The 55561-nt window shown below is 61.7% G+C and carries 61 protein-coding genes and 1 pseudogene (1 of these 62 cut by a window edge); 15 read left to right on the plus strand and 47 right to left on the minus strand.

Annotated features, from left to right (window positions below; genetic code table 11):
* Positions 1-312 precede the first annotated feature (312 nt).
* Positions 313-783, plus strand: a complete 471-nt coding sequence (locus AO268_RS22460) for a hypothetical protein (RefSeq protein ID WP_099169888.1) — start codon at positions 313-315, stop codon at positions 781-783.
* 9 nt (positions 784-792) lie between these two features.
* Here the strand turns inward: AO268_RS22460 and AO268_RS22465 are convergent, their stop codons facing one another.
* Complete coding sequence (locus AO268_RS22465; RefSeq protein ID WP_099169889.1) at positions 793-1707, minus strand: DUF808 domain-containing protein; 915 nt, start codon at positions 1705-1707, stop codon at positions 793-795.
* Between the two features lie 137 nt (positions 1708-1844).
* Between AO268_RS22465 and AO268_RS22470 the strand changes: the two genes are divergently transcribed.
* Both AO268_RS22470 and AO268_RS22475 read left to right on the plus strand, forming a co-directional pair.
* Positions 1845-2450 carry a TetR/AcrR family transcriptional regulator gene (locus AO268_RS22470; protein ID WP_057438851.1) on the plus strand — a complete coding sequence of 202 codons (606 nt, stop codon included), beginning with the start codon at positions 1845-1847 and terminating at the stop codon, positions 2448-2450.
* 370 nt (positions 2451-2820) lie between these two features.
* Positions 2821-3279 carry an REP-associated tyrosine transposase gene (locus tag AO268_RS22475; RefSeq protein WP_099169890.1) on the plus strand — a complete coding sequence of 153 codons (459 nt, stop codon included), beginning with the start codon at positions 2821-2823 and terminating at the stop codon, positions 3277-3279.
* 131 nt (positions 3280-3410) lie between these two features.
* On the opposite strand, the gene AO268_RS22480 is transcribed toward AO268_RS22475, so the two are convergent.
* The gene (locus tag AO268_RS22480) at positions 3411-3851 is read right to left on the minus strand and encodes a GlcG/HbpS family heme-binding protein (protein WP_099169891.1); all 441 of its coding nucleotides are present in this window, start codon (positions 3849-3851) and stop codon (positions 3411-3413) included.
* Between the two features lie 268 nt (positions 3852-4119).
* On the opposite strand from AO268_RS22480, the gene gcl reads away from it, so the two are divergent.
* The 9 genes from gcl to AO268_RS22525 all read left to right on the plus strand — a co-directional run bounded on the left by gcl (position 4120) and on the right by AO268_RS22525 (position 14898).
* Positions 4120-5895, plus strand: coding sequence for a glyoxylate carboligase (gene gcl / locus AO268_RS22485; RefSeq protein ID WP_076963929.1), 1776 nt, complete (start codon positions 4120-4122; stop codon positions 5893-5895).
* Positions 5896-5905: 10 nt separating this feature from the next.
* Entirely contained in the window at positions 5906-6688 is a 783-nt protein-coding gene (gene hyi, locus AO268_RS22490; protein ID WP_099169892.1) for a hydroxypyruvate isomerase, read from the plus strand.
* Positions 6689-6838: 150 nt separating this feature from the next.
* Positions 6839-7729, plus strand: coding sequence for a 2-hydroxy-3-oxopropionate reductase (locus AO268_RS22495; protein ID WP_076963931.1), 891 nt, complete (start codon positions 6839-6841; stop codon positions 7727-7729).
* A 168-nt stretch (positions 7730-7897) separates the two neighbouring features.
* Positions 7898-9178 (plus strand): glycerate kinase type-2 family protein, encoded by a 1281-nt coding sequence (locus AO268_RS22500; protein WP_099169893.1) that lies wholly within the window; start codon positions 7898-7900, stop codon positions 9176-9178.
* Entirely contained in the window at positions 9168-10583 is a 1416-nt protein-coding gene (pyk, locus tag AO268_RS22505; RefSeq protein WP_099169894.1) for a pyruvate kinase, read from the plus strand. The genes AO268_RS22500 and pyk overlap by 11 nt, the downstream gene beginning before the upstream one ends.
* A 120-nt stretch (positions 10584-10703) precedes the next feature.
* Positions 10704-11579: an urea transporter gene (locus tag AO268_RS22510; protein WP_099169895.1), complete on the plus strand. Its 876-nt coding sequence runs from the start codon at positions 10704-10706 to the stop codon at positions 11577-11579.
* Between the two features lie 31 nt (positions 11580-11610).
* Positions 11611-12435, plus strand: coding sequence for an ion transporter (locus AO268_RS22515; RefSeq protein WP_099169896.1), 825 nt, complete (start codon positions 11611-11613; stop codon positions 12433-12435).
* Positions 12436-12528: 93 nt separating this feature from the next.
* On the plus strand, positions 12529-13533 hold the full coding sequence (locus AO268_RS22520; protein WP_099169897.1) for a sulfate ABC transporter substrate-binding protein: 1005 nt from the start codon (positions 12529-12531) through the stop codon (positions 13531-13533).
* Positions 13534-13701: 168 nt separating this feature from the next.
* Entirely contained in the window at positions 13702-14898 is a 1197-nt protein-coding gene (locus AO268_RS22525; RefSeq protein ID WP_099169898.1) for an MFS transporter, read from the plus strand.
* Between the two features lie 35 nt (positions 14899-14933).
* Here the strand turns inward: AO268_RS22525 and AO268_RS22530 are convergent, their stop codons facing one another.
* From AO268_RS22530 to phnC, 16 genes are all read right to left on the minus strand, one after another.
* Entirely contained in the window at positions 14934-16496 is a 1563-nt protein-coding gene (locus tag AO268_RS22530; RefSeq protein ID WP_257154430.1) for a M10 family metallopeptidase C-terminal domain-containing protein, read from the minus strand.
* A 269-nt stretch (positions 16497-16765) separates the two neighbouring features.
* Positions 16766-17170, minus strand: coding sequence for a type II toxin-antitoxin system HicB family antitoxin (locus AO268_RS22535; RefSeq protein WP_099169899.1), 405 nt, complete (start codon positions 17168-17170; stop codon positions 16766-16768).
* A gap of 24 nt (positions 17171-17194) precedes the next feature.
* Positions 17195-17383, minus strand: a complete 189-nt coding sequence (locus tag AO268_RS22540) for a type II toxin-antitoxin system HicA family toxin (RefSeq protein WP_099169900.1) — start codon at positions 17381-17383, stop codon at positions 17195-17197.
* A gap of 121 nt (positions 17384-17504) precedes the next feature.
* Entirely contained in the window at positions 17505-18254 is a 750-nt protein-coding gene (gene phnP, locus AO268_RS22545; protein WP_099169901.1) for a phosphonate metabolism protein PhnP, read from the minus strand.
* Positions 18245-18811, minus strand: coding sequence for a phosphonate metabolism protein/1,5-bisphosphokinase (PRPP-forming) PhnN (gene phnN / locus AO268_RS22550; RefSeq protein ID WP_099169902.1), 567 nt, complete (start codon positions 18809-18811; stop codon positions 18245-18247). The genes phnP and phnN overlap by 10 nt, the downstream gene beginning before the upstream one ends.
* Positions 18811-19956, minus strand: a complete 1146-nt coding sequence (locus AO268_RS22555; protein WP_099169903.1) for an alpha-D-ribose 1-methylphosphonate 5-triphosphate diphosphatase — start codon at positions 19954-19956, stop codon at positions 18811-18813. Before AO268_RS22555 ends, phnN begins: the two co-directional genes overlap by 1 nt.
* On the minus strand, positions 19946-20668 hold the full coding sequence (gene phnL, locus AO268_RS22560; protein ID WP_099169904.1) for a phosphonate C-P lyase system protein PhnL: 723 nt from the start codon (positions 20666-20668) through the stop codon (positions 19946-19948). Before phnL ends, AO268_RS22555 begins: the two co-directional genes overlap by 11 nt.
* Entirely contained in the window at positions 20665-21474 is an 810-nt protein-coding gene (phnK, locus tag AO268_RS22565; RefSeq protein WP_169901373.1) for a phosphonate C-P lyase system protein PhnK, read from the minus strand. Before phnK ends, phnL begins: the two co-directional genes overlap by 4 nt.
* Entirely contained in the window at positions 21435-22277 is an 843-nt protein-coding gene (locus AO268_RS22570) for an alpha-D-ribose 1-methylphosphonate 5-phosphate C-P-lyase PhnJ (protein ID WP_099169906.1), read from the minus strand. The genes phnK and AO268_RS22570 overlap by 40 nt, the downstream gene beginning before the upstream one ends.
* The gene (locus tag AO268_RS22575) at positions 22270-23346 is read right to left on the minus strand and encodes a carbon-phosphorus lyase complex subunit PhnI (RefSeq protein WP_099169907.1); all 1077 of its coding nucleotides are present in this window, start codon (positions 23344-23346) and stop codon (positions 22270-22272) included. The genes AO268_RS22570 and AO268_RS22575 overlap by 8 nt, the downstream gene beginning before the upstream one ends.
* A complete protein-coding gene (gene phnH / locus AO268_RS22580) occupies positions 23346-23936 on the minus strand; it encodes a phosphonate C-P lyase system protein PhnH (RefSeq protein WP_099169908.1) in 591 nt (196 codons plus the stop codon). The genes AO268_RS22575 and phnH overlap by 1 nt, the downstream gene beginning before the upstream one ends.
* Positions 23933-24373: a phosphonate C-P lyase system protein PhnG gene (gene phnG, locus AO268_RS22585; RefSeq protein ID WP_099169909.1), complete on the minus strand. Its 441-nt coding sequence runs from the start codon at positions 24371-24373 to the stop codon at positions 23933-23935. The genes phnH and phnG overlap by 4 nt, the downstream gene beginning before the upstream one ends.
* Positions 24374-24384: 11 nt before the next feature.
* Positions 24385-25089 (minus strand): phosphonate metabolism transcriptional regulator PhnF, encoded by a 705-nt coding sequence (phnF, locus tag AO268_RS22590; protein ID WP_176561405.1) that lies wholly within the window; start codon positions 25087-25089, stop codon positions 24385-24387.
* Between the two features lie 35 nt (positions 25090-25124).
* Positions 25125-25907, minus strand: a complete 783-nt coding sequence (gene phnE, locus AO268_RS22595; RefSeq protein ID WP_099169911.1) for a phosphonate ABC transporter, permease protein PhnE — start codon at positions 25905-25907, stop codon at positions 25125-25127.
* A gap of 183 nt (positions 25908-26090) precedes the next feature.
* Entirely contained in the window at positions 26091-27092 is a 1002-nt protein-coding gene (gene phnD, locus AO268_RS22600; protein WP_099169912.1) for a phosphonate ABC transporter substrate-binding protein, read from the minus strand.
* A 32-nt stretch (positions 27093-27124) separates the two neighbouring features.
* A complete protein-coding gene (gene phnC / locus AO268_RS22605; RefSeq protein WP_099169913.1) occupies positions 27125-27958 on the minus strand; it encodes a phosphonate ABC transporter ATP-binding protein in 834 nt (277 codons plus the stop codon).
* Positions 27959-28557: 599 nt separating this feature from the next.
* Between phnC and AO268_RS22615 the strand changes: the two genes are divergently transcribed.
* Positions 28558-28887 carry a DUF6124 family protein gene (locus tag AO268_RS22615; RefSeq protein ID WP_099169915.1) on the plus strand — a complete coding sequence of 110 codons (330 nt, stop codon included), beginning with the start codon at positions 28558-28560 and terminating at the stop codon, positions 28885-28887.
* Positions 28888-28979: 92 nt separating this feature from the next.
* Here AO268_RS22615 and AO268_RS22620 read toward each other — a convergent pair whose 3' ends face one another.
* From AO268_RS22620 to ccmA, 13 genes are all read right to left on the minus strand, one after another.
* Positions 28980-29573 carry a LysE family translocator gene (locus tag AO268_RS22620; RefSeq protein WP_099169916.1) on the minus strand — a complete coding sequence of 198 codons (594 nt, stop codon included), beginning with the start codon at positions 29571-29573 and terminating at the stop codon, positions 28980-28982.
* A complete protein-coding gene (locus tag AO268_RS33850) occupies positions 29574-29741 on the minus strand; it encodes a rubredoxin (RefSeq protein ID WP_099169917.1) in 168 nt (55 codons plus the stop codon). It lies immediately after the preceding gene.
* Between the two features lie 25 nt (positions 29742-29766).
* Positions 29767-30585 (minus strand): iron-containing redox enzyme family protein, encoded by an 819-nt coding sequence (locus tag AO268_RS22630; protein ID WP_099169918.1) that lies wholly within the window; start codon positions 30583-30585, stop codon positions 29767-29769.
* Positions 30586-30954: 369 nt separating this feature from the next.
* Entirely contained in the window at positions 30955-31350 is a 396-nt protein-coding gene (locus tag AO268_RS22635) for a hypothetical protein (protein ID WP_099169919.1), read from the minus strand.
* Between the two features lie 15 nt (positions 31351-31365).
* Positions 31366-32559, minus strand: coding sequence for a c-type cytochrome biogenesis protein CcmI (gene ccmI / locus AO268_RS22640; RefSeq protein ID WP_099169920.1), 1194 nt, complete (start codon positions 32557-32559; stop codon positions 31366-31368).
* Positions 32552-33025 carry a cytochrome c-type biogenesis protein gene (locus tag AO268_RS22645; RefSeq protein WP_099169921.1) on the minus strand — a complete coding sequence of 158 codons (474 nt, stop codon included), beginning with the start codon at positions 33023-33025 and terminating at the stop codon, positions 32552-32554. The genes ccmI and AO268_RS22645 overlap by 8 nt, the downstream gene beginning before the upstream one ends.
* Complete coding sequence (locus AO268_RS22650; RefSeq protein ID WP_099169922.1) at positions 33022-33558, minus strand: DsbE family thiol:disulfide interchange protein; 537 nt, start codon at positions 33556-33558, stop codon at positions 33022-33024. Before AO268_RS22650 ends, AO268_RS22645 begins: the two co-directional genes overlap by 4 nt.
* Positions 33555-35543, minus strand: coding sequence for a heme lyase CcmF/NrfE family subunit (locus AO268_RS22655; RefSeq protein ID WP_099169923.1), 1989 nt, complete (start codon positions 35541-35543; stop codon positions 33555-33557). The genes AO268_RS22650 and AO268_RS22655 overlap by 4 nt, the downstream gene beginning before the upstream one ends.
* A gap of 3 nt (positions 35544-35546) precedes the next feature.
* Entirely contained in the window at positions 35547-36002 is a 456-nt protein-coding gene (gene ccmE / locus AO268_RS22660) for a cytochrome c maturation protein CcmE (RefSeq protein WP_099169924.1), read from the minus strand.
* The gene (gene ccmD, locus AO268_RS22665; protein ID WP_029292593.1) at positions 35999-36175 is read right to left on the minus strand and encodes a heme exporter protein CcmD; all 177 of its coding nucleotides are present in this window, start codon (positions 36173-36175) and stop codon (positions 35999-36001) included. The genes ccmE and ccmD overlap by 4 nt, the downstream gene beginning before the upstream one ends.
* On the minus strand, positions 36172-36927 hold the full coding sequence (locus AO268_RS22670) for a heme ABC transporter permease (protein ID WP_099169925.1): 756 nt from the start codon (positions 36925-36927) through the stop codon (positions 36172-36174). Before AO268_RS22670 ends, ccmD begins: the two co-directional genes overlap by 4 nt.
* Before the next feature lie 85 nt (positions 36928-37012).
* Positions 37013-37681 carry a heme exporter protein CcmB gene (ccmB, locus tag AO268_RS22675; RefSeq protein ID WP_032859085.1) on the minus strand — a complete coding sequence of 223 codons (669 nt, stop codon included), beginning with the start codon at positions 37679-37681 and terminating at the stop codon, positions 37013-37015.
* Entirely contained in the window at positions 37678-38313 is a 636-nt protein-coding gene (gene ccmA / locus AO268_RS22680) for a cytochrome c biogenesis heme-transporting ATPase CcmA (RefSeq protein ID WP_099169926.1), read from the minus strand. The genes ccmB and ccmA overlap by 4 nt, the downstream gene beginning before the upstream one ends.
* Positions 38314-38510: 197 nt before the next feature.
* Between ccmA and fliK the strand changes: the two genes are divergently transcribed.
* A complete protein-coding gene (gene fliK, locus AO268_RS22685; RefSeq protein WP_099169927.1) occupies positions 38511-40082 on the plus strand; it encodes a flagellar hook-length control protein FliK in 1572 nt (523 codons plus the stop codon).
* On the plus strand, positions 40079-40408 hold the full coding sequence (locus tag AO268_RS22690; RefSeq protein WP_099169928.1) for an EscU/YscU/HrcU family type III secretion system export apparatus switch protein: 330 nt from the start codon (positions 40079-40081) through the stop codon (positions 40406-40408). Before fliK ends, AO268_RS22690 begins: the two co-directional genes overlap by 4 nt.
* A 214-nt stretch (positions 40409-40622) precedes the next feature.
* Here the strand turns inward: AO268_RS22690 and AO268_RS22695 are convergent, their stop codons facing one another.
* The 16 genes and pseudogenes from AO268_RS22695 to AO268_RS34025 all read right to left on the minus strand — a co-directional run.
* Entirely contained in the window at positions 40623-41015 is a 393-nt protein-coding gene (locus AO268_RS22695) for a DUF2802 domain-containing protein (RefSeq protein WP_099169929.1), read from the minus strand.
* Positions 41016-41498, minus strand: a complete 483-nt coding sequence (locus AO268_RS22700) for a chemotaxis protein CheW (protein WP_032859076.1) — start codon at positions 41496-41498, stop codon at positions 41016-41018.
* Between the two features lie 75 nt (positions 41499-41573).
* Positions 41574-42374 carry a CheW domain-containing protein gene (locus AO268_RS22705; protein ID WP_099169930.1) on the minus strand — a complete coding sequence of 267 codons (801 nt, stop codon included), beginning with the start codon at positions 42372-42374 and terminating at the stop codon, positions 41574-41576.
* Positions 42375-42458: 84 nt separating this feature from the next.
* Positions 42459-43247, minus strand: a complete 789-nt coding sequence (locus tag AO268_RS22710; protein WP_099169931.1) for a ParA family protein — start codon at positions 43245-43247, stop codon at positions 42459-42461.
* 51 nt (positions 43248-43298) lie between these two features.
* Positions 43299-44186 (minus strand): flagellar motor protein MotD, encoded by an 888-nt coding sequence (motD, locus tag AO268_RS22715; protein ID WP_099169941.1) that lies wholly within the window; start codon positions 44184-44186, stop codon positions 43299-43301.
* Between the two features lie 15 nt (positions 44187-44201).
* Positions 44202-44942: a flagellar motor protein gene (locus AO268_RS22720; protein WP_099169932.1), complete on the minus strand. Its 741-nt coding sequence runs from the start codon at positions 44940-44942 to the stop codon at positions 44202-44204.
* Entirely contained in the window at positions 44942-46063 is a 1122-nt protein-coding gene (locus tag AO268_RS22725) for a protein-glutamate methylesterase/protein-glutamine glutaminase (RefSeq protein ID WP_099169933.1), read from the minus strand. Before AO268_RS22725 ends, AO268_RS22720 begins: the two co-directional genes overlap by 1 nt.
* A 49-nt stretch (positions 46064-46112) precedes the next feature.
* Positions 46113-48332 (minus strand): chemotaxis protein CheA, encoded by a 2220-nt coding sequence (locus AO268_RS22730; RefSeq protein WP_099169934.1) that lies wholly within the window; start codon positions 48330-48332, stop codon positions 46113-46115.
* Between the two features lie 12 nt (positions 48333-48344).
* Positions 48345-49133, minus strand: a complete 789-nt coding sequence (locus AO268_RS22735) for a protein phosphatase CheZ (protein ID WP_099169935.1) — start codon at positions 49131-49133, stop codon at positions 48345-48347.
* 18 nt (positions 49134-49151) lie between these two features.
* Positions 49152-49526: a chemotaxis response regulator CheY gene (locus AO268_RS22740; RefSeq protein ID WP_162473193.1), complete on the minus strand. Its 375-nt coding sequence runs from the start codon at positions 49524-49526 to the stop codon at positions 49152-49154.
* 168 nt (positions 49527-49694) lie between these two features.
* Positions 49695-50435 (minus strand): RNA polymerase sigma factor FliA, encoded by a 741-nt coding sequence (gene fliA / locus AO268_RS22745; protein WP_099169936.1) that lies wholly within the window; start codon positions 50433-50435, stop codon positions 49695-49697.
* Positions 50432-51265 carry a flagellar synthesis regulator FleN gene (fleN, locus tag AO268_RS22750; protein ID WP_003192912.1) on the minus strand — a complete coding sequence of 278 codons (834 nt, stop codon included), beginning with the start codon at positions 51263-51265 and terminating at the stop codon, positions 50432-50434. Before fleN ends, fliA begins: the two co-directional genes overlap by 4 nt.
* A gap of 100 nt (positions 51266-51365) precedes the next feature.
* On the minus strand, positions 51366-52682 hold the full coding sequence (flhF, locus tag AO268_RS22755) for a flagellar biosynthesis protein FlhF (RefSeq protein WP_099169937.1): 1317 nt from the start codon (positions 52680-52682) through the stop codon (positions 51366-51368).
* A gap of 11 nt (positions 52683-52693) precedes the next feature.
* Positions 52694-54808 carry a flagellar biosynthesis protein FlhA gene (flhA, locus tag AO268_RS22760; protein ID WP_176561406.1) on the minus strand — a complete coding sequence of 705 codons (2115 nt, stop codon included), beginning with the start codon at positions 54806-54808 and terminating at the stop codon, positions 52694-52696.
* Between the two features lie 358 nt (positions 54809-55166).
* Positions 55167-55370 (minus strand): cold-shock protein, encoded by a 204-nt coding sequence (locus AO268_RS22765; RefSeq protein WP_099169939.1) that lies wholly within the window; start codon positions 55368-55370, stop codon positions 55167-55169.
* Between the two features lie 131 nt (positions 55371-55501).
* A pseudogene (locus AO268_RS34025) lies at positions 55502-55561 on the minus strand (hypothetical protein) (its annotated part continues 33 nt past the right edge of the window); the annotation flags it as partial.

The raw sequence follows: 55561 nt of genomic DNA on the forward strand, positions 1-55561 counted from the left end.
CTCGGCGTCGGCGAAGGTCATCTGCTTCATCGGGAAACTCGGTGGGTGGGGTCGCGGTATTTTGCCAAATCAGAAAGTCTTTTTCAGAGTTTCCCTAAAGAATGGCTACCACGTTCTACGCCCCAGATAAAAAGTGCCGACATCAACTCAGCAGCCCACTGACACCACGACTCACCATCTCAATAGCCCCCACCCGGAACCCTTTCGCACATGCTTACCACTTAAAACCCAGGCACACCCGCAAGTCAGCCTGACACACAACAGGCTGACTTCCCGTTGCCCCCCCCTCAAACTCTCCAGTGGAACGCCAGCATGACGATATCGGTTTCCCAGCCCCCCATCACAGCGCAAATCCCCTCCGGCTCCGCAACGGCAGAAGCCCAGGCCTCAACGAAACCCGGCCTGAGTGCACCCCCGGAAAAATCTACCCGGCCTGCCGGCGATCATCGCAGCGCCGAACAAATCTTCAAGGACACGCCGATCCTCAAGGACATCCTCAAACAAGACGGTCCTTTCGCAAGCAACTTCATCAATCAGCTCAAGCAACATACCGGCGATTGGGGGGCAGCCAACCACAATTTCGATTCACGCGCCGATGCCGCCTACAACCTGGCGCAAGTGGCAACCTATATTGATAGCCGCGAAAACCTGAAGCGTCAGGGCCCAACCCAGCAAAACGATCAGCACATACAGGGCTTCGGTTCATTTGGCAGTGTTTCAGGCGGCTCGGAAGCACAGTTGTTCAAGGCATTCAGCGAAAAAGGCTACAGCGCACTGCGATAATTTCAGCCTCTAGCCCCTCAAAGCGTGCCAGACCTTGCTCGCCACCGACACCAACGCCAGCACCACCGCCCCGGCGATGATCCCTGCGATGGCATTGAGCAAGGTCGGCATCAACCAACTGATACCACCGATGCTCTGGCTCACGCTTTCAATCCAGCGCGACACCGCAGGCACGCCGTGGGTCAGGATGCCGCCACCGACCATAAACATCGCCGCCGTGCCGATCACCGACAGGCTTTTCATCATGTACGGCGCGGCGCGCAGTAGCCCGTTGCCAATATCCCGTACCCACTGGCCGGGCTTTTGCGCCATCCACAGCCCCAGGTCGTCGAGCTTGACGATGCCAGCCACCAGGCCGTACACGCCAATGGTCATGACCAGGGCGATGCCCGACAGCACGATCACTTGCTGCATCAACGGCGCATCGGCCACGGTGCCCAGGGTGATGGCGATGATTTCAGCCGAGAGGATAAAGTCAGTGCGGATCGCGCCCTTGATCTTGCCTTTTTCAAAGGCCACCAGGTCCGTTGCCGGATCGGCCACGGCCTTGACCAACTGAGCATGCTCGGCCTGAGCTTCGGCCTGGCTGTGCAGGAATTTATGGGCGAGCTTTTCAAAGCCCTCGAAACACAGGTAGGCGCCCCCCAGCATCAACAACGGCGTGACGGCCCATGGCGCAAAGGCGCTGATCAGCAGCGCCGCGGGCACCAGGATCAGTTTGTTGATAAACGAGCCCTTGGCCACGGCCCATACCACCGGGATTTCCCGCTCGGCGCGCACACCGGAGACTTGCTGCGCATTCAGCGCAAGATCGTCACCCAACACTCCGGCGGTTTTCTTGGCGGCCATTTTTGTCATCAGGGCTACATCGTCGAGAACGGCGGCGATGTCATCGATCAGTACCAACAAGCTGCTTCCTGCCATAAGCCGGATGTCCTTAGTGATGTGAGATTTTTCGCAGCATAGCGTGGTACAAAGCGTCGCGGGCAGATTCTTGAGACGCGCGGATCGCCGGTGCTACCATGCGCAACCGCCTGTCCTGGCAAGGAATCATCTGGTCTATGAGCACCATTCGCGAGCGCAATAAAGAACTGATCCTGCGGGCTGCCAGCGAGGAGTTTGCCGACAAGGGCTTCGCCGCGACCAAAACCAGCGACATCGCCGCCAAGGCCGGGCTGCCCAAGCCCAACGTCTATTACTACTTCAAGTCCAAGGACAACCTCTACCGCGAGGTGCTCGAAAGCATCATCGAGCCGATCCTGGCCGCCTCCACCCCCTTCAACCCGGACGGCGACCCCAAGCAGGTACTGAGCAGCTATATCCGCTCGAAAATCAGCATCTCCCGCGACCTGCCCTTTGCCTCCAAAGTATTCGCCAGCGAAATCATGCACGGCGCGCCGCACCTGAGCCCCGAGCAGGTACAGCAGCTCAACGCCCAGGCCAAGCACAACATTGATTGCATCCAGAGCTGGGTCGATCGCGGCCTGATCGCCGCCATCGATCCCAACCACCTGATGTTCAGCATCTGGGCGGCGACCCAGACCTACGCCGACTTCGACTGGCAGATCTCGGCCGTGACCGGCAAGGCCAAGCTGGATGAGGCCGACTATGAAGCGGCGGCGCAAACGATTATTCGGTTGGTGCTCAAGGGGTGTGAGCCGGACTGATGGACCGTGGTGTGGCTATCGCAGGCAAGCCAGCTCCCACAGATCCCGTACCTGACACAGATTGTATAAACACCGCAAAACCACTGTGGGAGCGGGCTTGCCCTAATGCCAGTCAGTTAAGCGGATTCTGCTTTCTGTAGGAGCGAGCTTGCTCGCGAAGGACGTCAACGATAACGCGTGTTTGCTAGGTAAACGCGGCGCTCTCAAGTTCTTCGCGAGCAAGCTCGCTCCTACAAAAAGGCTTAACTGACTGGCATTAGGGCTTGCCCGCGATAGCAATCGCTCAGACACATCCTGCCAAAAGCCTGCTCACCCAACTCGGCTTCCCGAATCTAGCCTCTCAGAACACTTTCTGGAGAGAGGCAATGGAATGCCTGACCTACCTGCATCAAACCGCCTGCGCATCGGGCGCTACAACGAACCCAATCGAATCTATCACCTCACCACCAATACACTGGATCGCACTCCGATATTTGAAGATTTCAGATTAGGCCGATTGGTGGTTCAGCAATTTAGAATCGCTCAAAGCCAAGGGCTAGTGACTTCCCTGGCCTGGGTAGTCATGCCTGATCACTTCCATTGGCTAATTTCACTGGATAAAGGCTCTCTGGCCGATTTGATGCGCCAGGTAAAATCCAAAAGCACCCGGGTGGTCAATGCAGTGGCTGGCCGACAGGGACGCCTATGGCAACCCGGCTTTCATGATCATGCTGTGCGTCGGGAAGAAAGCCTCGAAAGTATCGCTCGATATATCGTTGCCAATCCCCTGAGGGCCGGACTGGTAAAGACGTGCGGCGACTATCCGCTATGGGATGCGATCTGGTTATGAGCACATACCGAGTCGCCAGCATCGCAGGCAAGCCAGCTCCCACAGGGATTAGCAGGGTTCGGACAATTTTTGCCCGGCGCACATCCAGTGTGTGGCTTGCCTGCGATGGCCATCATCCAGCTACTACCACCTCAAGCAGACACCCCCGCATCCGCCGACAACCCCACCCCCTCAATCGCCGTAATCGCGCACTGCTCATCAATATCCGACGTATCCCCACTGATCCCGATCGCCCCCAGCACCAACCCCGCCGGATCCCGAATCAGCACCCCACCCGGCGCCGGTACCACGCCGCCCTGCCCCAGGCTGTTGAGCGCGGCAATAAATGCCGGGCGTTGCTGGGCATCCAGCGCCAGCAAGCGCGAGCCCTTGCCCAGGGCTATCGCGCCCCAGGCCTTGCCGATGGCAATTTGCGGGCGCAGCAGGCTGGCGCCGTCTTCCCGTTGCAGGGTGATCAGGTGCCCGCCGCTGTCGAGCACCGCGATAGTCAGCGGTGCAGCGGCAATGGTGCGGCCTGCGGTGATGGCCTGGCTGACCAGGTTGACTGCGACTTTCAAGGTGAGAGCGCTCATGGGTGCCGTCCTTATCTTGTTATTGAGAAAGCCTTGGGGCTCTGCTTGAGCAGAAGCCGGATGCAACAAATAGAACACAATAGATTTATTTTTTGTATACAATATTTCTTAATATTTGCACCATACGTCGAAATATTCCTGCTAAAAAGCCTTCCGACGAATGCACAGGCGTAAGAAGAAAATGGATTGACCTGCGCAGCTCGCCGTGAATACACTTTGAAGCAACACCACTTGTATACAATTACAAAACGCAAGAGGCACCAAAACCATGAGCAAAATGAGAGCAATCGAAGCCGCCGTTCTGGTGATGCGCCGTGAGGGTGTAGACACCGCCTTCGGTATCCCGGGCGCCGCGATCAACCCGTTGTATTCGGCCCTGCAAAAGGTCGGTGGCATCGATCACGTCCTCGCTCGCCACGTGGAAGGCGCTTCGCACATGGCCGAGGGGTATACCCGCACCAAGGCCGGCAATATCGGCGTGTGCATCGGCACTTCGGGCCCGGCGGGCACCGATATGGTCACCGGGTTGTACAGCGCCTCGGCCGACTCGATCCCGATCCTGTGCATCACCGGGCAAGCACCCCGCGCCCGGATGCACAAGGAAGACTTCCAGGCCGTGGACATCACCAGCATCGTCAAGCCGGTGACCAAATGGGCAACCACCGTGCTGGAACCTGGCCAGGTGCCGTATGCATTCCAAAAAGCCTTCTATGAAATGCGCTCCGGCCGCCCCGGCCCGGTGCTGATCGACTTGCCATTCGACGTGCAGATGGCCGAGATCGAGTTCGACATCGACGCCTACCAGCCACTGCCCTTGGCCAAGCCCCTGGCCACGCGCATCCAGGTCGAAAAAGCCCTGGCCATGCTCGATCAGGCCGAGCGCCCGTTGCTGGTCAGCGGTGGTGGCGTGATCAATGCCGACGCCAGCGAACTGCTGGTGGAATTCGCCGAACTGACCGGGATCCCGGTGATTCCGACCCTGATGGGCTGGGGCACCATCCCCGACGATCACCCGCTGATGGTGGGCATGGTCGGCCTGCAAACCTCGCACCGTTACGGCAACGCTACGATGCTCAAGTCGGACGTGGTGCTGGGCATCGGCAACCGTTGGGCCAACCGCCATACCGGTTCGGTGGAGGTGTACACCGAGGGTCGCACGTTCATTCACGTTGACATTGAGCCGACGCAAATCGGCCGTGTGTTTACCCCGGACCTGGGCATCGTGTCCGACGCCGGCGCGGCGCTGACGATGTTTATCGAAGTGGCCCGCGAGTGGAAAGCCGCCGGCAAGCTCAAGGACCGCAGCGCCTGGCTGCATGATTGCCAGCAGCGCAAAGCCACCCTGCACCGCAAGACTCACTTCGACAACGTCCCGGTCAAGCCGCAACGGGTGTACGAAGAGATGAACCAGGTGTTCGGCAAAGACACCTGCTACGTCAGCACCATCGGCCTGTCGCAGATTGCCGGCGCGCAGTTCCTGCACGTCTACAAGCCACGCCACTGGATCAACTGCGGCCAGGCCGGCCCGTTGGGCTGGACCATCCCCGCGGCGCTGGGCGTGGTCAAGGCCGACCCGAGCCGCAAGGTGGTGGCGCTGTCCGGCGACTATGATTTCCAGTTCATGATCGAAGAGCTGGCCGTGGGCGCGCAGTTCAAGCTGCCGTATATCCACGTGGTGGTGAACAACTCCTACCTGGGGCTGATCCGCCAGGCCCAGCGCGGGTTTGATATGGACTACTGTGTGCAGTTGTCTTTCGACAACCTCAACGCCCCGGAACTCAACGGTTATGGCGTCGACCACGTCGCCGTCGCCGAAGGCCTGGGGTGCAAGGCCCTGCGGGTGTTCGAGCCGGGCCAGATCCAGCCGGCGCTGCGTAAGGCCCAGGCAATGATCGAAGAATTCAAGGTGCCGGTGATTGTCGAGATTATTCTGGAGCGTGTGACCAATATTTCCATGGGCACCGAGATCAACGCCGTCAACGAATTTGAAGATCTGGCACTGGTGGGCAACGACGCACCGACTGCCATTTCATTGCTCGATTAAGGAGAACCCCATGCCGCGTTTTGCCGCCAACCTGTCCATGCTGTTTACCGAACAGGACTTTCTCGCCCGCTTCAAGGCCGCCGCCGATGCCGGTTTCAGTGGGGTGGAATACCTGTTTCCCTACGAGTTCAGCTCCGCCGAAATCAAGGCGCAACTCGACGCCCACGGCTTGACCCAAGTGCTGTTCAACCTGCCGGCCGGTGACTGGGCCAGCGGCGAGCGCGGCCTGGCCTGCCACCCGGACCGGGTCGAGGAGTTCCGCGCCGGGGTCAACCTGGCCATTGCCTACGCCCAGGTGCTGGGCAATACCCAGGTCAACTGCCTGGCCGGGATTCGCCCGGCCGGCGTGGATGACGCCACCCTGGAAAAAACCTTCGTCGCCAACCTCAAGTACGCCGCCGACAAGCTGCAAGCGGTGGGTATCAAGCTGGTGATGGAAGCGATCAACACCCGTGACATTCCCGGCTTCTACCTGAACAACACGGCGCAGGCCCTGGCGATTCGCGAACAGGTGGGCAGCGCCAACCTGTTCCTGCAATACGACATCTACCACATGCAAATCATGGAAGGCGACCTGGCGCGCACCATGGCCACGCACCTGGAGCAGATCAACCATATCCAGCTGGCGGACAACCCTGGGCGCAACGAGCCGGGCACCGGTGAGATCAACTACCGGTTCCTGTTCGAGCATCTGGATCGTATTGGCTATCAGGGGTGGGTCGGCTGTGAGTACAAGCCGTTGACCACGACCGAGGCCGGCCTGAGTTGGCTCAAGAGCCATAACGCGATCTGACCAACACCACACAAACCTGTGGGAGCTGGCTTGCCTGCGATGCAGACACCTCGGTGTATCAGGCATATCCAGGTGACGCCATCGCAGGCAAGCCAGCTCCCACAGGGGGCAGTGCCAGACCTGCACAACTAACAAAAAGAGGACTTCATCATGGCTAAAATCGGCTTTATCGGCACCGGCATCATGGGCCAACCCATGGCCGCCAACCTGCAGAAAGCAGGCCACCAACTGTTCCTCTCCGAGCACCATGGCAAGGCGCCCGCCGAGCTGGTCGCCGCCGGTGCCGTGGCCCTGGCCAACCCGCAGCAAGTGGCCCAGGAAGCGGAGTTCATTATCGTCATGGTGCCCGACACCCCCCAGGTCGATGACGTACTGTTTCGCGCCGACGGTGTGGCTGCCGGCCTGTCGCCGAACAAAGTGGTGATCGACATGAGTTCGATCTCGCCCACCGCCACCAAGGCCTTTGCCGCCAAGATCAACGCCACCGGCGCGCAGTACCTCGACGCCCCGGTATCGGGTGGTGAAGTCGGCGCCAAGGCCGGAACCCTGAGCATTATGGTCGGCGGCCAGCCACAGACCTTCGAGCGCGCGTTGGCGCTGTTCCAGAGCCTGGGCAAGAACATCACCCTGGTGGGTGGCAATGGCGATGGCCAGACCGCCAAGGTGGCGAACCAAATCATCGTCGCCCTGAACATCCAGGCGGTGGCCGAGGCACTGCTGTTCGCCGCGAAAAACGGCGCCGATCCGGCCAAGGTCCGCGAAGCGCTGATGGGTGGCTTTGCCTCGTCGAAAATCCTCGAAGTGCATGGCGAGCGGATGATCAAGGGCACCTTCGACCCGGGTTTCCGCATCAACCTGCACCAGAAGGACTTGAACCTGGCCCTGGCCGGCGCCAAGGAACTGGGGATCAACCTGCCCAACACCGCCGGGACCCAGCAAGTGTTCAGCACCTGCACCGCGCTGGGTGGTGGCAACTGGGACCATTCAGGCCTGATCAAGGGGCTGGAGCATATGGCGAATTTCTCGATTCGCGATAAGTAACCGCCCCTTTTTCAATGCAATACCGTGTGGGAGCTGGCTTGCCTGCGATAGCAGTCTTTCAGTGACAGATGAATCGCCTGACACACCGCCATCGCAGGCAAGCCAGCTCCCACAGGTTGATGGCATTTCAAGTCTCCACTCCAATAACAAGAACCCGGGAGCCCGCTTATGTCGGTCGATCCGCAACACCTGCTTCGCGAGCTGTTTGCCACAGCCATCGACGCTGCCCACCCCCGGCAAGTCCTCGAACCTTATCTGCCCGCCGACCGCAGCGGCCGGGTGATCGTGATCGGCGCCGGCAAAGCCGCGGCGGCCATGGCCCTGGTCGTGGAAAACAGCTGGCAAGGCGACGTCTCGGGCCTGGTGGTCACCCGCTACGGCCACGGCGCGCCCTGCCAGAAAATCGAAGTGGTCGAAGCCGCGCACCCGGTGCCGGACGCCGCCGGCCAGGCCGTGGCCAGGCGCGTGCTGGAACTGATCAGCAACCTTGGCGAAGACGACCGCGTGATCTTCCTCCTGTCCGGCGGCGGTTCGGCCCTGTTGGCGTTGCCGGCGGCGGGTATCAGCCTGGCCGACAAACAAGCCATCAACAAAGCCCTGCTCAAATCCGGCGCGACCATCGGCGAGATGAATTGCGTGCGCAAGCACCTCTCGGCGATCAAGGGCGGGCGACTGGCCAAGGCCGCCTGGCCGGCCACGGTCTACACCTATGCGATTTCCGATGTGCCGGGCGACCAGGCCACGGTGATTGCCTCCGGCCCAACCGTGGGCGACCCGAGCACCTCGCAACAGGCCCTGGCGATTCTCAAGCGTTACCAGATCCAAGTGCCGGGCTCGGTGCGCAGTTGGTTGCAGAACCCGGAGTCGGAGACCGTCAAACCCGGCGACCCGTGCCTTGCGCGCAGCCATTTCCAATTGATCGCACGCCCCCAGCAATCCCTCGAAGCAGTGGCGGTGAAAGTGCGCCAGGCCGGTTTCAGCCCGCTGATCCTTGGCGACCTGGAAGGCGAAGCGCGGGACGTGGCCAAGGTCCACGCCGGCATTGCGCGGCAGATCGTGCAGCACGGCCAGCCGCTGGCGGCGCCCTGCGTGATCCTCTCCGGCGGCGAGACTACCGTGACCGTACGCGGCCATGGCCGGGGCGGACGCAACGCCGAGTTTTTGTTGAGCCTGACCGACAGCCTCAAGGGCCTGCCCGGCGTGTATGCCCTTGCCGGCGACACCGACGGCATCGACGGTTCCGAAGACAACGCCGGGGCAATCATGACCCCCACCAGCTACGCCCGCGCCGAGGCCCTGGGCCTGTCGGCCAGCGATGAGCTGGACAACAACAATGGCTACGGTTATTTCGCGGCACTCGACGCGCTGATCGTCACCGAGCCGACCCGTACCAACGTCAATGACTTTCGTGCCATTTTGATACTTGAGACTGCTGCCCATGACGCCTGACAAGAAGGTCAAAATCCTCGCTACCCTGGGACCGGCCACCGACGGTATCGATGACATCCGTGAGCTGGTGCAAGCCGGGGTAAATATCTTCCGCCTGAACTTCAGCCATGGCGAGCACGCCGACCATGCCCAACGCTACCAATGGATCCGCCAGGTCGAACGCCAGCTCAATTACCCGCTGGGGATCCTGATGGACCTGCAAGGGCCCAAGCTGCGGGTCGGGCGCTTCGCCGAAGGCAAGGTGCAACTGCTGCGCGGCCAGGCCTTGCGCCTGGACCTCGACCCCACCCCGGGCGATCAGCGGCGGGTCAACCTGCCCCACCCGGAAATCATCAAGGCCCTGGAACCCGGCATGGACCTGCTGCTGGACGACGGCAAGCTGCGCCTGCGGGTGATCACCAAGCACGCCGATGCGATCGACACCACGGTGCTAAATGGCGGCGAACTGTCCGACCGCAAAGGGGTGAATGTCCCACAAGCCTTGTTGGAGCTCAGCCCACTGACCGCCAAGGACCGCCGCGACCTGAGCTTTGGCCTGGAACTGGGCGTGGACTGGGTGGCGCTGTCATTTGTGCAACGCCCCGAAGACATCCGCGAAGCCCGCGAGCTGATCGGCGACAAGGCATTCTTGATGGCCAAGATCGAAAAACCCTCGGCGGTGCGCCACCTGCAAGAAATCGCCGAGCTCAGCGATGCAATCATGGTCGCCAGAGGCGATCTGGGCGTGGAAGTGCCGGCCGAAAGCGTGCCGCAAATCCAGAAAGACATCATCAGCACCTGCCGCCAGTTGGGCAAACCGGTAGTGGTGGCCACGCAGATGCTTGAATCCATGCGCTTCTCGCCGGCCCCGACCCGCGCCGAAGTCACGGATGTGGCCAATGCCGTGGCCGAGGGCGCCGATGCGGTGATGCTCTCGGCCGAGACCGCCTCCGGCGAATACCCGCTGGAAGCCGTGCAGATGATGAGCAAGATCATCCGCCAGGTGGAAAACGGCCCAGACTACCAGAGCCAACTGGATGTGAGCCGGCCCAAGGCCGAGGCCACGGTGTCCGATGCCATCAGCTGCGCGATCCGCCGGATCAGCAGCATCCTGCCGGTAGCGGTGCTGGTGAACTACAGCGAGTCGGGCAGCTCCAGCCTGCGCGCGGCGCGGGAACGGCCGGCGGTGCCGATCCTCAACCTCACACCCAACCTGTCCACTGCCCGGCGCCTAAGCGTGGCCTGGGGCGTGCATTCGGTGGTCAATGACCGCTTGCGCCAGGTGGACGAGGTGTGTTCCACAGCGCTGGAAATCGCCCAGGCCCAAGGCATGGCGCAGCGTGGGGATACGCTGTTGATCACGGCGGGGGTGCCGTTTGGGCAGCCGGGGTCGACCAACTCGCTGCGTATCGAGACGTTGATCTAGCGTCTGTTCGGGCCTTATCGCGGCAAGCCCACTCCCACATTTGACCCTGTTCGCAGAGCAAAATGTGGGAGCTGGCTTGCCTGCGATTAAGGACAACTCGGTCTCCCTGACTCCCTCACCATGCCCAACCCAACCTGCCCCGACTGGGCCGAAGCCCTGCTCAACGGCTTCAGCCAGATCTTCCTGCAACGCCACCCGTTGTGTGGTTTGCTCTGCCTGCTGGCGATCCTGATCTGCGCCCCGGCCCTGCTCGGCGGGGCGCTGCTGGGCGGGGTCGCCGGCTTGCTCACGGCCCAGCGCCGCGACTATCCCAAGGCCGAGCGCCAGGCCGGGCTCTATAGTTACAACGGTGTCTTGCTGGGGTTGCTGATCAGCCAACACTTTGCCTGGTCGCTGCTGTTGCCGCCGCTGATCCTGGCGTGTGGCGGCCTGAGTGCGATCCTGACCCGCCAATGGGTCAAGCGCATGGCCCATGACGATGCCTTGCCCGCCTACACCGCACCTTTCGTCGGCATCGGCTGGTTGTTGCTCGGCACCGTCTCGCCTGCCACGTTGCCCCTCAGCACAGCGCACACCCTGGACTGGCTCAGTGCGCCGCTGACGGGCCTGGGGCAGGTCGTGCTGCTGGACCAACCGCTGGCCGGCCTGCTGATCGCCCTTAGCCTGCTGTTGGCCAGCCCTCGTGCAGCGCTGTGGGCCATGCTCGGCGCCTGTTGCGGCGTGGTCCTGGGCCTGCTGCTCGACGACCGCGCCGGCGCCCTGCTCGGCCTGCACAGCTATAACCCGGCGCTTGCCGCCCTGGCTCTGAGCCATTATCGGCGCCAACCCTGGCTGCCCTTGCTCGGGATCCTCCTGGCAGTCCTCCTCACCCCGGGCTTCGCCAGCCTGCACCTGGCGCCGCTGACCGCGCCGTTTATCCTGGCCTGCTGGCTGGTGCGCGCCACCCTGCGCCTGCGGCACAGGGCCAATATGGACAGCCCGCTTGAATCCCCCTAGGCTTCGCAGATCTTCGATTCAGGCGGACTTCATGGACAGCAACAACGACTGGCGCCAGCGGCTCTATGTGATGATCTTCCAGAGCGACACGGCAGCCGGGCGCCGCTTCGACGGCCTCCTGTTGCTGATCATCCTCGCCAGCCTGGTGGTCGTGATGCTCGACAGCATCGACCAAGTGCACCAGAACTACGCCAACGTGCTGGCCTATATCGAATGGGGCTTCACGCTGATCTTCCTCATCGAGTACGGCCTGCGCCTGTATTGCTCGCCCAAACCGCTGCGCTACGCCTTCAGTTTCTACGGGCTGGTGGACTTGCTGGCCATCGTCCCCGGCATCCTGGCCCTGTACTACAGTGATGCCCAGTACCTGCTGATTATCCGCATCATCCGCATGTTGCGGATCTTCCGGGTACTCAAGCTCGGCCCGTACCTCAAGCAGGCCAACTACCTGATGTCGGCGCTGCGCGGCAGCAAGCAGAAGATCGTGGTATTCCTGCTCAGCGTCTGCACCCTGGTGACGGTGTTCGGCACCCTGATGTACGTGATCGAGGGCCCGGAGCATGGCTTTACCAGCATTCCCAAGGGCATCTACTGGGCCATCGTGACCCTGACCACCGTGGGCTTTGGCGACATCGTGCCCAAGACCCCGCTGGGCCAGGTGATCTCGTCGCTGGTGATGATCACCGGCTACTCGATCATTGCCGTACCCACCGGGATTTTTACCGCCGAACTGGCCAACGCCATGCGCGGCGAGCAGTTGCAGCACGACTGCCCGGTGTGCAAGAAAAGCAGCCACGAGTCCAACGCGGCCTTCTGCTCACGTTGCGGTAACGGGCTCTATAAAAAAGTGGAATAAGCAAAGTACTTTTTAATCTTTAAGCGTCTATGCCGCCCCGGCTATAGTCGTGGGCTATAAGCCACTACCTTTGCGAACAACAAGGAATGAGCAGTGAAAAAACTCGTTAGCGCTTCTCTGCTGGCCGCCGGCCTTGCACTATCTGCCGGCGCCCAGGCCGCCTCGACCACCCTGCTCAACGTCTCCTATGACGTGATGCGCGACTTCTACAAGGATTACAACGCCGCGTTCCAGAAGCACTGGCAAGCCGAGCACCCGGACGACAAGCTGACCTTGCAGATGTCCTTCGGCGGCTCCAGCAAACAGGCGCGCTCGGTCATCGATGGCCTGCCGGCTGACGTGATCACCATGAACATGGCCACCGATATCAACGCCCTGGCGGACAACGGCAAACTGGTGCCGGACAACTGGGTCACCCGCCTGCCCGACAACAGCGCACCCTTCACCTCTGCCACCGTGTTTATCGTGCGCAAGGGCAACCCCAAGGCCCTCAAAGACTGGCCGGACCTGCTCAAGGACGGCGTGCAGGTGATCGTGCCCAACCCCAAGACCTCGGGTAACGGGCGCTACACCTACCTGTCGGCCTGGGGCTACGTGCTGAAGAACGGCGGCGATGAAAACAAGGCCAAGGACTTTGTCGGCAAGCTGTTCAAGCAGGCACCGGTGCTCGATACCGGTGGCCGTGCCGCCACCACCACCTTCATGACCAACCAGATCGGCGACGTGCTGGTGACCTTTGAAAACGAAGCGGAAATGATTGCCCGTGAATTCGGCCGCGATCAGTTCGAGGTGGTCTACCCAAGCGTTTCTGCCGAAGCCGAGCCACCGGTGTCGGTGGTCGACAAAGTGGTCGATAAAAAAGGCACCCGCGCGGTGGCCGATGACTACCTCAAATACCTGTGGTCGGCCGAAGGCCAGGAAATTGCGGCCAACAACTACCTGCGTCCACGGGACCCGAAGGTGCTGGCCAAGTACACCGATCGCTTCCCGAAAGTCGACTTCCTGTCGGTCGAGAAGACCTTTGGCGACTGGCGCACCGTGCAGAAGACCCACTTCAATGATGGCGGGGTGTTTGACCAGATCTACAACGGCCAATAACTGACCGAGCACGGTCAAACATGTGGGAGTGGGCAAGCTCACTCCCACATTGGGTTCTGCGCAAGGCATCAATGCCAGGCATGACTGAAATCATCAGTAACACTTTACCCTCTCCCTCGCCTACCCTTTACCTTTCACGCCCTCCTTCCCCGTTTTAACGAGAACACCATGACCGCTACCCCACCCACCACCGCCACCCTGACCCGTGGCATGGTGCTGCTGTTCGCGTTCTGCTGTGGCGCCATCGTCGCCAACCTCTACTACGCACAACCGATCATTGAACTGATCGCCCCAGACATTGGCCTGACGCCGGCCATGGCCAGCCTGATTGTGTCCCTGACCCAGATCGGCTATGCCCTGGGCCTGTTCTTCCTGGTGCCGCTGGGCGACCTGTTGGAAAACCGCCGGTTGATGATCACCACCACCGTGGTCGCCATTGCCAGCCTGTTGGGCGCGGCCTTTACCGAGCAGCCGAACCTGTTCCTGCTGGTGTCGTTGCTGATCGGCTTCAGCTCGGTGTCAGTGCAAATCCTGATTCCCCTGGCCGCGCACCTGGCGCCCGCCGAATCCCGCGGCCGGGTGGTGGGCAGCATCATGGGTGGCCTGTTGCTGGGCATCCTGCTGGCACGGCCGGTGTCCAGCCTGGTGGCAGACCACTTCGGCTGGCGGGTGATGTTCATGGCCGCCGCCGCGATGATGGCGATCATCAGCGTGGTGCTGTTGTTGACCATGCCCAAGCGCCAGCCGGATCACAGCGCCAGCTATGGCCAATTACTGCGCTCGTTGGGCACCTTGCTGCGCGAACAACCGTTGCTGCGCCAACGGGCGTTCTACCAGGGCTGCCTGTTTGCTGCCTTCAGCCTGTTCTGGAGCGCCGTGCCCGTGGAGTTGTCGCGTAACCACGGCCTGAGCCAGAGCGAGATTGCCCTGTTTGCCCTGGTCGGTGCCCTCGGCGCCATTGCCGCCCCTATCAGCGGGCGCCTGGCCGATGCTGGGCATACCCAACGCGCCTCGCTCCTGGCGATGCTGTTTGCCGCGCTGAGTTTTCTGCCGGCGTTTATCCACCCGATCTACAGTGTGATTGGCCTGGCGGTGACCGGCGTGGTCCTGGACTTCTGCGTGCAGATGAATATGGTCCTCGGCCAGCGGGCCATCTACGCCCTCGACGCCCACAGCCGCAGCCGCTTGAACGCGCTGTACATGACCAGCATCTTTATCGGCGGCGCCTTTGGCTCGGCCATTGCCAGCAGTGTGTATGAACACGGCGGTTGGCTTGGGGTGATACTGGTGGGCAGCGCGTTCCCGCTGGTGGCCTTGCTGCGTTTTGTGCGGGTATCCAGGGCCGCGTTGGCAGTGAGCGCCTGACCCTCCGTCAGCACGCTCAGAGTCCTGCCTGTGGCTTACCTGCGGCCCAGCCCCGACGGGCTTTTTTCAAACAACCGCAAGAGCCCCTGCAACATCATAAGGGTCGCCTGGAGGACCCCTGTCAACGTTGCGAGCAGCGAAGCCTTGGTGTCTGGGGCTGGCGTTGGGGCTGGATCAGGGGCCGGCGCAGGAGTAGGAGTAGGGGTGGGTGCCTGCTCTTGCGTGACAATATCGGAGTGCTGGATTTTGCCAACGGTGTTCAACAGCAAGTCAGCCTTGCCATTACCACTCATATCGATCGCCAAACTGCCACGCCCTGTCTTCGCGTCATGGCTCAACACCGCCTCGCCTCGCTGCCCTTTGAATTGAGAGGTGAAGTTGAGGTCTTTGATACCGGTGTTTTTCAAGGCTTTGGAAACATCGATCTTATCGGTGCCGCTGGTGAAATCCTTGATCAGGTCAGGGTTCTGCGGCGTCGAATCACTGGCTTTGTCGTACTCGAAGGTGTCAGCGCCGCCGCCCCCCAGGAATACGTCTGCCCCACCTCCCCCCTTGAGGCGGTTATCCGCGTCATTGCCCGTCAACGCATCATTACCTGAACCGCCGATGGCGTTTTCCATCGTTACCCCTTTGGCGATGGAAACATTCCCGCGCATCCCTCCAACGTCCGAGAAGGACTCCGCCTTGAGGTTGATGTTCTGGTTCTGCGAATACCCGGAAAAATCCAGGGTGTCGTTCCCGCCACCATCCCACACACAAAAAAGGGCTGAATCACGAGCACTTTTCAAGCTCATGACGTCACGCCCGGTGTTGGAATTAAAACCATAGGTAGTGTCCGTGTTGCGGGTATTGCGGTTGACACCATACATACGCTGAATCGACGCAATGTCATGCATCATAGGCGCCGATGGCAGCTTATTCTTGAAGTTGTGGCCGGCGTTCTCGCTTTCGGCCCAATAACTCATGACCGAGTTGGCCCGTGTATCCTGCGCATACTTTGCGTCCCGATCGTAGGTGCCCCCGCCGTTGTAGTCAGAGGGGTGCGCCAACCCAAGGCAGTGCCCGATCTCATGTACCATCGTGGTATGAAAATGGCTGCCCTCCCTGGGTGTAGAGGGCACCCCTTGCGTACCGATCTGGGCACTTGCTGCCGGGTTCTGATGCGTAGGCCCCCAAGCCACGCCCCGGTTCGACCCGCCGTTACCTTTTACCTGAATAGATCCGTCCGGCACGCGGGCATTTTCATGAAAACTGATATTGGCCACGTCTTGCCAAGCCTGAAAGGCCCGACGGGCACAGGCCTTCTGTGGCTCGGTGAACTCCCGCAGATTGAAGGAAACCTGCGTCTTGCCGTTCTTGTCCTGGTCATAAAAGCGCATACCGCTTCGCGTAATCTGCTGGGCAGCCTGATCAGTGGTGAGGGAGCGTTTCTTACGGGAGTAAGACGGCTGCTTGTGCTGCCCAGCCGTTTTTGCCGGGTAATAATCAGGGCTTACAGAGGTATTGTTTATTTGACTCATGGCGTTCTCCAAATCGATTAAGGGCTGGGACAGCAGCGTCCAACGGCTTGCCTTCATCACGAAAGCCGTCTCGCTCACCGTCATCCCCCTTTAATCTTCCATGCAGGAAATCACCTCGCCACTTGGGCTTTGAGTCTTATTGAAACGCTTTGGCCTCCAGTTTGTTTTGCTGACAAAACACATGAATTCTGACAATCCTCATCCGTTACTGCGTCTCGAAAATGTGTGCCCAACCCTCTGACCGCGATTAAAAAACACAAAAAAGAACAGCTTGTTTCAATCCAAATCGTCAGCGTTATAAGAAATATCCGCTCTACATTTTCAGATTCAACGCAACCTCAGCGACACTAAGAACGCACCAACTTCTCCAACGCCGCATCCGCCAGGAATGACGAACGGCTTTTGACCTTGTGCTCGCGTACATAACGGTCAATACGCTGGATCACATACCCCGGCAACGTCACATTGACCTTCTCGGTCTTGCCCAGGTAGGGCGAGATATCGAGCTCCAGCATGCCCCAGCCCATCCCGGCGTACTCCTCATGGCTGTGATAGGCCGCGACCGAGGTCGGCATGGGAATCGCCTGGCCTTCGCTCGCCATCTCCTGCAACAGGATGTGGGCCACTTCGACAGCGGCGTTGTAAGCCTCTTCAAAACTGTCCCCGGCGGTCACCGCGCCTGGAATATCGGGGATCTGGATACCGGTGGCGGTAAAGTCATCGCCCCATTCGATACAGATTGGGTATTGCATGAATAGTCTCCTTAAAAAACCGACCTAGAACGAAAACAGCCCGGCACGCTGCCGGATACTTCGCACGGTGCCCAAGGGCAGGTCCTTCTTGGGATGGGGCACCGGTATCGTGTACGGGTTATAGCGATGGGTGAAAAGATGATGGCTGCCCGTGACCCGATCCAGCACCCAGCCCGCCTCTTGCAGTTCCTTGATCAATAGCCTGCTTTGCACCACAGCCTCCTTGCTCCGGCCTGAATAAAAATAACCCTAGGGTTACCTTTACTCAAGCACAGATTTATCGGAGCAGACTGGCGGTTGTTTTGCCGGATATTGAAAAGCCGCAGGCATTGCGCTAAAGCACGCGCCCATCCCAGCCCACCGTCACCTGCGGTGGCAGTTCAGCGCGATGCTGCAACAGCCAGGCATCCAGGGTGTGCCCGACGTGGGTCAGCACCCCAAGCTCGGCACCGCTCGCGTCGATGCATTGCAGGGCCAATGTCAAGTCATTGTGATTGCGCGGCGCCTGGGGTTGCGGTGGCATGGAGCAGTCGATGACCAGCACGTCCAGGGGCTCGCGCCGTAGCCAGTCGAGGGTCGCCGGGGGCAGGCCCGTGGTGTCGGTCAGATAGGCCAGGCGCCGTCCCTGCCCTTGCAGTAGGTAGCCGAAGGTCGGCTTGGAATGCTGGAGGGGTAACGCGGTGACCGCCAGCTCGCCAAACTGCCGGGTCTCGAACGCGGCAAAGGGCTGACTGAAATCGAGGATGCCGGGGTGTTTGTAGAGGTCCGACAGGCCTTCGGGGTCTGCCGGGCCATGCACCGGGATGATCAAGCCCTGGCCCCAGCGCAGGTGCAGCAGGCCCTGGGCATGATCGGCGTGGTAGTGGGTCTGCAAAATGCCGTTGAAACTGCGGGGCGGGAAACGCGCGGTCAGGTCCGTCAGCCCGCTGTCGATCAACCAGCGCTGGTCGCCGCACTCGATCAGCGCGCTGCACTCCCGGCGGCGCAGGCGTTCATCGCTGCGCGCCAGGGTACAGGCCGCGCATTCACAGCCATACACCGGGACTTGGCGGGCGTCGCCGGTGCCCAACAGGGTCAGGCGCATGCCGAGTGCCCCTCCTCCAGACAATCGAGCAAGCGGGCGACGGTGTGCGCCAACGGCCCGGAGTTATCCAGCAGGAACACCCCGGGCGCGGCCTGCAGGCTGTCGCGAAACTGCGCATTGCGTGCCAGGCGCGCGTCGATTTCTGCCACCGACTCACGGCCCCGCGCCAGCAAGCGCTGGCGCAACACCGCCTGGTCCACCGTCAGCAGCACCACTAACAGCGTCGGATAACGCGCGCGGGTTTGCGCCAGGTGCCCACGGGAGCCATTGACCAACACATCGTCGCCGGCCGCCAGCCAGTCGTCGATCTGCCGGGGTATGCCATAAGACAAACCATTGGCCTGCCAACTGAGGGCAAAGCCGCCCTCGGCTTGCAGCGCGGCGAATTGCGCGGGGCTCACGCCCTGGGCGGCCTCGCCCACCGCTTCGGCCGAACGGGTGATCACCCGCCGCACAATACGGCAACCGCGCTCGGCCAATGGCCCGCGCGCCGCCTCCAACAGGCTGTCCTTGCCCGAACCCGATGGCCCGATGAGATAGATCAACCTGCCCGCCATCAAAACACCCTCTTGGCTTGTCGCCAGACTTGTTGGACTACCGGCAGCCCGCCCTGGGCCCTGGCTTGCACCAGGTCCGCACGCAGGCCCACGGCAATTTCCCCGCGATCCTTGAGGCCCGCCGCCTGTGCAGGGGCCAGGCTGATCATCTGGATCGCCTGGGGCAGCTCGCAGCCATTGTCCTGGGCCGCCAGGGCAAAGGCCGCCGGCAGCAGGCTGGCCGGGTAGTAGTCACTGGAAAGTATATCCAGCAATCCTTCGGCGGCCAGGCCGGCGGCGGCCACATTACCCGAGTGGGACCCGCCGCGCACCACGTTCGGTGCGCCCATCAGCACTTTCATCCCCAGTTGCCGGCAACCACGCGCCGCTTCCAGGGTGGTGGGGAACTCGGCGATGTTCATGCCATAACGCGCTGACTCCTCGACATGGGCCAGGGTCGCGTCGTCATGGCTGGCCACCGACAGGCCACGCGCCAGGCAATGCTCGACGATCGCGGCGCGGTAGCGGTCGCTGTAGGCCTTGGAGTTGGCCATTTGCAGCACCACGAACGCGTCCATGGTGGCCTCGTCCAGGTGGTACTTGCCCATGTAGTACTCGCGGTACTTGGACTCCAGCACGAACTGGCGCTGGCCCGGCGAGTGGTCCATCACCGACACCAACTGCACCAGCGGGTTTTCCACCAGGTCACGGAACACGCTCAAGGTGTCCGGGTGGCACAGCTCGCAACGCAGGTGCAGGCGGTGTTCGGCGCGGGTCAGGCCGGCTTCCTGCGCCGAGGCAATGGCATTGAGCATCGCCGGCAGTTTCTGCATGCGATTGCCCTTGGGGTTCACGTCGCCGATGGACACCGCATCAAACACCGTGGTGATGCCCGCCGCGATGATCTGCGCATCATGGCTGAGCACTGCCGAGGTCGATGGCCAGTCCACGCCGGGGCGCGGGGTCATGTGTTTTTCCAGGTTGTCGGTGTGCAACTCCACCAGCCCCGGCAGCAGGAAATCACCGCCCAGGTCCTGGGCCTGGGGCAATTGGCTGCGGCCTTCAGCGAGGTCGACGATCACCCCGTCACGCAGCACCAGGCTGCCAAGAAATACACGATCAGCGGTCACCAGTCGGGCATTGCTAAGGATCTGTTCAGCGGGCATCGGCGTAGTCCTCATCGGTGATCACAGCGGGCGTCATGTCCAAATGGCGGTCGGCCACCGCCTCACGGGCGGCACGGTCATGGAAGATGCCGATCAGTGCGGCACCGCCGGCCTTGGCTTCGTTGATCAGCTCCAGGACGACCTGGCGGTTGTGGTCATCCAGGGACGCTGTCGGCTCGTCGAGCAACATCACCGGCCAGTCCACCATAAAGCCGCGCGCGATATTGACCCGCTGCTGCTCGCCCCCGGAGAACGTGCCCGGCGCCAGCGACCACAGGCACCGGGGGATATTCAGGCGCGCCAGTAACTGCTCGGCACGCGCCTGGGCGTCGGCTTTCGTCCAGCCACGGGCCAGCGCGGGCTCCATCACCACTTCCAAGCAGGCGACCCGTGGGATCACCCGCAAAAACTGGCTGACATAGCCCAGGGTCTGCTGGCGCACCTGGAGAATGTCCCGGGGCTGCGCGCCCACCAGCTCCAGCCATTGCCCAGCGTGACGGATGCGAATGCTGCCGCCCGCGGGCAGGTAGTTGCCGTACAGGGTGCGCAGCAAGGTGCTTTTACCGGCGCCGGACTGGCCGTGCAGCACCAGGCACTCACCGCCCTGCACGCGCAGGTCCACGCCGCGCAGCACGTTGAGCACTACCCCATGTTGTTGGTGCAGGGTGAAGGTTTTCGAGAGGTCACGGACCTCGATCAGGGCATTTGTCATGGCTGCAATACCGAAGACACCAGCAGTTGAGAATAAGGGTGCTGTGGATCGTCGAGGATCTGGTCCGTCAGCCCGGTTTCCACCACCCGCGAGCGGCGCATCACCACCAGGCGATCGGCCAGCAACCGTGCGACCGCCAGGTCATGGGTGACGATCACCACCGCCAGGTCCAGCTCGCGCACCAGGCCGCGCAGCAGGTCGAGCAGGCGCGCCTGCACCGACACATCCAGGCCCCCGGTGGGCTCGTCCATAAACACCAGGCGCGGGCTGGAAACGAGGTTGCGCGCGATTTGCAGGCGCTGCTGCATGCCGCCAGAGAAAGTGCGCGGCAGGTCGTCGATACGCTGCGGATCGATCTCCACCTGGCCCAGCCAGTCCAGGCCGGCACCACGCAATTGCGCGTAGTTGCGCACGCCCTGGGCCATCAGGCGCTCACCAATGTTGGCGCCAGCGGACACGCCCATGCGCAGGCCGTCGCGGGGGTTCTGTTCAACAAAGCCCCATTCGGTGCGCAACAAGGTGCGGCGCTCGGCTTCGCTGGCACTGTAGAGGTCCAGCCATTCGCCGTCCTGACTGCGATAGCCGATGCTGCCGGCCTGGGGTGGCAAGCGCCCGCTCAGCAACGAGAGCAAAGTGGATTTGCCCGAGCCGGACTCGCCGACAATCCCCAGCACTTCGCCGGGGTACAGATCAAAACTCACGGCCTGGCAGCCCTTCTCGGGGCCGTACAGCAGGGACAGGTCGCGCACTTGCAATAATGGCTGGCTCACTGGTTGTTCTCCTTGACCCGCTGGGCGCAGTACCAGGTGTCGGAACACACGAAACTCTGGGTCCCGGCATCGTCGAGAATCAGCTCATCGAGGAACGATTCATGGCTACCGCAGATGGCGCAGTGGTGGTCCCACTTCTGCACTTCAAAAGGGTGATCCTCGAAGTCCAGGCTGCTGACCTGGGTATACGGCGGCAGCGCGTACAGGCGCTTTTCGCGGCCGGCACCGAACAGCATCAGCGCCGGGCTCATGTCGAGTTTCGGGTTGTCGAATTTGGGGATCGGCGAAGGGTCCATCACATAGCGCTCGTCGACCATCACCGGGTAGGCATAGGCGGTGGCGATATGGCCGAAGGTGGCGATGTCTTCGTAGAGTTTTACGTGCATCACCCCGTAATCGTTGAGGGCGTGCATGGTGCGGGTCTCGGTTTCCGAGGGTTCGATAAAGCGCAGCGGCTCGGGGATCGGCACCTGGTAGACCATGATCTGCCCGGCCTGCAGCGGGGTTTCCGGGATGCGGTGGCGGGTCTGGATCACCGTGGCGTCGGGGGTGGCTTCGGTGGTGGCGATACCGGCGGTGCGCGCAAAAAAGCGGCGGATGGACACGGCATTGGTGGTGTCGTCGGCGCCCTGGTCAATAACCTTGAGCACATCATCAGCCCCCAGGATCGCCGCCGTCAGTTGCATGCCGCCGGTGCCCCAGCCATAGGGCAGCGGCATCTCGCGCCCGCCAAAGGGCACCTGGTAGCCGGGAATCGCCACGGCCTTGAGCAAGGCGCGGCGGATCATGCGTTTGGTCTGCTCGTCGAGGTAGGCGAAGTTGTAGGCGGCATCATTCATGGCGAGTGCCCTCGGCCGGTTGGCGCAGTTTGCGGATCAGTTCCAGTTCGGCCTGGAAGTCCACGTAGTGCGGCAATTTAAGGTGCGAGACAAAACCGGCGGCCTCGACGTTGTCGCAGTGGGCCAGCACGAACTCTTCGCGCTGGGCCGGCGAGACAATCTCTTCGCTGTACTCCTCGGCCCGCAGCGAGCGGTCCACCAGGGCCATGCCCATGGCCTTGCGCTCGGCATGCCCGAACGCCAGGCCATAGCCGCGGGTGAACTGCGCCAACTCGGTAGCCGAGCCGACGAACTGGTTGACCATTTCGCACTCGGTGACTTCGATGCTGCCCAGGCAGATGGCAAAGCCCAGTTCTTCGGGATCGATCCAGACCTCGACGTCACCGATGCGAATCTCCCCGGCAAACGGGTGGTTGCGCCCGTAGCCACGCTGGGTCGAATAACCCAGCGCCAGCAGAAACCCTTCATCGCCACGGGCCAGGGCTTGCAGGCGTTCGGCACGGCTGGCGGGGAACTCCAGCGGGTCACGGGTGATATCGGCGACGCGGGCGTGGTCGTCGGCCTCGTGCTTGATCAGGCCTTCCTTGGCCAGCAACCCCAGCACCCGTGGGCACGGTTCGAGTTGCGCGTCCGCCGTGGTCTGCGGGCCTGGATACGCACCTTCGGCCAGCAGCGCAAAATCCAGCAGGCGATGGGTGTAGTCGAAGGTCGGGCCCAGCAGTTGGCCACCCGGCACATCCTTGAAGGTGGCCGACAACCGCCGGCTCAACGACATCTGCGCGGTGTCGATCGGCAGGCTCGGGCTGAAACGCGGCAACGTGGTGCGGTAGGCGCGCAACAGGAAGATCGCTTCTACCAGGTCCCCCGCCGCCTGCTTGATTGCCAGCGCAGCCAGCTCGGTGTCGTACAGCGAGCCTTCACTCATCACCCGCGCCACGGCCAGGGGCAGTTGCTGGCGGATCTGCTCGACGCCAAGCTCAGGTACGGCAGGATCGCCCCGGCGTTTTTTCGCCAGCAGGCGGTGGGCATTGTCGATGGCCTGTTCGCCACCTTTGACGGCTACGTACATCAGGCGTGCTCCTGTGTGATGCGGCTGCTGCGCGGCAGGCCGAGCAACTGATGGCCGGCGCTGAACAACACGTCCAGGCCACGGGGGAAAGCTTCACGGCGCTGGCGCTCCAGCCAGAACGCCGGCGGCACCGGCACCTGCACCCGGCGCTGGGCCTGGATGCCCGGGCCGCGCCAGAGCAAGGCGTGCCCGGCGTCGAGGGCGGTAAGCTGGACCAGCAAGGTGCAGGACTGGTCCGGGTAGCGGTCATTGCCATGGTCGAAGCCGCTCAGATCGAGCAGCTCCGGCTCGCCGAGCAGGGCAAACGCGGCCTCCTCCCGACGTGCGACCAACGGGCAGCCACAGTGGAAGGCCAGGTTGGCGCGGATCAGCGGCGTGTCGAACGCCGGTGCCAGCCACAGCGGCGTGTCCACATCCAGCAGCGCCAGGCACAAGGCATAGGTGGCGGGCGCCAGGCCATCGAGGTACGGGGCTGCCGGCAGGTGCTGGATCACACCCGGTTCAGCCAAGGCCTTGAGCGCTGCGCGAAAACTGCGTTGGGCATCCAGCACCGGCTCGACAAACGCCGGTTGCAATAATTGAGCGTTCATCCGTTTTCTCCTCGCACCAGGGTGAAGAACTCGACCTTGGTCGCCGCCGTATCGGCTTCTTTTTGCGCGCGGCGCCGGGCTTGGGCCTGGGCCAGTGCGCTGATCAAATCCGTGAGCCACGGGCTCGGCGGCGTGTTTTGCAGATGGGCATCGGCCAGGGCTGCCAGTTCGGCGTGGACCTTGTCGCGCCCCGCCAGGTAGCTGTAGCCGGTGCGGCCATCGGCCAGGCGCACCACACAGCGGGTCACCGTCATTTCGCCGACGTTGAACGGCGCGCCATTGCCGCCCATGCGCCCACGCACCAGGGTCATGCCGATTTCCGGGGCGCGGATCAGTTGGTACTCGGCGTCCTTCAAGGCCGCTTCGTGGGGTTGCAGTTCATTGAGCTGGGCGCGGGCAAGTACGCCAATCCAATGCTGACGCGGGGACAGATTCATCGGGGTCTCCATCAAGTCACCACCTGGTACTGGAAGCGATCCGAACGGCTGGTGGACTGCGCCAGCTCCACCGGGCGGCCATCGCGATCGCGGGAAAGGGTGAATACGGTCAAGGCCGGCAAGTGCCGGGGCATCATCAGCAGTGCGGCTTCGTCGCGGTTGGGCAAGCGCGCACCGATCAGGCTCTGGGTGCGGGTCAGCGGCAGGTCGCGCTCGCGCAGGTATTGGCGCAGGGAGCCGCCGTTGTAGTGCGCCAGCAACGGCGCTTGGCTTGCGCAGTAGCGATGGCGGATCAGGCTGACGGGCTGCTGGTCGAGCTTGCGCAGGGTTTGCAGCTCGATCATCGGCGCCATTTCGGCGATGCCCAGGTGCTGCGCTTCTTCGCGGCTGGCGTAGCAGTAACGACGCTTGAGCAGCAGCGCCTGCACGCCATGCCCCAGGGCCGACAGCGACTGGCTGTAGGCGGTGTCGGCGCCCATCGGGTAGATCAGCGGCCGGTCCAGCACCTGCGTGCCCTTGCCCTGCTGACGCAGCAGGCTGCCTTCAAACACCAGCTCATCAATGGCGCGGCGCAGGGTGTGGCGGTTGACGCCAAAGCGTTCGGCCAACTGCACCTCGCCCGGCAGGAACTCCCCGGCCTGGTAGCCGCTGAGTTCGCGGCGCAGGATATCGGCGAGTTCGCGGTACACCGGCTCATCTTGTCTAGACAACTGCATGCTTAAAAAAAGCGCCCGCAGGCACCCCTCCAAAGTCAGATAAACCGCTTGCGCAGGCGTTGGGACAGCACGTCGATCAGGCTCACCACCACGATGATCACCAGCAGCACCGCGCAGGTCTGCACGAACTGGAAGGCGCGGATGTTCTCCCACAGGATCACGCCGATGCCGCCGGCGCCGACCATGCCCACCACCGTCGCCGAGCGCACATTGGCCTCGAAGCGGTACAGCGCATAGCTCACCCACAGCGGCATGACTTGCGGGATCACGCCGTAGATCACCTCTTGCAAGGCGCTGGCACCGGTGGCGCGTACGCCTTCCACGGGGCCGGGGTCGATGGCCTCGACGGCTTCGGCAAATAGCTTGGCCAGAACCCCGGTGGTGCTGATCCACAGGGCCAGTACCCCGGCAAACGGACCAAGGCCGACCGCCACCACGAACAACATGGCGAACACCATTTCGTTGATCGAACGGAAGGCATCCATCACCCGGCGCAGGGGTTGGTGAATCCACCAGGGCGTGATGTTGTCGGCGCAGAGGATGCCCAGGGGCACCGAGCAGACAATCGCCAGCACCGTGCCCCAGAGGGCGATTTGCACGGTGACGATCATTTCCTTGAGGTAGGCGCGCCACTCGTGGAAGTCCGGCGGGAAGAAGTCAGCGGCGAAGGTCGCCATGTTTGCCGAGTCGCGGTACAGCGCCAGCGGGTTCATTTCCGCGCCTTTCCAGGCCCAGGCCAGCAACACCAGGAACAGGCCCCAGCCGAGGTATTGCGGCCAGGTTCTTTTGCCTACGGCTTCAGCGTGCAAGGTCGTCATGGATCACTCTCGATAATGGTTGGAGCCGGGCCTCTGTGTGTGGGAGCGGGCTTGCCCGCGAATGCGGTGTGTCATTCAACACATCCAGCGACTGATTCACCGCTTTCGCGAGCAAGCCCGCTCCCACACAAGCCCGCTCCCACATAGGCCCAGTTCACACATAGGCTCCGGTCCCACAGGGGGTCAGCCGTTGGCGGCGGGTTTCTTGTCCAGCTCGCTCAGGCGCTGTTGCAGCGTGGCCAGGTCGGCGTCGATCTGCGCCAGCTTCTTGGCTTTATCTGCCTCGGCCAGCTTGCTGTCGGCGCTGATGGTCGTGCGCTGCTTGAACAGCTCCAGTTGGCGGATCGGCAGCAACTGGTCGTCATTGGAGGCGAGGAACTTGCCCAACTGCATGTTCTTGAGCACAGCCTTTTCTTCATCGGTGTCGCCGTAGCTGAAGATGAAATCGCGGATTTTGCTCTTCTCGCTGTCCGTCAGGGCCTTGCTCCACACCAGCGGGTCGGCGGGGATCAGCGGCGACTTCCAGATCACCTTGAGTTGGGCGGCCTTGTCCGGCTGGGTCACTTCCAGGCGGTCCCAGCTTTCGGTGTTGAAGGTGGCCACGTCCAACTGCCCCTTGGCCACGCTCAGTGCGTTGACTTCATGGCTGGAATTGAGCGTGCGCTTGAAGGCGGTGGCGGCATCCACGTTGTTCTTGGCGAACACGTAGTAGCCCGGCACCAGGTAGCCCGAGGTGGAGTTCGGGTCGCCATTGCCGAAGGTCAGGTTCTTGGCGTTCTTGAGCATGTCTTCGACGGAGTTGAGCGGGCTGTCCTTGCGCACGATCAACAGGCTCCAGTAGCCGGCGGCGCCGTTGGCGGCGGCGGTCTGGGCGAAGATCTGGCCGTTGGAGCGATCCACCGCCTCCATCGCCGCCTTGTTGCCGAGCCAGGCCACATCCACTTTGTTAAAGCGCATGCCCTGGATCAGCCCGGCGTAGTCGGAGGCGAAGGTAGCGTTGATGGTCAGGCCGGTCTTCTTGTGCATGTCGTCGAGGAACGGCTGCCAGATGCTCTTGAGGTTCTGCGAAGACTCGGTGGACATGATGCCGAAGTTGATGGCCTTGTCGGCAGCCTGGGCATTGCCCATGGCGACGCTGGCCAACAACACGGCGGACAGGAAAACATGACCGATACGGTTCAACATGCAAGCGACTCCTATAGATCGTGGGTGGGGGTTCAAGCGCGGGCCAGGGCCAGGCGCTGGGGTAGCTCGGCACGGCGCGGCGACTCGGAAAACATCAGGCTGGTGTCGACGTCGGCACCGTACAGATCGTTGAGGAACTGGCTGCTCATCTCGCGGCCCTGCCCATCGAAATGAATGCGCCCGTCCTTGAGCGCCACGGCACGCGGGCAATACCGCATGGCGTAATCGACTTGATGCAGGGTCACGACTACGGTCTTGCCGTCACGGCGGTTGATATCGGCGAGAATCTCCATAACCTTGCGCGCCGACTCCGGGTCCAGGGAGGCAATCGGCTCGTCGGCCAGGATCACTTCGGCACGCTGGGTCAACGCCCGGGCAATCGCCACGCGCTGCTGCTGGCCACCGGACAGGGTCGAGGCGCGCTGCTGGGCCAGGTCCGCCAGGCCGACCCGTGCCAGGGACTCCATGGCACATTGCTTTTCCTCGGCCTTGAACAACCCGAGGTTGCCGCGCCAGCGCGGCATACGGCCCAGGCAACCGAGCAACACGTTGTCGAGCACACTCAGGCGATTGACCAGGTTGAACTGCTGGAAGATATAGCCAATATCCGCGCGCAGCCGCCGCACCTTGCCATTCAACCGCCCACTGGCCTGCACCTGGCGGCCCAGCACCTTGACGCTGCCGCCATTGCCCTTGTCGCAACAGGCCAGGCCCGCGAGGTGGCGCAACAACGTGGACTTGCCGGAGCCGGACGCACCGATCAGGGCAACCATTTCGCCAGTGGCGATAGTGAGTTCGAGGTCGACCAACGCGGTTTTCTTCGCAAAGGTCTTGTTCAGGCGATCGACATGGATAGCGGGAGTCATGGGCTTCTCTGTCTGGTTTGAACAGCCTTGCGGGGCTGTGTTTGAGTTCAAATGACAGTAGGCGCGGCAGGTGTCAGGGCTATGACTTGCACATGACGACAGGGGGGCGGTTTGATGAAGGTTTTATGAAAGGTTGGAACAGCTGAAGGATAATTCCCATGCACATGAGGATAAGGATCGTTCCCACGCTCCGCGTGGGAATGCCGCCAGGGACGCTCTGCGTCCCGATCCTGTGCAGGGGCAGGATGCGTTTCTTTGCTGCATGGGGGAGGATCAAAAAGGTTGGGATAGCTGAAGGGCTTTTCCCATGCACCATATATGCGACTTTTCCTACGACCCCTGTGGCTTGCAGTTGCTATAACGCACCGTTAGCCTCTCGCAGTCGCTGCTCATCAGCGATCGGGTTTGGTCGCCCGGGTTAGAATGGCGCACAGTGCCGCGCGAGCGGCATTATTGTGTTCGCGTTATGGCGAGCTGTACGTGGGAGGGCTTAGGCCCTGCCGGGTTTCCATTCCCTGGTCGACCAACCTGCGTACAGCTCGCCACCCTTCGGCTTGGTCGCGGATGTGGTGAGTTCCAATTGAATGGAGATTTACTGCATGAAAAAAGTCACACCTAGCCCGCCCTACTCCCTGAACGACAGCAAACTCCACGAAGCCGCCCAACGCGCGTTCAAGCATTACGAACTGCATTCGCAACCTGTCTGTACCCCATCAGAAAAACTCTTCACGGTCCGTGCCGGCCTCAGCACCGAAGAAGCGTTGAGCAACGCCTGTGAAATGCTCGAGTCGGCGGTAGTCAGTGCGTACGACTGCACCGAGCATCTTGAAGGCTCCAGCCGTAAGCAGGTGATGGCGGTGGTGCAATTGATTGAGATGGCGCAGTTGTTAGTAGACGCAGCGTTGCACCGGGAATGCCCGGCGGCCTGACGGCCAAGTAAATCCCTGTGGGAGCTGGCAAGCCAGCTCCCACATCTGGATGGGATTTCAAGTTATAAAAAAGGCGACCGGAAAAGATTCGGTTATCCAACCAAAATACGAGCCCCCTGGTATACCGAAAATCCCATCAGGAGGCCCCCGCTGACCCGGTTGAACACGCTTAGGTTCGGAGGGTCGGGCAGATGCTTTTTGATAAACCCGCCTCCCACGGCATAAACCATCTGACCTAGAAATGAACCGGCCAGAAAGCCGCTTAAACACCAGTAAAGTCCATACCCTTCAAGGGGAATCCCACTGGCGATGGCGTAAGAAGAAATCGCAACGATGGTGAAAGGACTGGTCAACGTCAGCAAGAAAACAGGGATAAAACCCGCCGCGCTCTTCACCTGTTTTGGTGAGCTGTGTCTTTTGAAAGTCATCGCACCCAAGTAAAAAATATAAGCAATCGCCAACCACGTTAATAGGTGACTGTTTGCCAACCAAACCCCTTCGACTGTCTTTAAGCCTGTAAAGGCGACGGCTGCAAACACTGCATCTGCAACCGCCGCACCTGATGCTCCGGGTACTGCGCTCCGTAGGCCATGGGTGATGGACTGCCTAAAAATAATGAAGGCTACGGGTCCAAAACTTAGCGATAAAATTGTGGCAAACGCCGCAGAACTCAGAATTTCTTGCACCTACTCCAAAGCCTCCCTAAACATTTTTTTATTTGCATGGCAATGCGGGCACTTAAAGTCCTCACCTATCTGCTCCCAAGTTGTCCCAGCCTCAATATCAGCTAAGGGCTCCCCAGTAAGCTCCGAATAAATATAGTGACAAATTTGACATTCGTAAGATTTTGACATAGCGAAAACCCTTGAACTTGTGGATTCAAACAATCGTCAGGCGTTGATTCAACGCAGCAAACATATGTTCAAACCCATCCATAAAGGCCATTGCCCCGCGCATCGCTTGCGGAGCAATACTTGGATTTTTTTCCAAATAAGAAATTATTATTTCTCGCCCTGTCGCTACATGCATAGGTTCGACTTCACAATGAATTGCAAAAAAGGCCAGGACCGGATCATCTTCCCCCCTTAAACCATAGGAGGCTGCGTATCTCTGAAACCCTTTGAGAAAATACTGAAACTCCCGCGACGACGTCATCTCCGATGCGAGATGAAAACCCAATGCCTCCCCTAAGAATTCAGAGCGGTACGATCGATGGGTGTTATTTCCCATGGCAGTACCCTCCGGAAGAATGTAGTGAGGGTTGAATAATTCAGCATCAGATAAACCCAAGTGGGTCGTCAGTTCCTTGAACATCTGGTGATGGGTTGGCAGCATATGTTTGTTATGTTGATGTAACCCATACTCGTCCACAGATGCGTAGAGAATATGAGCAGCTTTCGCAGTTCCATTCCATCTATCTTCTTTGATCCACTCATCTGTAACCCGTGCAGCCAATGCCACGATACCTGCTGGGACATCTTTGAAAAACGCCCATAGGGTTCCAAAGAACGTGGCCAGTCCCTCATGGCTCAAGGGTTGGGCCGAAAGGATCTCACCAAACCTTTCAAGCTCTCGAAGTGCACCGTGCCTGATGATTGCACTGGCAATTTCGTTATATCCAGCCTCACACACTCTATATATTTCGTTCTTATCAGTTCTTTTAGCAGATCCAAACTCGGACGAAGACTCAACGTTCATACTTAACTCCCTCTCCACACCATAAGTTTATAAATCCATTAGTAGTCCCCTTGCCTCCATATAAAAATTATTATCCACGTAGAAAAAATGTCAACCAAACGAAGAAATATTTCTCACCCCGCTAAAACAGGCGAGCCAGAGCCATTCTTTCCAAAATAAAAAAATACAAGACTACAATTCCGTTTAATATATAAATCTATTCCCACACATTACTCGCAGGACAAACAAAGAAATTTCCTATTTTAGCGAAGGGTAATTCCCACAACAAATTAAGCAACACCAAAAACAATCATAAAAAAGGCGACCGTTCAAAGGTCGCCTTTAGGAACTCGTTCCCACGCAGCATGGGAACGATCACTCACAGGCAGTTCATTTCGCGTACTGCTTACTCAACCCCGGCGGTACACCCTGCACATTCGTCTCTTCCCATGGCCCGTTGGGGCTGATGGAGCGGCTCCAGCCGTTGCTCCAGCGGTAGTAGGTGCGCTGGCGGTAGAAGGTGTGCGGTTGTTCGTCCAGCACGTAGACCTGCATCTTGCCGTCCCAGTGGCTGGCGGCGCCGGGGGGTGGGGCGAAGGTTGGGGACTTGCTGGGCAAGGGCTTGGCGGGGGCGGTGACCGGGCCGGAAGGTTTGGTTACCGGCTGGGTCGAGGGGCCCGACGGTGGGAGGGTCGGGCCCGTAGGCCCTGGTGGTGGCCGATGAACCGCGCAAGCGCTCAAGCCCAAGACCAGGCTGAGCAGGGTGATACGAGCGATGGCGGTCATGGGGGTTCCTCGAAATTATTGGTCCGGGCTGTCGATGGTCAACTGCTGGGTCGCGGTGGTGCTGCTGGCCAGGGTTTGACTGCGGCCGATCCACTCGCCGGCAGTCGGTTGACCGGCCCGTGAGATGCGCGCAACCAGTTGGACTTCGGGAAAGTTGGACAGTTTCAACTGCGGCATCATCGCATCGGCATCGCCCAGTTCGACGGTCACCGGCAGGTCGGCCACGGTGACGCGCTTGGCGGCCAGTGGCGCCGGCGGGCCGGAAGCGGCGCGGGCGAAGATGAATACGCTGTCGGTCGGCAGAGCGCGGGCTTTGACATCCGCCGCCAGGTCCACGCGTACTTTCATCACGGCGGTCTTGGCGGTCGGCGCGACGGCAGCGCCGCCCTCTTTCAACTTCTCGGCCGCGCGGTCGATGCCGCCTTGCAGCGCTACGCGGGAGCTGTCCTGCTCCGGCAACTGGGCCAGCAGGCGGTTCCAGTAGTCGATAGCTTCCTGGTAACGCTGCCCTTCAAAGGCGGCGATGCCCAGCAGGCCGAGGCTGGTGACTTCTTTCGGATCGAGCTTCAGCGCTTCGTCGGTCAAGGCCTGAAGCTGCGGCGACCATTGTTTGTTGTTGGCAAAGTACTGCGCCTGGGCCCACTGCCCTAGCAATTCCGGCTGGCGGCCGGCCAGGGCCACGGCGCGCTCGAAGACCTTGGCCGCATCGGCCGAACGGTCTTGGGCCATATAGGCGCGCCCCAGGAAGTACAGGCCTTCGGCCGAGTCCGGTTGCGCCGCTGCTGCCCGTTCCAGGCGCTGGGTCATGTCGGCAAGGGACACCGGCGGCTGGGAGAATTCGTGGGTCAGTTCAACCTTGTCGATGGCACCATAATGCAGGTACAGCCCCAGGCCCAGCACCGGCACCAGCACGGCGGCCAGCAGTGGCAGTGGCTTGCCCAGGCGCGATTCGCGAGGTTTTTCCACACCTTCGGTATCGGCCAGCAATTCGCGGGCGGCTTCGGCGCGGCCGGTGTCGAGCTGTGCTGCGTTGAGCACGCCTTCGCTTTGTTGGGTTTGCAGTTCGGCAACCCGTTCCTGATACAGCGCAACGTTCAGCGCAGTGCGATCTTCTTCACGTTGGGCGCGACGCACGCGCAACACCGGGATCAACAGGAAACTCAAGGCAACCAGGAGCAGCAGGCCAGCTGCGAGCCAGAAATCAATCATCAGTTTTTTTGTCCAGCAGTTGGTCGAGGCGTTGGCGCTCTTGGGCAGATAGCGCGTCAGATCCATCGGTAGGTGCCGCACGACGACGGCGGACGATCACAGCCATGACCACCAGGCCACCCAGCAACAGGGCGGCGGGGCCAAACCACAGCAGCGCAGTCTTGCTCGTCAGCGCGGGTCTGTAGCGGACAAAATCACCGTAGCGATCGACCATGAAGTCGATGATCTGCTGATTGTCCTTGCCCTCACCCAGCATGCGGAAGATCTCTTTGCGCAGGTCGGCGGCAATCGGTGCGTTGGAGTCGGCGATGTCCTGGTTCTGGCACTTGGGGCAGCGCAGTTCCTTGGTCAGCTCATGAAAGCGCTCGCGGTCGGCCGGCGTGGAAAATTCGTAGGTATCGATGGCCGCGTGGGCCACACCCAGCAGGCCCAGGGCCAGGACGGCGGCGGTCAACCAGCGCTTCATGGCTTGGCCTCGTCCACCAGGGCCTGGTACTTGGCCGCCAGTTGTTCGCGCCAGATCACTTCGTCGATCACCCCCACGAACTTGTCGCGGATCACGCCCTTGGCGTCGATAAAGAAGGTTTCCGGGGCGCCATACACGCCGAGGTTCAGGCCCAGGTTGCCGTCTTCATCGCGTACGTCCAGCAGATACGGGTTGTGGAACTCCGCCAGCCACTTCACGGCCGACGCATTGTCGTCCTTGTAGTTGATGCCGTAGATCACCACGCCCTGCTCGGCCAGCTTGTTCAGCACCGGGTGTTCCACGCGGCAGGAGATGCACCAGGTGGCCCACACATTGACCAGCGCCGGTTTGCCGATCAGGTCGGCCTGGGTCAGGGTTTTATCGCCCTGCACCGTCGGCAGCGAGAACGCCGGGAACGGCTTGCCGATCATCGCCGACGGCAGCTCGGCCGGGTCCAGGTACAGGCCGCGATACAAAAACACCGCGACCAGCAGAAACAGCGCCAGCGGCACTACCATCAACCAACGTTTCATACTGCGGCTCCCTGCATGCCGAGGGCTTCACGCACCCGGCTCTTGACCTTGACCCGGTAACGCCGGTCCAGCGCCGCCAGCAAACCGCCAAAGCCGGTCAGCAGGCCGCCGAACCAGATCCAGCGTACAAACGGCTTGACGTGAACGCGCACGGCCCAGGCGCCATCGCCCAACGGCTCGCCCAATGCCACGTAGAGGTCACGGGTGAACCCGGCGTCGATCCCGGCTTCAGTCATCATCGAACTCTGCACGGTGTACAGGCGTTTTTCCGGGTGCAGCACGGAAATTTGCTGGCCGTTGCGCAGTACGCGCACGGTGCCTTTGTCGGAGGTGAAGTTCGGCCCCTCGAAGTGCTTGGCACCTTCAAAGACGAACTGGTAGCCGCCCAGGTCCATGGACTCGCCAGGGGCCAGGCGCAGGTCGCGCTCGGCGCTGTTCTGGCTGGACAACACCACGCCCAGGGCACACACGGCGATACCGATATGGGCGATCTGCATGCCCCAGTAGCTGCGGGTCAGGGTCGGCAGGCCCTTGATCAGGCCCTTGTGCCGGGTCTTGTCGAAGATATCGCGCACGCCGGCCAGCAACACCCAGGCCGCCAGCATGAAGGTGGCAAGCACTGCCCAGTTGAAGTCGCCATAGGCAACCCCGGCAACCACCGCCAAGGCGGCACTGCCCAGCAACACCGGGGTCAGCATGCCCAGCAGCCATTTGACCGGGGTGTCTTTCCAGCGCACCAGCACGCCAACCGCCATCACCACCATCAACAGGCCCATCAACGGGATGAACAAGGCGTTGAAGTACGGCGGGCCGACCGACAGCTTGGCGCCGGTCAGGGCATCGAGTACCAGCGGGTACAGGGTGCCCAGCAGGATCATCGAGGCGGCGACGATCAGTACCAGGTTGTTGCCCAGCAACAGGGTTTCCCGCGACCACAGGTTGAAGCCCACGTGGCTCTTGACCACCGGCGCGCGCAGGGCGAACAGGGTCAGCGAACCGCCGACCACACAGAGCAGGAAGATCAGGATAAACACGCCGCGCTCAGGGTCGGCGGCGAATGCGTGTACCGACGTCAGCACGCCGGAACGCACGAGGAACGTGCCCAAGAGGCTCAGGGAGAAAGCGGCAATAGCCAGCAACACGGTCCAGCTCTTGAACACCCCGCGTTTTTCCGTGACCGCCAGGGAGTGGATCAGTGCCGTGCCCACCAGCCAGGGCATGAAGGAGGCGTTTTCCACCGGGTCCCAGAACCACCAGCCGCCCCAGCCGAGTTCGTAGTAGGCCCACCACGAGCCCAGGGTGATGCCGATGCCGAGGAAAGCCCAGGCGACGATGGTCCATGGCCGCGACCAACGCGCCCAGGCGGCGTCGAGACGCCCGCCGAGCAAGGCGGCGATGGCAAAGGCGAAGGCCACGGAGAAGCCCACGTAGCCCATGTAGAGCATCGGCGGGTGGACGATCAGGCCGATATCCTGCAGCAACGGGTTGAGGTCGCGACCGTCCATGGGAATCTGCGGCAGAATCCGCTCGAACGGGTTGGAGGTCATGATCAAAAACAGCAGGAAGCCGATGCTGATCATGCCCATCACCGCCAGCACCCGCGCCAGCATCACGTGCGGCAACTGCCGGGAGAACACCGACACGGCAAAGGTCCAGCCGCCGAGGATCAGGGCCCACAGCAGCAGGGAGCCTTCGTGGGCGCCCCACACGGCGCTGAACTTGTAGTACCAGGGCAAGGCGCTGTTGGAGTTGCTGGCCACATAGGCGACGGAAAAGTCGTCGGTCATAAAGGCGTAAGTCAGGCAACCGAAGGCGAACGCCAGGAACGCGAACTGGCCCCAGGCGGCGGGTTGCGCCAGGCTCATCCACAACCGGTCGCCGCGCCAAGCGCCCAGCAGCGGCACGATGGCCTGGACGATGGCAAAGCACAGGGCGAGGATCATCGCCAGTTGGCCCAACTCGGGGATAAACAATGTAGAGGTCATCGCTTAACCCTCCTTGGCTGGGGTTGGCGCGGATTGGCCGCTGTCTTTTAACGCCTTGGTTACTTCCGGCGGCATGTATTTTTCATCGTGCTTGGCCAGCACTTCATCGGCCACCACCACGCCGTCGGCGTTGATCTTGCCCAGGGCGACAATGCCCTGCCCTTCGCGGAACAGGTCCGGGAGGATGCCGCGGTAGGTGATGGTCACGGATTTATTGAAGTCGGTGACCACGAAGGTCACGTCCAGGGAGTCGCCGGAGCGCTTCAGGGAACCGGCCTCGACCATGCCGCCGGCGCGGATCCGCGTGTCTTGCGGGGCTTCGCCATTGGCGATCTGGGTCGGGGTATAGAACAGGTTGATATTCTGCTGCAAGGCACTCAAGGCCAGGCCCACGGCAATGCCGACGCCCACCAGGATGGCAAGGATGATCAACAGACGTTTTCTACGCAGCGGATTCACTTATCGGTCTCCCGGCGCAGACGACGCGCCTCTTGTTGCAGGTAACGCTTGCGGGCCAGGATCGGCGCAACGACGTTGAGGGCCAGGACGGCCAGGCTGATGCCATAGGCGGTCCAGACGTACAGGCCATGGTGGCCCATGGCAAGAAAATCACTGAAAGAGGCGAAACTCATCCACGGGCTCCCAGGCTGTTTTGCACTTCGACCTTGACCCAACTGGCGCGGGCTTCACGCTTGAGCACTTCGAGGCGCATGCGCATCAGCAGCACCGCACCGAAGAAGCAGTAGAAGCCCAGGACCATCAGCAGCAGCGGCGCCCACATTTCCACAGGCATCGCCGGTTTTTCGGTGAGGGTGAAGGTGGCGCCCTGGTGCAGGGTGTTCCACCACTCCACCGAGTACTTGATGATCGGGATATTGATCACGCCGACAATCGCCAGCACCGCGCAGGCCTTGGCGGCGCTGTCACGATTGCTGATGGCGTTGCCCAGGGCAATCAGCCCGAAGTACAGAAACAGCAGGATCAGCATCGACGTCAGTCGCGCATCCCAGACCCACCACGAGCCCCAGGTCGGCTTGCCCCAGATCGCCCCGGTCAGCAGCGCCACGGCGGTCATCCACGCACCGATGGGCGCCGCGCATTGCAGGGCGACGTCGGCCAGCTTCATCTTCCACACCAGGCCGACAATGCCGCACACCGCCAGCATCACGTAGCAGGACTGGGCCAGTAGCGCGGCAGGTACGTGGATATAGATGATGCGAAAGCTGTTGCCCTGCTGGTAGTCCGGCGGTGCGAAGGCCAGGCCCCAGACCAGGCCGCTGCCGATCAGCAGGAAAGCCGCGACGGCCAGCCAGGGCAGCATTGTGCCGCTGATGCCGTAGAACCACTTGGGCGAGCCGAGCTTGTGAAACCAGGTCCAGTTCATTGCTGTTTCCATCACGGTTGCTTTTCGTCGTTGCGAAAAGTCTAGGGTCTTTACTGGTTAAGGCATAACACTTAACCAGACCTCATTATTCGCCGACGCTGATCTTCAGGCCGGCCGCTATAGCAAAAGGTGTCAGGGTTACCGCCAGGGCGGTCAGGCTGCCAAGCCACAAGAGGTAACCGGTCGCCGGCATCCCCATGAGCGCGGCCTGCAAGGCGCCGCTGCCCAGGATCAACACCGGGATATACAAAGGCAAAATCAGCAAGGCCAGCAACAGCCCCCCACGTTTGAGGCCCACGGTCAGTGCCGCGCCCACCGCTCCCAGCAAGCTCAGCACCGGGGTGCCCAGCAACAACGAGGCCAGCAATACCGGCAGGCATTCGGCAGGCAGGCCCAGCATCATCGCCAGCAACGGCGCGAGCAAGACCAGCGCCAGGCCGGAGAAGGCCCAGTGTGCCAGTACCTTGGCCAGTACCAGAAGAGGCAGGGGGTGCGACGAAAGGACCCACTGCTCAAGGGAACCATCTTCAAAATCACTGCGAAACAGCCCGTCCAGCGAGAGCAGGACGGACAAAAGGGCCGCTACCCACACCAGTCCCGGAGACAAGGTTTGCAACAGTTTAGTCTCGGGGCCGACCGCCAAAGGGAACAACGCGATGACAATTGCGAAGAACACCAGCGGGTTGGCCAACTCCGCCGGGCGGCGACACAGCAAGCGGGCTTCGCGGGCGACCAACAGGGCAAAGACACTCATACCGACCACCGCCCCAGGTCCAGGTCGCGGTAACCGGCAGGCATGCGGGTCAGGGTGTGGTGGGTGGTGAGGACCACCATGCCGCCCTGTTCGCAGTGCCGGGCCAGGTGTTCTTCGAGCTGCGCCACGCCCTGTTTGTCGAGGGCGGTGAAGGGTTCGTCGAGGATCCACAGCGGCGGGCCATCCAGGTACAGGCGGGCCAGGGCCACGCGGCGCTGCTGGCCGGCGGACAAGGTATGGCACGGCACGTCTTCAAACCCCTTCAAGCCCACGGCAGCCAGGGCCTGCCAGATCGACTCGCGCGTGGCCGGGTGATGCAGGGCGCTGAGCCAACTGAGGTTTTCTTCGGCGCTGAGCACATCCTTGATCCCAGCGGCATGGCCAATCCACACCAGGTTGCGCGCCAGCTCCGTGCGTTGCTCATGCAGCGGCTTGCCGTTGAGGCGCACCTGGCCCGCCGTGGGCTGCATCAGGCCGGCCAACAGGCGCAGCAGGCTGGTCTTGCCACTGCCGTTGGGGCCGCTGATCTGCACCATGTCGCCGCCCGCCAGACGCAGTTCAAGGTGTTCAAACAGCATCCGCAGGTCTCGCTCACAGGCAAGCGCAACGGCTTCAAGTAGGGGGCTGGTCACAAGATCGCGGGCCTTTACGGTTCAAGTCGGCGGTGGAACGGCCGTTAAAGAGATGCACAATAACTGCATTGGCGGCCTGTTTTAGAGAGCTGGATCAATCAGTTGAGATGTTTTTGACACGCTCTTTGCAGACGGGCGGCATTATACATGCGATGCCCTACTCTAAAGAGGGCAATTTCCTTGAGACGGCGGCCACGATGAGCGGTGACATCAACCTTCCGACCCTTCCCCCCGCCCCGGCCACCGGGCCTCGGCCTGCGCCTGCGGTGGGTGAGCTGCTGAAACTGCTGGAACCCCAGACAGGCTTGATCGACGCCGGCAAAACCGTGAACGCCGAGGTGCTGGCGCTCAAGCAAGGCGGTGAAGCCTTTCAGTTGTTACTCAAGCTGACCCTCGAAGGTGGCCGGCAAACCCTGGTGCAGGCCGCCAGCAGCCAGCCGCTGCCCCTGGGCAGCAACGTCGCGGTGAGCCAGACGGCATCGGGCGACTTGGCGATCAGCCTGCAACAGGCCCTCAGCGCCAATGTCGCGGCCCTGACCCGCATCGACACCCAGCAGTTGCCGGTGGGCACCTTGCTGCAAGCCAAGGTGCTGACCTCGCAGATGCTGCCCCAGGGCGCCGGGCAACCGGCGCTGTACCGCTCGCTGGTGTCGGTGCTCAACAACGCCCTGAGTGGCACCACCCTGACCCTGGACAGCCCGCAGCCCTTGCGCGTCGGTAGCTTGCTCAGCGCCGTGGTGCAGGGCGCGCAGACCCTGGACTTCGTGCCCCTGAGCGGGCTGCGCGATCAACTGGCGGTCAGCCAGCAACTGGCCGCCCAGCAAAGCCGCCAGGCCTCGCTGGAGGGGGTGTTCAATGCCCTGAAAAACCTGCCCGATGACACCTCCGCACAATTGCGCGCCGCCGTGGAGCGCCTGTTGGCCGGGCTGCCGGATATGGCGCAGGTCAGCAACCCCAAGGTGCTGGCGCAGTTGCTGAACAACAGCGGCGTGTTCCTCGAAGCCAAGCTGCTGGCCGGGCAAAACCCGCAAGTGCCGCCGCTGGATATGAAAGGCAGCCTGCTGCGCCTGGTCAACGAGTTGCTGCCCGCCCTGCCTGCCAGCACCAACCTCAATGCGATCCTGGCCGCCAATACCCTGGCACAGATGCTGCCCAGCTTTGTCCGCAGCCCCCTGGGCACCCTCGGCCAGGTGGGCGCCCGCACCGCGCCGGGCGGCTTCCCCCTGCCCGAGCGTCTGCTGCAGCGCCTGGACGGTGAAAACAGCCTGGAAAACCTGCTACGCCTGGCCGCCGGCGCCATCTCACGCTTGCAGAGCCATCAACTGTCGAGCCTGGAACAAAGCGGCACCACCGCCGATGGCCGCCTGCAAACCACCTGGCAACTGGAAATCCCCATGCGCACCTTGCAGGACATCGTGCCGCTGCAGGTCAAGTTCCAGCGCGAAGAGCCGCCGCCGGACAAGGACGAGCCGGAACGCAAGCTCGAACGCGACGCGAAAAAGATGCTGTGGCGCGTGGAACTGGCCTTCGACATGGAGCCCCTGGGCCCGTTGCAGGTCCAGGCACAACTGAGCCAGGGCAAACTGTCCAGCCAGCTGTGGGCCACCCGCCCGTTCACCGCCAGCCTGATCGAAAGCCACCTGGGCAGCCTGCGCGAACGCCTGGTGTCGTCGGGCCTCAACGTCGGCGACCTCGACTGCCACCTCGGCACCCCGCCCCGGGGGCCGAAGACCGGGCTGGAACAACGCTGGGTGGATGAAACCGCATGAAAAACCCGACCCCACCGCGCCAGGCCATCGCCCTCAAATACGACGGCAAGGCCGCCCCCGCCCTGACCGCCAAAGGCGACGACGCCCTGGCCGAAGCCATCCTGAAGTTGGCGCGCGAACACGAAGTCCCGATTTATGAAAATGCCGAACTGGTGAAATTGCTGGCGCGCATGGAACTGGGCGACAGCATCCCCGAAGAGCTGTACCGGACCATTGCCGAGATTATTGCCTTTGCCTGGACACTCAAAGGCAAGTTCCCGGCGGGGTATGACCCGGATGCCGAGCCGGTGGAGCGGGATGTGACGGCGCGCGGGGATGATTACTAAAGCCCTGCGGGTTTACCCCAATCAAAAGTGTGGGAGCGGGCTTGTGTGGGAGCGGGCTTGCTCGCGATGGCGGAGTGTCAGTCAACTATTTATCAACTGACCCACCGCCATCGCGAGCAAGCCCGCTCCCACATTGGAACTGCGGTGGGCGCTGGGAGTGGGGCGACAAAAAACAAGCTGGCTTGCCGGCTCCCATATTGGAATCGGTGCAGGCTCAGCTTTTGTGCAATTTGCTCATCAACTGTGCCTCGGCCTGGGTCAGGCCGCAGGATTGGGTCAGTTCGTCCACCGTGGCGCCCATGCCGACCAACTTGGCCGCCTGGGCAAACGACAGATTGGCCGGGTCGCGCTGCTCCAGTGCCGACAGTTTGTCGGGCAACGGGGCGAGGATCGAGCGCAGTTCGTGCACGTCCTCCCCTACCCGCACGGCGCTTTGCTGGTAGTTGTCCACACGCTTGGCCATCTCGCGCAGGCGCTGGTCGCGCACGGCGTCGCGCTCGGCCTGGCGCAACGTCAGTTCGCGTTGCTGGCGCATATGGCGCAGCAATACCACCACAGTCCCGACCCACAGCAGGGCCAGGACGATTACCGCTACCTCAAGCATCAATCAGATGTTCTCCAGGTCCGACCACTCTTCTTCGCTCATCATCTTGTCCAGCTCAACCAGGATCAGCAACTCGCCGTTCTTGTTGCACACGCCCTGGATAAACTTGGCCGACTCTTCGTTGCCGACATTCGGCGCGGTCTCGACTTCCGATTGGCGCAGATAAACCACTTCGGCGACGCTGTCGACCATGATCCCGACCACTTGCTTGTCGGCCTCGATGATGACGATCCGCGTGTTGTCGTTGACTTCAGTCGGCATCAGGCCAAAACGCTGGCGCGTGTCGATCACGGTCACGACGTTGCCGCGCAGGTTGATGATGCCCAGCACGTAGCTTGGCGCACCCGGTACCGGCGCGATTTCGGTGTAGCGCAGTACTTCCTGCACGCGCATCACGTTAATGCCGTAGGACTCGTTGTCCAGTTTGAAGGTAACCCATTGCAGAATCGGATCATCCAAACCCTGTGCGGACGCTGACTTATTCATACCCCTGACCCCTTCAAATGCCGTTGAGAACGGCGTGTGTTCTTCTTGGGCAGCACCGTGGCGCTGCGTCTCACATCAAGTACGTGTGTTACCTGGCAGCTCTTTTACCGCGCCGCTGGCAATCAATTCAGCCAATTCGGCAACATCCAGCAGCGCGCACATATGTTCGATCACCGTGCCCGCCAGCCATGGTCGCTGGCCACGGTGGCTGCGCCATTTGATCTCGTTGGGGTCCAGGCGCAACGAACGGCTGACCTGATGCACCGCCAGCCCCCATTCGTAGCCCTGCACCGAAATCACGTATTGCAGGCCCTGGCGGAAATCATCGCGATAGCGGTCGGGCATCACCCAGCGCGCGGTGTCCAGCACCTTGAGGTTACCGGCCTGGCTCGGCAGGATCCCGAGGAACCACTCCGGCTGGCCGAACAATGGCGTCAACTCCTGGCCTTGCAGGGAGTAGATCGAGCCCAGGCACACCAAGGGCACCGCCAGGGTCAACCCGGCCACATCGAACAGCAGGCACTCGAACGACTCGGCAGCCCAGGACGGTCGACCATCGGTTTCTACCGGTGGCGGCGTAATGCTCGGCGGTCGATGCACCTCCGCTATCGGCGGCACCAGCACCAACGAGGCAGGCGCTTGCACGGCTAGGGCGGCAACCGGCACTACCAGCGCATCACGGGCCTGCTCTTCCAGGACCGCCCGTTGAAACTCATCCAGGCCAGCCTCGGCCTCGACCACAGGCACCGCCAACACCTCATCCAGTACCAGGATCGGCTCGGGCAGCACTTCCTCGGTCGCCTCCTGCAGCAATGCATCCAGGTAGGACTGCAGCGCCAGTTGCGGCCGGGTCTTGATATCGACAGGACGATTCATCTGTATGCCCACGCGCAAGCACCGTTAACCGTGTATTTAAAGGTTATCGGCGCGATGCCCCGCAGACTTGAATTTACATTCATTTCACGCCACCTGCGCCACAAGCTGCTGGGCCAGCAGGTGCTTGAGCAAGGCCCGGTACGCCAGCACGCCACGGCTTTTACCGTCGAATTGCGAGGGTGCCAGGCCGGCGCGGCTGGCGTCACGCAGGCGCGTGTCCACCGGGATATAACCTTGCCAGATGGTCTCGGGGTAGGCATCGCGCAATACGCGCAAGGTGCCGAGGGAGGCCTGGGTACGGCGGTCGAACAGGGTCGGCACGATACTGAACGGCAACGCCTGCTTGCGCGAACGGTTGATCATGGCCAGGGTATTGACCATGCGCTCCAGGCCCTTGACCGCCAAGTGCTCGGTCTGCACCGGGATCACCAACTGCTGGCTGGCCGCCAGGGCATTGACCATCAGCACGCCCAGCAAGGGCGGGCTGTCGATGATCGCGTAGTCGAAGTCCTGCCACAGTTGCGCCAGGCTCTTGGCGATCACCAGGCCCAGGCCGCTCTGCCCCGGCGACTGGCGCTCCAGGGTGGCCAACGCGGTACTGGAGGGTAACAGCGAGATCTTGTCGTTGCTGGTGGGCAACAGCAGTTGCCCGGGCAAGCCGGTGGGGACGTTGCCCTTGTGCAGGAACAGGTCGAAGCAACTGTGTTCCAGCACATCCGGGTCGTAGCCAAAATAGCTGGTCATCGAGCCGTGGGGATCCAGGTCGACAATGACCACGCGCTTGCCCGCCTCGGCCAGCAGGCCGGCTAAGGCGATGGAGGTGGTGGTCTTGCCGACCCCACCTTTTTGATTGGCAACTGCCCAGACTCTCATTCGGATTGTTCCTCCCGGCAGGCACTGGCTCGACCGAGAAATAGCACGAGGTTATAGAGCCGGTGACGGAGAATTGACGGCACTCCCACGTTCCGGCGGCGTTACGGGCGTCGGTGCAGTTTGTGTGCCAGCCCGCTTCATTGCTGCATCAGGTTGTGCATTGGCCGCGCCGGTGGCGGTCAGGCTGCGGCGCACATCAAGGTTGCGCGACACCACCAACACCACCCGCCGGTTGCGCGCGCGGCCTTCGGCCGTCGCATTATTGGCCACCGGCTGGAATTCACCATAGCCCACCGACGCCAGGCGTCCAGGGTTGACGCCCTGCATGGCCAGCATACGCACGATGCTCGCCGAGCGCGCCGACGACAGCTCCCAGTTGGTGGGGAATTGCGCGGTATGGATCGGCTGGTCATCGGTAAAGCCTTCGACATGGATCGGGTTGTCGAAGGGTTTCAAAATCGCCGCCACCTTGTCGATGATGCTAAAGGCAATATCGCTGGGCAGGGCATCGGCGCTGGCGAACAACAGGCTGGAGTTGAGCTCGATCTCCACCCACAGCTCATTGCCGCGAACAGTCATCTGGTTGGAGCTGATCAAGTCGCCAAACGCCGCGCTGATATCGTCGGCGATGCTCTTGAGCGGGTCGCTGCCACCACTGATGCCGGCGTCGGTCTCGTCGCTGTCCTTGACCAGGGGTTTGGCCGGGGTCACGGTCTTGGGCCGCTCGTCGCCAATGGGAATCGGCTTGAGGGCCCGGTCCGAGTCGGTAAATACGCCGACCAGGGCTTCGGAGATGACCTTGTACTTGCCTTCGTTGATCGAGGAAATGGAGTACATCACCACAAAAAAGGCGAACAGCAAGGTGATGAAGTCGGCATAGGACACCAGCCAGCGTTCATGGTTGACGTGTTCTTCAGGCTCGCGGCGACGACGGCTCACAGGCAATACCCCCCATCAATCCATGAAGCCCTGGAGCTTCAATTCGATGGAACGCGGGTTCTCACCCTCGGCAATCGACAGGATGCCTTCGAGCAGCATTTCCCGGTAGCGGGACTGGCGCATGGCAATGGATTTGAGCTTGCTGGCAATCGGCAGCAGCAACAGGTTGGCACTGGCCACGCCATAGATGGTGGCGACGAACGCCACGGCGATGCCGCTGCCCAGTTGCGATGGGTCGGCCAGGTTGCCCATCACGTGGATCAAGCCCATCACCGCACCGATGATGCCGATGGTCGGCGCGTAGCCGCCCATGCTTTCAAAGACTTTGGCCGCATTGATATCGCGGCTTTCCTGGGTATAGAAATCCACTTCGAGGATGCTGCGGATGGCTTCCGGCTCAGCGCCATCGACCAACAGTTGCAGGCCTTTGCGTGCATAGCTGTCGGGTTCGGCATCGGCCACGCCTTCCAGGCCCAGCAGGCCTTCCTTGCGCGCGGTGAGGCTCCAGTTGACCACGCGGTCGATGCCGCCGGCCAGGTCCACCCGCGGCGGAAAAACGATCCACACCAGGATCTGCATGGCCCGCTTGAACGAGCTCAGGGGCGACTGCAACAGCGCCGCGCCGACGGTGCCGCCGATGACAATCAGTGCCGCCGGGCCATTGGCCAGGGCACCCAGGTGGCCGCCTTCCAGGTAGTTGCCGCCAATAATGGCAACAAACGCCAGAAGAATCCCCACCAGGCTCAACACATCCATCAGTGACAGGCCTCCACCAGGTACTTGCCGATGTCATCCAGGCTGTAGACCGCGTCGGCCAGGTCGGCCTTGACGATGGCCATGGGCATGCCATAGATCACGCAGCTGGCTTCGTCCTGGGCCCAGATCGAGCTGCCGCCCTGCTTGAGCAGGCGCGCGCCTTCACGGCCGTCGGCGCCCATGCCGGTGAGGACCACCGCCAGAACTTTGTCGCCATAGGACTTGGCCGCCGAACCAAAGGTGATATCCACACACGGCTTGTAGTTCAGGCGCTCGTCACCCGGCAGGATTTTCACCGTGCCACGACCATCGACCATCATCTGCTTGCCACCCGGGGCCAGCAACGCCAGGCCTGGGCGCAGGATGTCGCCGTCTTCGGCTTCCTTGACGCTGATGCGGCACAGCTTGTCCAGGCGCTCGGCAAAGGCCTTGGTGAACGCGGCGGGCATATGCTGGATCAACACGATGGGCGCCGGGAAGTTGGCCGGCAACTGGGTCAAGACCCGCTGCAAGGCCACCGGGCCGCCGGTGGAGGTGCCGATCGCCACCAGCTTGTAGGCCTTGCGCTTGGGCGCGGGCGACGTAGCACCCGGCGCCGCGGTACGGGCCGGGGCCACGGCAGGCCGGGCCACCGGAGCCGGCGCCGTACGCCCGAAAGGGCTGCTGGCCGCTGCCGGCGCGGCCACGGGGGCCGGCGCCGCCGGGGCGCGGAAGCTGCTGCGGTTGCTGCGCGAGATGCTGTGCACCTTCTCGCAGAGCATCTGCTTGACCTTTTCCGGGTTGCGCGAGATGTCTTCAAAATTCTTCGGCAAAAAGTCCACGGCGCCAGCGTCCAGCGCATCGAGGGTCACCCGGGCACCTTCGTGGGTCAGCGACGAGAACATCAAGACCGGGGTCGGGCAGCGTTGCATGATGTGGCGCACGGCCGTGATGCCATCCATCATCGGCATCTCGTAGTCCATGGTGATCACGTCTGGCTTCAATGCCAGGGCCTGATCAATCGCCTCTTTGCCGTTGGTGGCCGTACCGACCACCTGGATGTTGGAATCCGCTGAAAGAATTTCCGAGACGCGGCGGCGGAAAAAACCCGAATCGTCCACCACCAGAACCTTGACTACCATAACCACTCCGTTAGGCAGGGCGAGGGACAACCGCCCCGCCCAGCCAGAATCAAATACGCCGTGCGGCGTAACGCTTGAGCATGCTCGGCACATCGAGAATCAGCGCGATCCGACCGTCACCGGTAATGGTCGCACCCGACATGCCTGGCGTGCCCTGCAGCATCTTGCCCAAAGGCTTGATGACCACTTCTTCCTGGCCGACCAATTGATCGACGACAAAGCCGATACGCTGGGTGCCCACGGAAAGGATCACCACATGGCCTTCGCGCTGTTCTTCATGAGCGGCAGACGCCACCAGCCAACGCTTGAGGTAGAACAAAGGCAGGGCCTTGTCCCGCACGATCACCACTTCCTGGCCGTCGACCACGTTGGTGCGCGACAGGTCGAGGTGGAAGATCTCGTTGACGTTGACCAGCGGGAAGGCAAACGCCTGGTTGCCCAGCATCACCATCAGGGTCGGCATGATCGCCAGGGTCAACGGCACCTTGATGACGATCTTCGAGCCCTGGCCCTTGGTCGAGTAGATATTGATCGAGCCGTTGAGCTGGCTGATCTTGGTCTTCACCACGTCCATGCCCACGCCACGGCCGGACACATCGGAAATCTCGGTCTTGGTCGAGAAGCCCGGGGCAAAAATCAGGTTGTAGCACTCGGTGTCGGTGAGGCGGTCGGCGGCGTCCTTGTCCATGACCCCGCGCTTGACCGCGATGCCGCGCAGGATATTGGAGTCCATGCCTTTGCCGTCATCGGTGATCGACAGCAGGATATGGTCGCCTTCCTGTTCGGCCGCCAGGATCACCTTGCCCAGGCGCGGCTTGCCGCTGGCTTCGCGCTCTTCGGGGGTTTCCACGCCGTGGTCGACCGCGTTGCGCACCAAGTGGACCAGCGGGTCGGCCAGGGCCTCGACAAGGTTTTTGTCGAGGTCGGTTTCTTCACCCACCAGTTCCAGGGCGATCTCTTTTTTCAACTGCCGGGCCAAGTCACGCACCAGGCGCGGGAAGCGCCCGAAGACTTTCTTGATCGGCTGCATGCGCGTCTTCATCACCGCGGTCTGCAAGTCGGCAGTCACCACGTCGAGGTTCGACACGGCTTTTTGCATGGTTTCGTCGCCACTGTTCAGGCCCAGGCGCACCAGACGGTTACGCACCAGCACCAGCTCGCCCACCATGTTCATGATGTCGTCCAGGCGCGCGGTATCGACCCGCACGGTGGTTTCGGCTTCACTGGCCGGGGCTTTGTCGGCAGGTGCCGGGGCACGGGCCGGTGCGGCGGGAGCCCGGGCAGCAGGCGCAGGGGCCGGCGCGGCGGCCTTGGCGGCAGCGGGGGCCGGCGTGGCCACGGCGGCAGTGGCTGCTGCGGCAGGTGCCACTTCAGAGAACTTGCCCTTGCCGTGCAACTCGTCCAGCAGGGATTCAAATTCGTGGTCGCTGATCAGGCCATCCGCCGCCGGCGCGGCAGGGGCAGGCGCCGCAGCAGGGGCAGCAGACGCGGCCGCCGCCGCAACGGCCGGCAAGGCATCGGCAGCAAACGAGCCTTTGCCATGCAACTGATCCAGCAGGGCTTCAAATTCGTCGTCGGTGATGTCGGTGCTGGCCGGTGGCGCAGGTTCCACAGGCGCCGGGGCTGGCGCCACGGCGTCCGGGGCGAACTGGCCCTTGCCGTGCAACTGGTCGAGCAATGACTCGAACTCGGCGTCGGTGATGTCTTCGGTGGTCGGCACCATGGGCGGCGTAGCCGCTGCCGGCACCGCTGCCGGCGCTTCTGCCTCGGCCTTGACGGCATTGAGGGAGTCCAGCAACTGTTCAAATTCGCTGTCGGTGACGTCAGGCTCGGCAACCGGTTCGGGGGCCGCAACCACCACCGGGGCGGCGGTCAGGGCAGCCGGTTCTGCCAGGCGCGCCAGGGCGGCCAGCAGTTCCGGGGTGGCGGCAGTAATCGGTGCACGTTCGCGCACTTCATTGAACATGCCGTTGACCGCGTCCAGGGCTTCAAGGATCACGTCCATCAATTCCGAATCAACGTGCCGCTCACCCTTGCGCAGGATGTCGAACACGTTTTCGGCGATGTGGCAGCACTCCACCAGCTCATGGAGCTGGAGGAAGCCGGCGCCCCCTTTTACAGTGTGAAAACCGCGAAAAATTGCATTGAGCAGGTTCGCATCATCCGGTCGGCTTTCCAGCTCGACCAGTTGCTCGGACAACTGCTCTAGAATTTCGCCGGCCTCTACAAGGAAATCCTGAAGGATTTCTTCATCGGCGCCGAAGCTCATATTGCGTGCTCCTTAGAAGCCTAAACTGGACAGCAAATCGTCTACGTCATCTTGACCTGACATAACGTCTTCACGTTTATCGGCATGAATCTGCGGACCTTCACCCTTGGCGAGGTGTTTTTGTGGATCTTTTTCCGAGAGGATCGCTTCGCGGTCGTGTTCGATACCGGCAAAACGGTCGACCTGACCGGCCATCAGCACCAGTTTGAGCAGGTTGCTTTCCACTTCGGTGACCAGCAGGGTCACGCGCTTGATCACCTGGCCAGTGAGGTCCTGGTAATCCTGGGCCAGCAGAATGTCATTGAGGTTGCTGGAAACCGTGCGGTTTTCCTGCTCGCTGCGGGCCAAAAAGCCTTCAACCCGACGCGCCAGCTCGCGAAACTCTTCAGCACCCACTTCGCGCCGCATGAAACGGCCCCAGTCAGCGCTCAAGGCCTTGGCCTCGTTGGCCATGCCGTTCACCAGGGGCGTGGCGTTTTCCACCAGGTCCATGGTGCGATTGGCTGCCGCCTCAGTCAGCCTGACCACATAGGACAGGCGTTCGGTGGCATCGGTGATCTGCGAGATTTCCTCGGCCTGGGGCATGTGCGGGTCGATCTGGAAGTTGACAATCGCACTGTGCAACTCACGGGTGAGCTTGCCCACTTCCTGGTACAGGCCGCGATCGCGGGTCTGGTTGAGCTCATGGATCAACTGCACCGCGTCGCCGAACTGGCCTTTTTCAAGGCACTCGACCAACTGGTGAGCGTGTTTTTTCAGAGTCGACTCAAAGTCTCCCTGTGATGTTTCTTTATGCTCCATAGCTCCCCCGTGACGACATCAGCCGTGGATGCGTTCAAAGATCTTTTCGATCTTCTCTTTCAAGGCCAATGCAGTGAATGGCTTGACCACGTAACCGTTGACCCCAGCCTGGGCGGCTTCAATGATCTGTTCACGCTTGGCTTCGGCGGTCACCATCAACACCGGAAGGTTGCGCAGTTTTTCATCGGCGCGCACATGGCGCAGCAAATCGATACCGGTCATGCCAGGCATGTTCCAGTCGGTTACCAGAAAGTCGATGCTCCCGCTGTTGAGGATCGGAATCGCCGTAATGCCGTCATCCGCCTCGACCGTGTTAGTGAACCCAAGGTCACGCAACAGGTTTTTTATGATCCGCCGCATCGTTGAGAAGTCATCAACGATGAGGATTTTCATGTTCTTGTCCAATTCGACCTCCAAGCAGTCTTAAACGCGTCCAGCACCTGGGCGCGCCATATCATTCAACAGGCATTACACAAAAAGGACTGCTGGGGCACACCACGAGCCGTTTCCGCCCGGCTTGCGCCCTGACGGTTATCACCCACATTGTCCCCACACTGCCTGTCAGCGCGCTCGCCACTCTCCCAAACGCCCCCGCAAGCGGGCCGCGCATTGGCTATGAAGCTGGCTGACCCGCGATTCGCTGACCCCCAGGACCTCACCGATTTCCTTGAGGTTCAGCTCCTCATCGTAGTACAGCGCCAACACCAGCCGCTCACGCTCCGGCAAATTGGCAATCGCGTCCGCCAGGGCGCCCTGGAAGCGTTCATCTTCCAGGTCGCGGGAAGGCTCCTGGTAAGCGCTCGCGCCGTCCTCATGCAGCCCTTCATGCTCGCCGTCCTGTAGCAGGTCGTCGAAACTGAACAGGCGGCTGCCCAAGGTATCGTTCAAAATCCCGTAATAATCATCGAGACTCAATTGGAGTTCGGCCGCAACTTCGTGATCTTTAGCGTCGCGACCGGTTTTTGCTTCAATTGAGCGAATTGCGTCACTCACCATCCGGGTATTGCGGTGGACCGAACGCGGCGCCCAATCACCTTTACGCACTTCATCGAGCATCGCGCCACGGATACGGATACCCGCATACGTCTCGAAACTCGCACCCTTGCTCGCGTCGTACTTGGTCGACACTTCAAGCAGGCCGATCATGCCGGCCTGGATCAGGTCTTCGACCTGGACACTGGCGGGCAGGCGTGCCAGCAGGTGGTAGGCAATGCGCTTGACCAGGGGCGCATAGCGCTCGATCAATTCGCCCTGGCTGTCACGCGCCGATTTCTTGTAAAGGTTATAGCCGCTGGCTGTCATAGCACCGGTCCTGCACTCGTCTGATGCACCAATCGCTCGACGAAAAACTCCAGATGCCCCCGGGGATTGGCGGGCAGTGGCCAGGTATCGACCTTCTGAGCAATTGCCTTGAACGCCAACGCGCATTTCGAACGAGGGAACGCTTCATAGACTGCACGCTGCTTTTGCACAGCCTTGCGCACACACTCGTCATAGGGAACTGCACCGACGTATTGTAAGGCCACATCGAGGAAGCGATCTGTGACCTTGGTCAACTTGGCGAACAGGTTGCGCCCTTCCTGTGGGCTCTGGGCCATGTTGGCCAGCACGCGGAAGCGGTTCATGCCGTAGTCGCGGTTGAGCAGTTTGATTAGAGCATAGGCGTCGGTGATCGAGGTGGGTTCGTCGCAGACCACCAGCAACACTTCTTGCGCCGCGCGCACGAAGCTGACCACCGACTCGCCGATCCCGGCGGCGGTGTCGATCACCAGCACGTCGAGGTTGTCGCCGATATCGCTGAAGGCCTGGATCAGGCCGGCATGCTGCGCCGGGCTCAGGTGCACCATGCTCTGGGTGCCGGAGGCGGCCGGGACGATACGAATCCCCCCCGGCCCCTGCAACAGCACATCGCGCAGCTCACAGCGGCCCTCAATGACATCGGCCAGGGTATGTTTGGGCGTCAGTCCCAGCAGAACGTCAACGTTCGCCAGGCCCAGGTCGGCATCCAGCAGCATGACGCGGCGGCCAAGCTCTGCCAGAGCCAGGGACAAATTCACTGACACGTTAGTTTTCCCGACGCCACCTTTGCCGCCGGTCACCGCGATCACCTGTACGGGATGCATGCTGCCCATGTTCTTTCTTTACCTTGTCTTGCTTAGCCGCAGGCTACATAGGGTGGCCGCGGTAGCAGACCCTCGATGTAGGTACATTGCACTGTGTTGCATGTTGCCTTCAGCCGACCCGCTTGGCTGGGTTGTGATAGAGGTCGGCGAACATATCCGCCATCGCCTCTTCACTGGGTTCATCCTGCATTTGCACACTGACCGCACGGCTGACCAACTGATGACGGCGCGGCAGATGCAAGTCATCCGGGATCCGCGGCCCGTCGGTCAGGTAGGCGACCGGTAGTTCATGGCTGATAGCCAGGCTCAACACTTCGCCCAGGCTTGCCGTTTCATCCAGCTTAGTCAGGATGCAGCCGGCCAGCCCACAACGTTTGTAGCTATGGTACGCAGCCGTCAGCACCTGTTTTTGGCTGGTGGTTGCAAGTACCAGGTAATTCTTCGACCTGATCCCGCGCCCGGCCAGGCTTTCCAGTTGCATACGCAGTGCCGGGTCGCTGGCTTGCAGGCCGGCGGTATCGATCAGCACCACGCGCTTGCGCAGCAGCGGGTCGAGGGCATTGGCCAGGGACTGGCCCGGGTCGACATGGGTCACCGGCACATTGAGGATCCGGCCCAGGGTCTTGAGCTGCTCCTGGGCACCGATGCGGTAGCTGTCCATGCTCACCAGGGCAATGTTGTGGGCGCCGTACTTGAGCACATAACGGGCAGCCAGCTTGGCCAGGGTGGTGGTCTTGCCCATGCCGGCAGGGCCGACCATGGCAATCACGCCACCTTCTTCAAGGGGCTCGATTTCCGGGGTCTGGATCATCCGTGCCAGGTGGGCCAGCAGCATGCGCCAGGCCTGGCGGGGTTCTTCGATGCCGGTGGTCAGTTCCAGCAGGTCGCGCGACAACGGGCCGGACAGGCCGATGCGTTGCAGGCGACGCCAGAGGTTGGCCTGTTGCGGCTTGCTGCCCTGCAACTGGTTCCAGGCCAGCGAGCCCAACTGCACTTCCAGCAGTTCACGCAGGCCATTGAGTTCAAAACGCATCGAGTCGAACACGCGCTGGTCGACCGCAGCAGCCGGTGCTGACGCAGCAGGCCGCGGCGGCTCGACGAAGGTCGGTTCTACCAGTGGCTCGGCCGCAGTCAGCGGCAGGCCGGCAAACAATTGGCGGTTGGTGCTCGCATCGCTGTCGCCGCGCATGCTCAGCTCGGCCTGGGCCGAGACAATACGCGAGGCGGTCTTGCGCAACTCGTCTTCGAGTTCCATGTTCGGCACGCGCGGCGCCAAGGCCTGGGGTTTGTAATCCAGGGCAGCCGTCAGCTCGACACCGCCGGCAATGCGACGGTTACCGATAATCGCTGCGTCGGCGCCCAGCTCATCACGAACCAGCTTCATGGCCTGACGCATATCGGCGGCGAAAAAACGCTTTACTTGCATAACCCACTACCTCAGCCGTTGGGCCCTACTGTCGCGACGATAGTCACTTGCTTATTGTCAGGAATTTCCTGGTAAGCCAAAACGTGCAAATTCGGTACTGCCAGGCGTCCAAAGCGCGACAACATCGCGCGGACCGGGCCTGCCACCAGCAGAATCACCGGTTGGCCCTGCATTTCCTGGCGCTGTGCGGCGTCGATCAACGAACGCTGCAACTTTTCAGCCATGCTTGGCTCCAGCAGGACGCCTTCCTCCTGGCCCTGCCCGGCCTTCTGGATACTATTGAGCAATATTTGTTCCAACCTGGGTTCCAAGGTGATCACAGGCAGCTCGGAGTCAAGCCCTACAATGCTTTGGACGATGGCACGCGACAAACCGACGCGCACCGCCGCCACCAGCGCGGCAGTATCTTGACTCTTGGCGGCATTGTTGGCGATAGCCTCGGCAATGCTGCGAATGTCCCGTACCGGCACCTGTTCGGCCAGCAGCGCCTGCAGCACCTTGAGCAGCTGCGACAGCGACAACACCCCCGGCACCAGCTCTTCAGCCAGTTTAGGCGAGGCTTTGGCCAGCAATTGCATAAGTTGCTGGACTTCTTCGTGGCCAATCAGCTCGTGGGAATGCTTGTACAGAATCTGGTTGAGGTGCGTGGCAACCACGGTGCTGGCGTCAACCACGGTGTAGCCCAGGGACTGCGCCTGGCTGCGCTGGCTGACTTCGATCCACACCGCGTCCAGGCCAAAAGCCGGATCTTTGGCGGTTATGCCGCTGAGGGTGCCGAATACCTGGCCGGGGTTGATCGCCAGTTCGCGGTCGGGGTAGATCTCGGCTTCGGCCAGGGTCACGCCCATCAACGTCAGGCGGTAGGCGCTGGGGGCCAGGTCGAGGTTGTCGCGGATGTGGACGGTGGGCATCAAAAACCCCAGGTCCTGGGACAGTTTCTTGCGCACGCCCTTGATCCGCGCCAGCAACTGGCCGCCCTGGTTGCGATCCACCAGGGGGATCAGGCGGTAGCCGACTTCCAGGCCGATCATGTCGATGGGGGTCACGTCATCCCAGCCCAACTCCTTGGTTTCCTGGGCGCGGGCCGGCGACGGCAGCAAGTCCTGCTGGCGTTCTACCTCTTTCAAGGCCTGGACCTTGACCGCATTCTGCTTCTTCCAGAACAGGTACGCACCGCCGGCGGCCAGGGCGGCCATGGTCAGGAACGAGAAATGCGGCATGCCCGGCACAATGCCCATGATCGCCATGATGCCGGCGGCCACGGCCAGGGCCTTGGGCGAGGAAAACATCTGGCGGTTGATCTGCTTGCCCATGTCTTCGGAGCCGGACGCACGGGTCACCATGATCGCCGCCGCTGTCGATAACAACAGTGATGGCAATTGCGCCACCAAACCGTCACCGATGGTCAGCAAGGCGTACACCTTGCCGGCATCGCCAAAGGTCATGCCGTGCTGGAAAATACCCACCGCCATGCCGCCGATCAGGTTGATAAACAGGATCAACAGGCCGGCGATGGCGTCGCCGCGCACAAATTTGCTGGCACCGTCCATCGAGCCGTAGAACTCGGCCTCCTGGGCCACTTCAGAGCGGCGGGCCTTGGCCTGGTTCTGATCGATCAGGCCGGCGTTGAGGTCGGCGTCGATCGCCATTTGCTTGCCGGGCATGGCGTCGAGGGTAAAGCGTGCGCTCACCTCGGAAATCCGCCCGGCGCCCTTGGTCACCACCACGAAGTTGATGATCATCAGGATCGCAAACACCACGATACCGACCACGTAGTTGCCGCCGATCACCACCTCGCCGAAGGCCTGGATCACCTTGCCGGCGGCGGCGTGACCGTCCTGGCCGTGCAGCATCACCACCCGCGTGGAGGCCACGTTCAGGGCCAGGCGCAGCAGCGTGGCAACCAGCAAAATGGTAGGGAAGACCGCAAAATCCAAAGGCCGCAGCGCGTACACGCAAACCAGCAGCACGACGATGGACAGGGCAATGTTGAAGGTGAAGAACACGTCCAGCAGGAACGGCGGCATCGGCAACATCATCATTGCCAGCATGACCAACAGCAACAACGGCACACCCAGGTTACCTCGCGAGAGGTCCGTCAGGGTGCCACGGGCTGTGTTGAACATATTAGAGCGATCCACCGGTATTCCTCGTCACCTTGAAGCAAACTTTTGACGCCAAGAGGCGTCCTGAAGGCGGTATTGCAAGAAGCCTTCCAACTTTTGCTTCAGGGACGAGATCGTTCCCACGCGCTGCGTGGGAATGCCGCTAGGGGACGCTCCGCGTCCAGACTGTACAAGGGTGACGCGGAGCGTCACGGGATGCATTCCCACGCGGGAGCGTGGGAACGATTAGACGTCGAGATCGAGATCGTTCCCACGCTCTGCGTGGGAATGCCGCCAGGGGACGCTCCGCGTCCAGACCGTGCAGGGTGACGCGGAGCGTCACGGGATGCATTCCCACGCGGGAGCGTGGGAACGATCATCAGAGTAGCTGCACGTTTCCCGCCTGCTTGCCTTTTGCGCCGTCGATAACGTCATAGCTCACCCTTTGCCCCTCTTGCAGAGACCGGAATCCCCCGACTTGAATGGCTGAGTGATGAACGAACAGATCCTCTCCCCCATCGTCTTGTGTAATAAACCCATAGCCCTTTGATTCGTTAAACCACTTCACCGTACCCGTGGCCATTGCCCCTCTCCCGAAACTGCGCCTGTTTGCGGCCTATCAAACCGCGATGCACAGGTGCCGGATACTGTCAAAGTTGACAGGTCGGCAGAGAGTTGGACGAACGGTATGCGCCAGTACAGGCACCAACAGACTCAGGAATCGCGGCGCAAATCCGGCGGAATCGGCAAGTCCTTGAGCGGATCCGGGCGCTT

The sequence above is a fragment of the Pseudomonas sp. ICMP 8385 genome (genome assembly GCF_002699915.1).
Lineage (GTDB): Bacteria > Pseudomonadota > Gammaproteobacteria > Pseudomonadales > Pseudomonadaceae > Aquipseudomonas > Aquipseudomonas gessardii.

Excerpts from the sequence above, each read along its gene's own strand:
- AO268_RS22510 (WP_099169895.1), top strand. The coding sequence starts at position 10,704 with ATGCCCAACCCAACCTGCCCCGACTGGGCCGAAGCCCTGCTCAACGGC.
- AO268_RS22630 (WP_099169918.1), bottom strand. The coding sequence starts at position 30,585 with ATGAACGTTGAGTCTTCGTCCGAGTTTGGATCTGCTAAAAGAACTGAT.
- fleN (WP_003192912.1), bottom strand. The coding sequence starts at position 51,265 with ATGGGCAGCATGCATCCCGTACAGGTGATCGCGGTGACCGGCGGCAAA.
- phnL (WP_099169904.1), bottom strand. The coding sequence starts at position 20,668 with ATGACAAATGCCCTGATCGAGGTCCGTGACCTCTCGAAAACCTTCACC.
- hyi (WP_099169892.1), top strand. The coding sequence starts at position 5,906 with ATGCCGCGTTTTGCCGCCAACCTGTCCATGCTGTTTACCGAACAGGAC.
- AO268_RS22515 (WP_099169896.1), top strand. The coding sequence starts at position 11,611 with ATGGACAGCAACAACGACTGGCGCCAGCGGCTCTATGTGATGATCTTC.
- phnF (WP_176561405.1), bottom strand. The coding sequence starts at position 25,089 with ATGCAGTTGTCTAGACAAGATGAGCCGGTGTACCGCGAACTCGCCGAT.
- AO268_RS22650 (WP_099169922.1), bottom strand. The coding sequence starts at position 33,558 with ATGAAACGTTGGTTGATGGTAGTGCCGCTGGCGCTGTTTCTGCTGGTC.
- AO268_RS22765 (WP_099169939.1), bottom strand. The coding sequence starts at position 55,370 with ATGGCCACGGGTACGGTGAAGTGGTTTAACGAATCAAAGGGCTATGGG.
- AO268_RS22475 (WP_099169890.1), top strand. The coding sequence starts at position 2,821 with ATGCCTGACCTACCTGCATCAAACCGCCTGCGCATCGGGCGCTACAAC.
- AO268_RS33850 (WP_099169917.1), bottom strand. The coding sequence starts at position 29,741 with ATGTCAAAATCTTACGAATGTCAAATTTGTCACTATATTTATTCGGAG.
- phnN (WP_099169902.1), bottom strand. The coding sequence starts at position 18,811 with ATGGCGGGCAGGTTGATCTATCTCATCGGGCCATCGGGTTCGGGCAAG.
- AO268_RS22740 (WP_162473193.1), bottom strand. The coding sequence starts at position 49,526 with ATGAAAATCCTCATCGTTGATGACTTCTCAACGATGCGGCGGATCATA.
- AO268_RS22690 (WP_099169928.1), top strand. The coding sequence starts at position 40,079 with ATGAAAAACCCGACCCCACCGCGCCAGGCCATCGCCCTCAAATACGAC.
- AO268_RS22500 (WP_099169893.1), top strand. The coding sequence starts at position 7,898 with ATGTCGGTCGATCCGCAACACCTGCTTCGCGAGCTGTTTGCCACAGCC.
- AO268_RS22700 (WP_032859076.1), bottom strand. The coding sequence starts at position 41,498 with ATGAATAAGTCAGCGTCCGCACAGGGTTTGGATGATCCGATTCTGCAA.
- phnE (WP_099169911.1), bottom strand. The coding sequence starts at position 25,907 with ATGACGACCTTGCACGCTGAAGCCGTAGGCAAAAGAACCTGGCCGCAA.
- AO268_RS22705 (WP_099169930.1), bottom strand. The coding sequence starts at position 42,374 with ATGAATCGTCCTGTCGATATCAAGACCCGGCCGCAACTGGCGCTGCAG.
- phnH (WP_099169908.1), bottom strand. The coding sequence starts at position 23,936 with ATGAACGCTCAATTATTGCAACCGGCGTTTGTCGAGCCGGTGCTGGAT.
- pyk (WP_099169894.1), top strand. The coding sequence starts at position 9,168 with ATGACGCCTGACAAGAAGGTCAAAATCCTCGCTACCCTGGGACCGGCC.
- AO268_RS22725 (WP_099169933.1), bottom strand. The coding sequence starts at position 46,063 with ATGGTAGTCAAGGTTCTGGTGGTGGACGATTCGGGTTTTTTCCGCCGC.
- AO268_RS22535 (WP_099169899.1), bottom strand. The coding sequence starts at position 17,170 with ATGCAATACCCAATCTGTATCGAATGGGGCGATGACTTTACCGCCACC.
- AO268_RS22635 (WP_099169919.1), bottom strand. The coding sequence starts at position 31,350 with ATGACCGCCATCGCTCGTATCACCCTGCTCAGCCTGGTCTTGGGCTTG.
- phnP (WP_099169901.1), bottom strand. The coding sequence starts at position 18,254 with ATGCGCCTGACCCTGTTGGGCACCGGCGACGCCCGCCAAGTCCCGGTG.
- AO268_RS22470 (WP_057438851.1), top strand. The coding sequence starts at position 1,845 with ATGAGCACCATTCGCGAGCGCAATAAAGAACTGATCCTGCGGGCTGCC.
- AO268_RS22710 (WP_099169931.1), bottom strand. The coding sequence starts at position 43,247 with ATGAGAGTCTGGGCAGTTGCCAATCAAAAAGGTGGGGTCGGCAAGACC.
- AO268_RS22570 (WP_099169906.1), bottom strand. The coding sequence starts at position 22,277 with ATGAATGATGCCGCCTACAACTTCGCCTACCTCGACGAGCAGACCAAA.
- AO268_RS22720 (WP_099169932.1), bottom strand. The coding sequence starts at position 44,942 with ATGGATGTGTTGAGCCTGGTGGGGATTCTTCTGGCGTTTGTTGCCATT.
- AO268_RS22670 (WP_099169925.1), bottom strand. The coding sequence starts at position 36,927 with ATGAACTGGACCTGGTTTCACAAGCTCGGCTCGCCCAAGTGGTTCTAC.
- AO268_RS22735 (WP_099169935.1), bottom strand. The coding sequence starts at position 49,133 with ATGGAGCATAAAGAAACATCACAGGGAGACTTTGAGTCGACTCTGAAA.
- ccmD (WP_029292593.1), bottom strand. The coding sequence starts at position 36,175 with ATGAGTTTCGCCTCTTTCAGTGATTTTCTTGCCATGGGCCACCATGGC.
- AO268_RS22465 (WP_099169889.1), bottom strand. The coding sequence starts at position 1,707 with ATGGCAGGAAGCAGCTTGTTGGTACTGATCGATGACATCGCCGCCGTT.
- ccmI (WP_099169920.1), bottom strand. The coding sequence starts at position 32,559 with ATGATTGATTTCTGGCTCGCAGCTGGCCTGCTGCTCCTGGTTGCCTTG.
- AO268_RS22615 (WP_099169915.1), top strand. The coding sequence starts at position 28,558 with ATGAAAAAAGTCACACCTAGCCCGCCCTACTCCCTGAACGACAGCAAA.
- fliA (WP_099169936.1), bottom strand. The coding sequence starts at position 50,435 with ATGACAGCCAGCGGCTATAACCTTTACAAGAAATCGGCGCGTGACAGC.
- AO268_RS22645 (WP_099169921.1), bottom strand. The coding sequence starts at position 33,025 with ATGAAGCGCTGGTTGACCGCCGCCGTCCTGGCCCTGGGCCTGCTGGGT.
- AO268_RS22555 (WP_099169903.1), bottom strand. The coding sequence starts at position 19,956 with ATGCCCGCTGAACAGATCCTTAGCAATGCCCGACTGGTGACCGCTGAT.
- gcl (WP_076963929.1), top strand. The coding sequence starts at position 4,120 with ATGAGCAAAATGAGAGCAATCGAAGCCGCCGTTCTGGTGATGCGCCGT.
- phnG (WP_099169909.1), bottom strand. The coding sequence starts at position 24,373 with ATGAATCTGTCCCCGCGTCAGCATTGGATTGGCGTACTTGCCCGCGCC.
- AO268_RS22525 (WP_099169898.1), top strand. The coding sequence starts at position 13,702 with ATGACCGCTACCCCACCCACCACCGCCACCCTGACCCGTGGCATGGTG.
- AO268_RS22495 (WP_076963931.1), top strand. The coding sequence starts at position 6,839 with ATGGCTAAAATCGGCTTTATCGGCACCGGCATCATGGGCCAACCCATG.
- AO268_RS22480 (WP_099169891.1), bottom strand. The coding sequence starts at position 3,851 with ATGAGCGCTCTCACCTTGAAAGTCGCAGTCAACCTGGTCAGCCAGGCC.
- phnD (WP_099169912.1), bottom strand. The coding sequence starts at position 27,092 with ATGTTGAACCGTATCGGTCATGTTTTCCTGTCCGCCGTGTTGTTGGCC.
- AO268_RS22730 (WP_099169934.1), bottom strand. The coding sequence starts at position 48,332 with ATGAGCTTCGGCGCCGATGAAGAAATCCTTCAGGATTTCCTTGTAGAG.
- phnC (WP_099169913.1), bottom strand. The coding sequence starts at position 27,958 with ATGACTCCCGCTATCCATGTCGATCGCCTGAACAAGACCTTTGCGAAG.
- AO268_RS22575 (WP_099169907.1), bottom strand. The coding sequence starts at position 23,346 with ATGTACGTAGCCGTCAAAGGTGGCGAACAGGCCATCGACAATGCCCAC.
- ccmB (WP_032859085.1), bottom strand. The coding sequence starts at position 37,681 with ATGAGTGTCTTTGCCCTGTTGGTCGCCCGCGAAGCCCGCTTGCTGTGT.
- flhA (WP_176561406.1), bottom strand. The coding sequence starts at position 54,808 with ATGTTCAACACAGCCCGTGGCACCCTGACGGACCTCTCGCGAGGTAAC.
- AO268_RS22655 (WP_099169923.1), bottom strand. The coding sequence starts at position 35,543 with ATGACCTCTACATTGTTTATCCCCGAGTTGGGCCAACTGGCGATGATC.
- fliK (WP_099169927.1), top strand. The coding sequence starts at position 38,511 with ATGAGCGGTGACATCAACCTTCCGACCCTTCCCCCCGCCCCGGCCACC.
- flhF (WP_099169937.1), bottom strand. The coding sequence starts at position 52,682 with ATGCAAGTAAAGCGTTTTTTCGCCGCCGATATGCGTCAGGCCATGAAG.
- AO268_RS22460 (WP_099169888.1), top strand. The coding sequence starts at position 313 with ATGACGATATCGGTTTCCCAGCCCCCCATCACAGCGCAAATCCCCTCC.